This window comes from Arthrobacter crystallopoietes (genome assembly GCF_017603825.1).
Taxonomy (GTDB): Bacteria; Actinomycetota; Actinomycetes; order Actinomycetales; family Micrococcaceae; genus Crystallibacter; species Crystallibacter crystallopoietes_B.
Genome location: NZ_CP072014.1, coordinates 4,121,585 through 4,179,126, shown reverse-complemented (window position 1 = coordinate 4,179,126; position 57,542 = coordinate 4,121,585). Strand labels below are relative to the sequence as shown.

The 57,542-nt window shown below is 63.9% G+C and carries 55 protein-coding genes and 1 tRNA gene (2 of these 56 running past the window's edge); 42 read left to right on the top strand and 14 right to left on the bottom strand.

What is annotated here, in order from left to right; genetic code table 11:
* The 3 genes from J5251_RS19210 to J5251_RS19200 all read right to left on the bottom strand — a co-directional run.
* Positions 1-1,889: the 5' portion of an RNA degradosome polyphosphate kinase gene (locus J5251_RS19210; RefSeq protein WP_139005706.1), read on the bottom strand. 337 nt of this gene lie to the left of the window's left edge; the window shows 1,889 of its 2,226 coding nt (coding positions 1-1,889); it begins with the start codon at positions 1,887-1,889; its stop codon lies beyond the left edge, outside the window.
* A 72-nt stretch (positions 1,890-1,961) separates the two neighbouring features.
* A complete protein-coding gene (gene mshD, locus J5251_RS19205) occupies positions 1,962-2,939 on the bottom strand; it encodes a mycothiol synthase (RefSeq protein WP_139005707.1) in 978 nt (325 codons plus the stop codon).
* Positions 2,940-2,981: 42 nt separating this feature from the next.
* Entirely contained in the window at positions 2,982-3,692 is a 711-nt protein-coding gene (locus J5251_RS19200) for a winged helix-turn-helix transcriptional regulator (protein ID WP_139005708.1), read from the bottom strand.
* A 166-nt stretch (positions 3,693-3,858) separates the two neighbouring features.
* Here J5251_RS19200 and J5251_RS19195 point away from each other — a divergent pair, with 166 nt between their 5' ends.
* From J5251_RS19195 to J5251_RS19185, 3 genes are all read left to right on the top strand, one after another.
* Complete coding sequence (locus J5251_RS19195) at positions 3,859-4,602, top strand: hypothetical protein (RefSeq protein WP_244250731.1); 744 nt, start codon at positions 3,859-3,861, stop codon at positions 4,600-4,602.
* Between the two features lie 223 nt (positions 4,603-4,825).
* Positions 4,826-5,428 (top strand): FABP family protein, encoded by a 603-nt coding sequence (locus J5251_RS19190; RefSeq protein ID WP_139005709.1) that lies wholly within the window; start codon positions 4,826-4,828, stop codon positions 5,426-5,428.
* Between the two features lie 67 nt (positions 5,429-5,495).
* Positions 5,496-6,581: a YgfZ/GcvT domain-containing protein gene (locus tag J5251_RS19185; RefSeq protein ID WP_139005710.1), complete on the top strand. Its 1,086-nt coding sequence runs from the start codon at positions 5,496-5,498 to the stop codon at positions 6,579-6,581.
* A 43-nt stretch (positions 6,582-6,624) separates the two neighbouring features.
* Here the strand turns inward: J5251_RS19185 and J5251_RS19180 are convergent, their stop codons facing one another.
* From J5251_RS19180 to J5251_RS19160, 5 genes are all read right to left on the bottom strand, one after another.
* Positions 6,625-7,335: a GNAT family N-acetyltransferase gene (locus J5251_RS19180; RefSeq protein ID WP_139005711.1), complete on the bottom strand. Its 711-nt coding sequence runs from the start codon at positions 7,333-7,335 to the stop codon at positions 6,625-6,627.
* Between the two features lie 36 nt (positions 7,336-7,371).
* Positions 7,372-8,400, bottom strand: coding sequence for a 6-phosphofructokinase (locus J5251_RS19175; protein ID WP_139005712.1), 1,029 nt, complete (start codon positions 8,398-8,400; stop codon positions 7,372-7,374).
* A 249-nt stretch (positions 8,401-8,649) separates the two neighbouring features.
* A complete protein-coding gene (locus J5251_RS19170; RefSeq protein ID WP_139005713.1) occupies positions 8,650-8,907 on the bottom strand; it encodes a PspC domain-containing protein in 258 nt (85 codons plus the stop codon).
* Positions 8,908-8,939: 32 nt separating this feature from the next.
* Positions 8,940-9,179: a hypothetical protein gene (locus J5251_RS19165; RefSeq protein WP_139005714.1), complete on the bottom strand. Its 240-nt coding sequence runs from the start codon at positions 9,177-9,179 to the stop codon at positions 8,940-8,942.
* The gene (locus tag J5251_RS19160) at positions 9,176-10,669 is read right to left on the bottom strand and encodes a PspC domain-containing protein (RefSeq protein ID WP_139005715.1); all 1,494 of its coding nucleotides are present in this window, start codon (positions 10,667-10,669) and stop codon (positions 9,176-9,178) included. Before J5251_RS19160 ends, J5251_RS19165 begins: the two co-directional genes overlap by 4 nt.
* 134 nt (positions 10,670-10,803) lie before the next feature.
* On the opposite strand from J5251_RS19160, the gene J5251_RS19155 reads away from it, so the two are divergent.
* Positions 10,804-12,171, top strand: a complete 1,368-nt coding sequence (locus tag J5251_RS19155; protein ID WP_139005716.1) for an ATP-binding protein — start codon at positions 10,804-10,806, stop codon at positions 12,169-12,171.
* Positions 12,168-12,818: a LuxR C-terminal-related transcriptional regulator gene (locus J5251_RS19150; protein ID WP_139005717.1), complete on the top strand. Its 651-nt coding sequence runs from the start codon at positions 12,168-12,170 to the stop codon at positions 12,816-12,818. The genes J5251_RS19155 and J5251_RS19150 overlap by 4 nt, the downstream gene beginning before the upstream one ends.
* A 60-nt stretch (positions 12,819-12,878) precedes the next feature.
* Here the strand turns inward: J5251_RS19150 and J5251_RS19145 are convergent, their stop codons facing one another.
* Positions 12,879-14,087: a pyridoxal phosphate-dependent aminotransferase gene (locus tag J5251_RS19145; protein ID WP_139005718.1), complete on the bottom strand. Its 1,209-nt coding sequence runs from the start codon at positions 14,085-14,087 to the stop codon at positions 12,879-12,881.
* 294 nt (positions 14,088-14,381) lie between these two features.
* On the opposite strand from J5251_RS19145, the gene J5251_RS19140 reads away from it, so the two are divergent.
* The 5 genes from J5251_RS19140 (at position 14,382) to rplA (ending at position 17,238) form a co-directional block, all read left to right on the top strand.
* Positions 14,382-14,454 (top strand) — tRNA-Trp (locus J5251_RS19140).
* A gap of 115 nt (positions 14,455-14,569) precedes the next feature.
* A complete protein-coding gene (gene secE, locus J5251_RS19135; protein ID WP_083339782.1) occupies positions 14,570-14,839 on the top strand; it encodes a preprotein translocase subunit SecE in 270 nt (89 codons plus the stop codon).
* Between the two features lie 107 nt (positions 14,840-14,946).
* Positions 14,947-15,801, top strand: coding sequence for a transcription termination/antitermination protein NusG (gene nusG / locus J5251_RS19130; protein ID WP_139005719.1), 855 nt, complete (start codon positions 14,947-14,949; stop codon positions 15,799-15,801).
* A gap of 125 nt (positions 15,802-15,926) precedes the next feature.
* The gene (gene rplK, locus J5251_RS19125; RefSeq protein ID WP_074701258.1) at positions 15,927-16,358 is read left to right on the top strand and encodes a 50S ribosomal protein L11; all 432 of its coding nucleotides are present in this window, start codon (positions 15,927-15,929) and stop codon (positions 16,356-16,358) included.
* A gap of 172 nt (positions 16,359-16,530) precedes the next feature.
* The gene (rplA, locus tag J5251_RS19120) at positions 16,531-17,238 is read left to right on the top strand and encodes a 50S ribosomal protein L1 (RefSeq protein WP_139005720.1); all 708 of its coding nucleotides are present in this window, start codon (positions 16,531-16,533) and stop codon (positions 17,236-17,238) included.
* Positions 17,239-17,372: 134 nt separating this feature from the next.
* Here the strand turns inward: rplA and J5251_RS19115 are convergent, their stop codons facing one another.
* Positions 17,373-17,840, bottom strand: a complete 468-nt coding sequence (locus J5251_RS19115) for a hypothetical protein (RefSeq protein ID WP_205676825.1) — start codon at positions 17,838-17,840, stop codon at positions 17,373-17,375.
* Positions 17,841-17,977: 137 nt separating this feature from the next.
* On the opposite strand from J5251_RS19115, the gene J5251_RS19110 reads away from it, so the two are divergent.
* The 3 genes from J5251_RS19110 (at position 17,978) to rplL (ending at position 20,390) form a co-directional block, all read left to right on the top strand.
* Positions 17,978-19,078, top strand: coding sequence for a GNAT family N-acetyltransferase (locus tag J5251_RS19110; RefSeq protein ID WP_240793114.1), 1,101 nt, complete (start codon positions 17,978-17,980; stop codon positions 19,076-19,078).
* A 257-nt stretch (positions 19,079-19,335) separates the two neighbouring features.
* Complete coding sequence (gene rplJ, locus J5251_RS19105; RefSeq protein ID WP_074701262.1) at positions 19,336-19,938, top strand: 50S ribosomal protein L10; 603 nt, start codon at positions 19,336-19,338, stop codon at positions 19,936-19,938.
* 74 nt (positions 19,939-20,012) lie between these two features.
* The gene (gene rplL / locus J5251_RS19100) at positions 20,013-20,390 is read left to right on the top strand and encodes a 50S ribosomal protein L7/L12 (RefSeq protein ID WP_074701263.1); all 378 of its coding nucleotides are present in this window, start codon (positions 20,013-20,015) and stop codon (positions 20,388-20,390) included.
* Positions 20,391-20,466: 76 nt separating this feature from the next.
* Here rplL and J5251_RS19095 read toward each other — a convergent pair whose 3' ends face one another.
* Both J5251_RS19095 and J5251_RS19090 read right to left on the bottom strand, forming a co-directional pair.
* Positions 20,467-20,946 carry an aminoacyl-tRNA deacylase gene (locus tag J5251_RS19095; protein ID WP_139005722.1) on the bottom strand — a complete coding sequence of 160 codons (480 nt, stop codon included), beginning with the start codon at positions 20,944-20,946 and terminating at the stop codon, positions 20,467-20,469.
* Positions 20,947-20,949: 3 nt separating this feature from the next.
* Positions 20,950-22,149 (bottom strand): acetyl-CoA C-acetyltransferase, encoded by a 1,200-nt coding sequence (locus tag J5251_RS19090; protein WP_208574867.1) that lies wholly within the window; start codon positions 22,147-22,149, stop codon positions 20,950-20,952.
* A 515-nt stretch (positions 22,150-22,664) separates the two neighbouring features.
* Between J5251_RS19090 and rpoB the strand changes: the two genes are divergently transcribed.
* From rpoB to tuf, 19 genes are all read left to right on the top strand, one after another.
* The gene (gene rpoB / locus J5251_RS19085) at positions 22,665-26,183 is read left to right on the top strand and encodes a DNA-directed RNA polymerase subunit beta (RefSeq protein WP_139005724.1); all 3,519 of its coding nucleotides are present in this window, start codon (positions 22,665-22,667) and stop codon (positions 26,181-26,183) included.
* Between the two features lie 114 nt (positions 26,184-26,297).
* Positions 26,298-30,191, top strand: coding sequence for a DNA-directed RNA polymerase subunit beta' (locus tag J5251_RS19080; RefSeq protein WP_208574866.1), 3,894 nt, complete (start codon positions 26,298-26,300; stop codon positions 30,189-30,191).
* A gap of 268 nt (positions 30,192-30,459) precedes the next feature.
* A complete protein-coding gene (locus J5251_RS19075) occupies positions 30,460-31,215 on the top strand; it encodes an IclR family transcriptional regulator (RefSeq protein ID WP_139005726.1) in 756 nt (251 codons plus the stop codon).
* 160 nt (positions 31,216-31,375) lie between these two features.
* Positions 31,376-32,572, top strand: a complete 1,197-nt coding sequence (locus J5251_RS19070; RefSeq protein ID WP_208574865.1) for a 4-hydroxybenzoate 3-monooxygenase — start codon at positions 31,376-31,378, stop codon at positions 32,570-32,572.
* Between the two features lie 36 nt (positions 32,573-32,608).
* Positions 32,609-33,454 (top strand): protocatechuate 3,4-dioxygenase subunit beta, encoded by an 846-nt coding sequence (pcaH, locus tag J5251_RS19065; RefSeq protein WP_139005728.1) that lies wholly within the window; start codon positions 32,609-32,611, stop codon positions 33,452-33,454.
* Positions 33,454-34,026, top strand: coding sequence for a protocatechuate 3,4-dioxygenase subunit alpha (pcaG, locus tag J5251_RS19060; RefSeq protein ID WP_208574864.1), 573 nt, complete (start codon positions 33,454-33,456; stop codon positions 34,024-34,026). Before pcaH ends, pcaG begins: the two co-directional genes overlap by 1 nt.
* Before the next feature lie 6 nt (positions 34,027-34,032).
* Complete coding sequence (locus tag J5251_RS19055) at positions 34,033-35,457, top strand: lyase family protein (protein ID WP_208574863.1); 1,425 nt, start codon at positions 34,033-34,035, stop codon at positions 35,455-35,457.
* Positions 35,454-36,248 (top strand): alpha/beta fold hydrolase, encoded by a 795-nt coding sequence (locus tag J5251_RS19050; RefSeq protein WP_208574862.1) that lies wholly within the window; start codon positions 35,454-35,456, stop codon positions 36,246-36,248. The genes J5251_RS19055 and J5251_RS19050 overlap by 4 nt, the downstream gene beginning before the upstream one ends.
* Positions 36,249-36,307: 59 nt before the next feature.
* Complete coding sequence (gene pcaC / locus J5251_RS19045) at positions 36,308-36,733, top strand: 4-carboxymuconolactone decarboxylase (RefSeq protein WP_139005732.1); 426 nt, start codon at positions 36,308-36,310, stop codon at positions 36,731-36,733.
* Between the two features lie 188 nt (positions 36,734-36,921).
* Positions 36,922-38,127 carry a thiolase family protein gene (locus J5251_RS19040; RefSeq protein WP_208574861.1) on the top strand — a complete coding sequence of 402 codons (1,206 nt, stop codon included), beginning with the start codon at positions 36,922-36,924 and terminating at the stop codon, positions 38,125-38,127.
* A 21-nt stretch (positions 38,128-38,148) separates the two neighbouring features.
* Positions 38,149-38,847 carry a 3-oxoacid CoA-transferase subunit A gene (locus tag J5251_RS19035; protein WP_208574860.1) on the top strand — a complete coding sequence of 233 codons (699 nt, stop codon included), beginning with the start codon at positions 38,149-38,151 and terminating at the stop codon, positions 38,845-38,847.
* Positions 38,844-39,485 (top strand): 3-oxoacid CoA-transferase subunit B, encoded by a 642-nt coding sequence (locus J5251_RS19030; protein ID WP_208574859.1) that lies wholly within the window; start codon positions 38,844-38,846, stop codon positions 39,483-39,485. Before J5251_RS19035 ends, J5251_RS19030 begins: the two co-directional genes overlap by 4 nt.
* Positions 39,486-39,520: 35 nt before the next feature.
* Entirely contained in the window at positions 39,521-40,309 is a 789-nt protein-coding gene (locus J5251_RS19025) for an IclR family transcriptional regulator domain-containing protein (RefSeq protein ID WP_208574858.1), read from the top strand.
* A gap of 119 nt (positions 40,310-40,428) precedes the next feature.
* On the top strand, positions 40,429-42,537 hold the full coding sequence (locus tag J5251_RS19020; protein ID WP_208574857.1) for an acyltransferase family protein: 2,109 nt from the start codon (positions 40,429-40,431) through the stop codon (positions 42,535-42,537).
* A gap of 55 nt (positions 42,538-42,592) precedes the next feature.
* Entirely contained in the window at positions 42,593-44,716 is a 2,124-nt protein-coding gene (locus J5251_RS19015) for an acyltransferase family protein (RefSeq protein WP_244250730.1), read from the top strand.
* Positions 44,717-44,982: 266 nt separating this feature from the next.
* Positions 44,983-45,357, top strand: coding sequence for a 30S ribosomal protein S12 (gene rpsL / locus J5251_RS19010; RefSeq protein ID WP_074701279.1), 375 nt, complete (start codon positions 44,983-44,985; stop codon positions 45,355-45,357).
* A gap of 1 nt (position 45,358) precedes the next feature.
* Positions 45,359-45,829: a 30S ribosomal protein S7 gene (gene rpsG, locus J5251_RS19005; protein WP_139005738.1), complete on the top strand. Its 471-nt coding sequence runs from the start codon at positions 45,359-45,361 to the stop codon at positions 45,827-45,829.
* Positions 45,830-45,913: 84 nt separating this feature from the next.
* Entirely contained in the window at positions 45,914-48,028 is a 2,115-nt protein-coding gene (gene fusA, locus J5251_RS19000; RefSeq protein ID WP_139005739.1) for an elongation factor G, read from the top strand.
* 226 nt (positions 48,029-48,254) lie between these two features.
* Positions 48,255-49,445 (top strand): elongation factor Tu, encoded by a 1,191-nt coding sequence (tuf, locus tag J5251_RS18995; protein ID WP_139005740.1) that lies wholly within the window; start codon positions 48,255-48,257, stop codon positions 49,443-49,445.
* A gap of 149 nt (positions 49,446-49,594) precedes the next feature.
* On the opposite strand, the gene J5251_RS18990 is transcribed toward tuf, so the two are convergent.
* Positions 49,595-49,975 carry a VOC family protein gene (locus J5251_RS18990; RefSeq protein ID WP_139005741.1) on the bottom strand — a complete coding sequence of 127 codons (381 nt, stop codon included), beginning with the start codon at positions 49,973-49,975 and terminating at the stop codon, positions 49,595-49,597.
* A gap of 739 nt (positions 49,976-50,714) precedes the next feature.
* On the opposite strand from J5251_RS18990, the gene J5251_RS18985 reads away from it, so the two are divergent.
* Positions 50,715-50,855: a hypothetical protein gene (locus tag J5251_RS18985; protein WP_171059391.1), complete on the top strand. Its 141-nt coding sequence runs from the start codon at positions 50,715-50,717 to the stop codon at positions 50,853-50,855.
* A gap of 73 nt (positions 50,856-50,928) precedes the next feature.
* On the opposite strand, the gene J5251_RS18980 is transcribed toward J5251_RS18985, so the two are convergent.
* Complete coding sequence (locus J5251_RS18980) at positions 50,929-52,401, bottom strand: GH1 family beta-glucosidase (protein WP_208574856.1); 1,473 nt, start codon at positions 52,399-52,401, stop codon at positions 50,929-50,931.
* Between the two features lie 540 nt (positions 52,402-52,941).
* Here J5251_RS18980 and rpsJ point away from each other — a divergent pair.
* The 9 genes in view from rpsJ to rplP are tightly spaced (at most 39 nt apart) and all read left to right on the top strand, a layout consistent with a single transcriptional unit that may run on beyond the window.
* Positions 52,942-53,250, top strand: a complete 309-nt coding sequence (gene rpsJ / locus J5251_RS18975; RefSeq protein ID WP_003803825.1) for a 30S ribosomal protein S10 — start codon at positions 52,942-52,944, stop codon at positions 53,248-53,250.
* Between the two features lie 16 nt (positions 53,251-53,266).
* On the top strand, positions 53,267-53,920 hold the full coding sequence (gene rplC, locus J5251_RS18970) for a 50S ribosomal protein L3 (protein ID WP_139005742.1): 654 nt from the start codon (positions 53,267-53,269) through the stop codon (positions 53,918-53,920).
* A 4-nt stretch (positions 53,921-53,924) separates the two neighbouring features.
* Entirely contained in the window at positions 53,925-54,527 is a 603-nt protein-coding gene (rplD, locus tag J5251_RS18965; protein ID WP_139005743.1) for a 50S ribosomal protein L4, read from the top strand.
* Positions 54,524-54,829 (top strand): 50S ribosomal protein L23, encoded by a 306-nt coding sequence (rplW, locus tag J5251_RS18960; RefSeq protein WP_139005744.1) that lies wholly within the window; start codon positions 54,524-54,526, stop codon positions 54,827-54,829. The genes rplD and rplW overlap by 4 nt, the downstream gene beginning before the upstream one ends.
* Before the next feature lie 30 nt (positions 54,830-54,859).
* Positions 54,860-55,699 (top strand): 50S ribosomal protein L2, encoded by an 840-nt coding sequence (rplB, locus tag J5251_RS18955; protein ID WP_139005745.1) that lies wholly within the window; start codon positions 54,860-54,862, stop codon positions 55,697-55,699.
* 12 nt (positions 55,700-55,711) lie between these two features.
* Positions 55,712-55,993, top strand: a complete 282-nt coding sequence (gene rpsS, locus J5251_RS18950; RefSeq protein WP_074701289.1) for a 30S ribosomal protein S19 — start codon at positions 55,712-55,714, stop codon at positions 55,991-55,993.
* 39 nt (positions 55,994-56,032) lie between these two features.
* Positions 56,033-56,398 carry a 50S ribosomal protein L22 gene (gene rplV, locus J5251_RS18945; protein ID WP_074701290.1) on the top strand — a complete coding sequence of 122 codons (366 nt, stop codon included), beginning with the start codon at positions 56,033-56,035 and terminating at the stop codon, positions 56,396-56,398.
* Positions 56,399-57,241: a 30S ribosomal protein S3 gene (gene rpsC / locus J5251_RS18940; protein WP_074701291.1), complete on the top strand. Its 843-nt coding sequence runs from the start codon at positions 56,399-56,401 to the stop codon at positions 57,239-57,241.
* Positions 57,242-57,542 carry the 5' portion of a 50S ribosomal protein L16 gene (gene rplP / locus J5251_RS18935; protein WP_074701292.1) on the top strand. Its footprint extends 116 nt past the window's final position, so only the first 301 of its 417 coding nucleotides appear in the window; its start codon is at positions 57,242-57,244; its stop codon lies off the right edge, out of view. It begins immediately after the preceding gene.

Here is a 57,542-nt window from a genome sequence, read left to right as displayed (position 1 = left end):
CGGATGTTGTCACTCAGGCCGGGCACACCGGGCCGGACGGCGCAGATACCGCGGACAATGACGTCTACCTGCACGTCCGCCTGCGATGCGCGGTACAGGGCATCGATGATTGCTTCGTCCACCATCGAGTTGACCTTGATGACCACGCGGGCCGGTAAACCGGACTTGCGGTTGGTGATTTCCTTCTCGATCCGGTCCAAGAGTCCGCTGCGCACCGACCGGGGCGCCACCAGCAGGCGTTTGAACGTGGACTTCGGGGCGTAGCCGGAGAGCTGGTTGAACAGCCTGGAGAGGTCCTCGCCCACCTGGTCGCTGGAGGTCAGCAGGCCCAGGTCCTCGTAGTAGCGGGCGGTGCGGGGGTGGTAGTTGCCGGTACCGATATGGCTGTAGCGGCGCAGCCGGTCGCCTTCCTGTCGCACCACCAGCGAAAGCTTGCAATGCGTCTTGAGCCCGACAATGCCGTACACCACGTGCACACCCGACTGCTCCAGCTTGCGGGCCCAGTCGATGTTGGCCTGCTCGTCGAAACGGGCCTTGATTTCCACCAGTGCCAGGACCTGCTTGCCGGCCTCCGCGGCGTCGATCAGCGCATCGACGATGGGGGAGTCGCCGGAGGTCCGGTAGAGCGTCTGCTTGATGGCCTGGACCTTTGGATCCGACGCCGCCTGTTCCAGGAAGGCCTGCACCGAGGTGGAGAAGGAATCGTACGGATGATGCAGCAGAATGTCCCGGCGGCGCATGGCGGCAAAGACATTGGCTGCCTTGGACGTTTCGCTTTCGTTCAGGTGACGGCTGGTATGCGCCAGCTGCTTCGGGTAGTGCAGGTCATTGCGGTCGATGTTGGAGATGACGCTCAGACCCCGGAGGTCCAGCGGCGTGGGCAATGCATAGACCTCCGACTCCTCCACACCGAGCTCGCGCACCAGCAGTTCGCGGATGCTCGGGTTGATGTCGGTGGTGACTTCGAGCCTGACCGGCGGACCGAAACGGCGGCGCAACAGTTCCTTCTCCAGCGCCTGGAGCAGGTTTTCGGCGTCGTCCTCTTCCACTTCGAGGTCTTCGTTGCGGGTCACGCGGAAGCTGTGGTGTTCCAGGATCTCCATGCCTTGGAACAGCAGATCCAGGTGCTGGGCGATGACGTCTTCGAGCGAAATGAAGCGGGCCGTCCGTCCCGGTATCGAACCGGCACGGGGACCGTCCAGCGAGATCATGCGCGGCAGCTGGTCAGGAACCTTGACGCGGGCAAAGAGCTCCTTTTCGCTGACAGGATTCCGGACCACCACGGCCAGGTTCAGGGACAGTCCCGAAATGTAGGGAAACGGATGGGCCGGGTCAACCGCGAGCGGGGTCAGGATCGGGAACACCTTCTCCCGGAACATCTTGGTCAGCCAATCGCGCTCACCATCGGTGAGCTCTTCCCACCGGACCATGTAGATGTGCTCGTAGGCCAGTTCCGGCCGGATGATCTCCGCGAAGATACGGGCATGGCGGACCTGCAGCTTGTGGGCTTCCACCATAATTTGTTCCAACTGCTCGATCGGGCTGAGCCCGGCAGCAGACGGCACGGCCAAGCCGGCAGCGATACGCCGCTTCAGACCGGCGACGCGGACCATGAAGAACTCGTCCAGATTTGAGGCGAATATGGAGAGGAAATTCACTCTCTCCAGCAGGAACAGGTCCGGATCTTCGGCCAGTTCGAGGACCCGTGCGTTGAAGTCCAGCCAGCTCATTTCGCGGTCCAGGAACCGGTCGTCCAGGCTGAAGTTTCCGTCGGGCAGGAGCGAGGGCGCGAATTCCGGGATATCGATGCGGTCCTGCGTGGCGCGGGCCGGTGCCACTTCCGAGGATCCGAGCCGTACTGGGGCCGGGGTTACCGATTCAGTGGCCATGGCGTCTCCTGTGCTGTTGCTGGGGGAGCCCTCATTGTATGGGGCAGCAGTACCTACAAGATTAACCGCTTCTCAGCTGCCCTCGGTTCCGGCCGGTCCATACATGACGTCGGTATCCCAGCGGGTGAAGCCAAGTTTGCGGTAGAGCGCGACCGCAGCCTCGTTGTCCGCGTCCACGTACAGCATGATCGCCTGCTGCCCTTGGTCGTGCAGATGCTTCATGCCGGCAATGGTCAGGGCCTTGCCCAGCCCGGTGCCCTGTGCCTCGGGGGTGACTCCGACTACGTACACCTCGCCGATGGACGGATGCGTGCCCGTGCGCGGATGCACCTTGGTCCAGTGGAAGCCCAGCAGGGCGTCGTCGTTGTTCCGCACCGCGAGCAGGAAACCCGCGGGATCAAACCAGTCTTCGGCCATCCGTGCCTGCAGGTCCGCGAGGGTGGAGGAGCCCTGCTCCGGGTGGTGCGCAAACGCCGCGGCGTTGGCCGCCAGCCAGGCCTGCTCATCCTTGCCGGGAACGAAGGTGCGGATCGAAACCCCGTCCGGAAGCACCACGTCTGGCAGTTGCGGGGCGTGCGTCAGCCGCATCCGCCAGAGTTCGCGCACCGGGGCGAAACCGAACCGGCCGGCCAGCTTGGCGGCTCCCTCGTGGTCGCCGTGGGACCAGGCCTTGAGCGCGGGCAGTTCCGTGTGTTCCTGCAGCGCGGCGACCAGTCCGGTACCCACACCCTGGTTGCGGTAGGTCGGGTGCACCACCAGTTCCAGGACTCCGTTGGATTCGCCATGCGCCGGCAGATTAACGACGGCGACGCCAGCCAGCGAGGTGGCGGTGGACGGATCGGAGCGTTCCTCGCCGGCATAGGAGGCGAGCACCAGCAGGTTGTCCGGGTCCACGGATTTCAGGTTGACCCAGGTCTGTTCCGACAGCGGCGGGTTGCCGTCCGCCTCCGAGGCTGCATCGGTCAGCGCACGGATGTCGCCGAGCACCTCCGGATCCGGCGAGCCCTTGATGCTCAACACGGGCCATTCAGCAGAAGTCTGTGCACTCATGCCTTCAGCGTAACCCGCGAGCCGTGGCTGCGGCAGGAACCTTTACGCGGATTGCTCCAGGTCCGCGGCATTGGCCTCCGGGTTGCGCGCCAGCGTGAACCGGTAGCCCACGTTGCGCACGGTCCCGATGAGCTGCTCATGGTCCGAGCCGAGCTTGGCGCGCAGCCGCCGCACATGGACATCCACGGTGCGGGTGCCGCCGTAATAGTCGTAACCCCAGACCTCGTGGAGCAGCTGGTCGCGGGTGAATACCCTGCCGGGGTGCTGGGCCAGATATTTCAGCAGCTCGAACTCTTTGTAAGTCAGGTTGAGCGGCGTACCGCCCACGCGGGCCGTGTAGCTGGCTTCATCAATAACGACGCCGGAGGCATGGATTTCGCCGTTGGCCTCCTCATCGTGCTGGTTGGCCCGGGCGATGACCAGCCGCAGCCGCGCCTCTACTTCGGCCGGACCCGCGCTGTCGAGCACGACATCGTCCGCAAGCCAGTTCGCCGAGACCGCGGCCATGCCGCCTTCGGTCAAAATCAGCATCAGGGGAGCGGCCAGGCCGGTGGCTTTGAGCAGCTGGGTCAGGGACCGGGCGCCCACCAGATCTTTGCGGGCGTCGACCATGACCACGTCGGACGGGTCAGTTTCCAGCAGTGCAGCGGGTTCCGCGGGGAGGATATGCACCTTGTGGTTGAGCAGCTCGAGGGCAGGGAGGACGCCAACGGAAGGGCCTGGGGCATTGGTTAAGAGCAGAATGTGCGGCATATTTTCCTCCGGGGATCATTTAGGCGCACACCATCGGGCGAACGCCCGGCAGATATCTGCTTGTCACCGTGGAAATTGCCGGACGGTTGCGCACCAGTATAACGCCGCGGTGGTCCGCGTCACCGTGTTCTCGCACTCATTCTTGAGATAAGGCAGGATGACAAGGGTGAGAATCTGGATGGTGGCGGTCGCTTCAGCCGCAATGTTGTGTGCCCTGGTAGGTGCTACCTATTGGTCGCAGACGGCTGTTGTCGTGATCACCTGCGCGGGAGCCCTGCTGGTCGGCATCGGCTGGCCGCAACTGCTCGGCGTGCCCGCCAAGAAGACGCTCGCCACTGTCATCTCGTTGGGCGGCATTGCCGCCGTCCTGCTCGCCGCCGCAGCGCCTACCGGCATGTCGATGGCCTGGACGGTGGTGGTGGTCGCACTGGGGGTGATGACGGTCTTCCTTGTCCAACTGGTCCGCGGGACGGGACAGCCCCACCGGCTCGAATCCACCTTCGGGGCGAGCACGGGGCTGGTCCTGACGACCCTGGGGGCGGGCTGGGTGGCGGCCGAACGGCTTGCCGCAAATTCCGCGAATTCGGGCATGATGCTCATCACCGGCGTGAGCATGCTGGTAGCCATCGGCGTGTGTGTGCTGCCCTGGCCCGACCGGCTCGTGGCACCGCTGGGCGTCGTCCTCGCAACGCTGGCAGCGCCGCTCGGCGCCGCGCTGAGCTCCAGCATCTCGCTCCTGCCGGCCGCGGTGGTGGGAGCGCTCGGAGGCACGGTCATTGTCTGTTTCCGCCGGCTGGTCCTCGCAGATGGCGGCCCGCGCAAAATCCCGGCCATCCTCGCCATCGGGTCCGCGCCGATCATGGCCTCCGGAGCGCTGGTGTACTTCCTCGAAAAGCTGCTGCTTCGCTGACTCGCGCACCGAAGCCACGGGTTGACCGAGGTCACACGGCACGGTGCGTAATGCGGCGGCACCACCGGCAGCCGCCGGTTAGTATGGAGGCATGTCGCATCTAGCACTTGAGATTTTCTTCATTAGCCTGCTCGTTGTCGCGGGCCTGTCCATGGCCTGGTTCGCCGGTCTGGTGGTCTGGCGCCTGTTCAAGGGCCAGAAGTAAAGGTTTCCTCTTCAAGCCATGGCCATGGAAATACCTACTGACCTGACACCGGAAATCGTTCCGTTGTCCTGGCTTCTGGGTACCTGGGAGGGCTCGGGGCGGCTTGGCGCCGGTGATGAGGGATCGGAACACTTCTTCCAATCAGCCACGTTCAAGCACAACGGCTTGCCGTTTCTGCAGTACACCGCGGAAAGCTGGCTCATGGACGAGGACGGGACCAAGCTGCGTCCGCTGACCGTGGAAACAGGCTTCTGGGCTTTGGAGCGCAAACTCAACGACGCCGACGTCGGACCGGGCCTGATCCCGGCCGATATTGTCCCCGCGTTGAAGTCAGCGGACGAGGTCGAAGAACTCCGCAACGGCAACGGCGGCTTTGACATCACGGCCACCATCGTCCACCCGGGCGGCATTTCCGAGCTGTACTACGGCCAGATCAAGGGTCCGCAGATCCAGTTGGCCACGGACATGGTCATGCGCGGTTCGCAGGCCAAGGAATACAACGCCGCCACCCGGATCTTCGGCCTGGTCAACGGAGACCTGTTCTGGCGCTGGGACGTCGCCGCCGCCCAGGGCAAAGAGCTCGAAGCCCACGCCTCCGCGATCCTCAAAAAGGTCTCCTGACCATCCCTCGTCCCGCCGGCAGCGACGCCGCGGGGAATACCATAGCCGCTAGGACGTTGACGCTGGTATGACTTATCAAAGCCCTCTGTTGTCCCGTCCCGGCGCCGTCGAGGCCACCGGCCCCGATGCCGGCGTTGCCGCCCACTACGGGGATCCAATGCGCGAGCAGCGGCTGCTCGCGCGCGGCGAGGCCCTTGCCGATCTGTCCCACCGCGGAGTCGTTACGGTCACCGGGCCTGACCGGCTGAGCTGGCTGAACACTTTGTCCTCCCAGCTGCTGCTGGGGCTGAAACCGGGCGAGTCCAGCGAAGCGCTGCTGCTGACCGTCCAGGGCCGGATTGAATACGACACCCGCGTGATCGACGACGGCGAAACTACGTGGCTCATTGTGGAGGCCTTCGAAGCCGAGGGCCTGGCCGAGTGGCTGAACAAAATGAAGTTCATGCTCCGCGTGGAGATCGCGGACGTCTCGGCGCAGTGGGCTGTTATCGGGGCAGCGAAGGCTGTTGCCGGTTTTGAGGACCGGCTGGTGTGGCAGGACCCGTGGCCGGAGGTTGGCGCAGGCGGTTTCGCCTACACCAGGATCGAAGAGTTGCAGCACCCGGGCCGGGAACGGACCTGGTCCGAATACCTTATTCCTGCAGCGGAACTCGAATCGGCCGTGGAAGGCAAGGAACTGGCAGGCTCACTGGCCGTGGAAGCGCTGCGCATTGCCGCCTGGCGGCCGCGTTTCGGCACCGAGACCGACGAAAAGACCATCCCGCACGAACTGGACCTGATGCGCACCGCCGTGCATATGGACAAGGGCTGTTACAAGGGCCAGGAGACGATTGCCCGGGTGCACAACCTGGGCCACCCGCCGCGCCGCCTTGTCTTCCTGCAGCTGGACGGTTCGCAGCATACCCTCCCCGCCGCCGGCAGCGAAGTCCGGCTCGGGGACCGCAAGGTCGGGACGGTAACGTCCGCGGCACTGCACTACGAGATGGGCCCGGTGGCGCTGGCCGTCATTAAGCGCTCCGTGGACCCGGAGACCCAGCTGCTGGTGGTAGACGGGGACTCGCAGTACGACGCTGCCCAAGAGGTCATCGTGGCGCCGGACGCCGGCTCGGTAGTAGGCCGGCCCAAGGGGTTGCTGCGCGGCGGACCGCGCTGACCCATGGTCCCGTGGCCCCGCCGTGCAGGCAAGGGCCGGGATATTAGTCCTGGCCCCTTGTCTGCAGGTGCGCAGAGGTCTGCGTGCCGGATTCGATGAAGCCGAGTGCCAGTGCGGTGGCCCGTGAGGCCTCGTTCGTTTCGTGACAGCGCCATTGCGGGATGAGTCCGGCCGTGAGTGCCTCGTGGCCGGCTATGGCCCCGATCAAGGTTCCGATACCGCGCTGGCGGTATCTCGGCGCGGTCAGCACACCGATATGGCCCAGGATCTGCTGCCACTCCTTATAGCCGGAACCGGCAATCGGTTCCGTTCCATTGACCAGGACAAAGGACTTGTCCATCGCGGACAGGGCCACCTCGTGGATGTCATCCGGCGGGCACAGCGACTCCAGCCGGGAGGCCTCCTGAACGGCGGTGGAAACCGTGACTTCTTCGTCCGGCTGGACCATCGGGAGGTCATCGGCGAAGTACAGCTGGGACTTGCCCAGGCCGTGGCCGCCGTGGCCCTTGGTCAGCTGGAGCAGCGTTTGGTACTCGGCCAGCTCGGCGTCGGAATGGCCTGCCGCGGCCTCAACGGCCCATTCCGGACCGACCAGTGCCGATCTGCCGAACAGCCGCACAAAGGTGAGGGTGTCGGCGTCGTTATCTATCCGGGTCAACCGGCCCGACGGCGACGCGAAGGCGGAATCCTCGAAGCCGAGCATACGTGCCCAAGCCAGCATCACAATATCCGCGGTGCCCGAGTCCAGTTTCATGTTTGCCACCCTATATCTACACAGTTCCCCACAGGCTCAGCCAAAGAGAACTGCGGCCTCGTCGTAACGGTGCTGCGGCACGGTTTTGAGGTTTCCCAGCGCCTCTTCGAACGGAACAACGACGACGTCAGTGCCGTGCAGGGAGACCATGGTTCCCCACCGCTTGTCCGAAACGGCGTCGACGGCAGCCATGCCGAGCCGGGTGGCCAGGACGCGGTCGTAGGCGGAGGGGACGCCGCCGCGCTGGATGTGCCCCAGGGTCGCGGCCCGGGTTTCGATTCCGGTCAGGGCCTCGATTTCCGGCGCGAGGTGTTCACCGATGCCCCCCAGCCGGGGACGGCCGGAAGCGTCCGTGCCGCGCTCGGCCCAGGGCTCGGCGTCGCCTTCCGGAACCCAGCCTTCGGCCACCACTACCAAGGGGGCGCGCCCGCGGTCGTGGGCCTCGCGGACCCACTCGGCGACCTGGGCGGTGGTCACCTTCTGCTCCGGGATGAGGATGGCATGGGCGCCGGAGGCCATGCCGGCGTGCAGGGCAATCCAACCGACATGGCGGCCCATGACCTCGGCGATCATGCACCGGTGGTGCGATTCGCCGGTGGTGCGCAGCCGGTCGATGGCCTCGGTAGCGATCTGGACGGCGGTGTCGAAACCGAACGAGTAGTCCGTGGCGTCAAGGTCGTTGTCAATGGTCTTCGGGACTCCGACAATCGGCAGGCCCGCGTCCGTCAGTTCCCGCGCGCCCGCCAGGGTCCCTTCGCCGCCGATGGCGATGAGCGCATCCACACCCAGGCGGTCCAGCGTGGCCGCGATCTTCTCGGGACCGCCGTTGGGCCCGTCATAGGGATTGGTGCGGGATGTGCCCAGGATGGTGCCGCCCTGTTTGGAAATGCCGCGCACGCGATGGCGGGGCAGGTCGATAATGTCGCCCTCGACCACACCCCGCCAGCCGTCGAGGAAGCCGACAAACTCGTGGTCATAGGACTTGATGCCTTTGAGCACGACGCCGCGGATCACAGCGTTCAGGCCGGGGCAGTCGCCGCCGCTGGTCATGATGCCGATTTTCACTCAGGTCCAACTTTCGTCGCGGGAATTGCCGATCGTCTCCAGAGCGCACCGTCGGGCTCCCTTCGATTCTAGGCAACTCCACCGGCGAGGGCACCCCTGACGCTGCATGCGCCTGCCGCAAAGGTAAAAAATCGCCGCACCGGAAAAGCAGAAGGCCCCCGCGGCGGATCTCGCGGGGACCTTCATTCGGCCGTATTGGGGCAGGAGCTGGCGGCGAAAGCCAGCGGCAGCAGCCGGCGATGACTGCGCTCAGCGGCGGCGGATGCCCTTGCTCTGGAGCAACTTCTCCAGGGCAATGCTGCCGTCATACTTGGGCAGCAGCAGCCAGGCCACCAGATAGGCGGCGACACCGATACCGGGAAAGAGGAAGAGCAACAGGGTAACGATGCGGACCACGGTGGCGTCCCAGCCGAACTTGTCGGCAATGCCGCCGCAGACACCGCCTACCCAGCGGTTGGGGCCGCGGCGGACCGGGATGGAACGGAGAGTCTTGTAAAGGGTGTCCATGGGATCAATGCTTTCGTGTTTGGGACTGATTGTCACTTGTCGTCGGCCTCGGCCGAATTGTCCTTGTTGCGCAGCACGCTCCAGATGCCCCCGGCCACCAGCGCGATGCCGGAACCGATCAGCAGGGCAATCAGGACGTGGCCGACGTTGAAGCTGATGTCCCAGAGCGCACTGAGCAGGACCAGCAGGCCCACTGCTATCGCGATCAGGCCCCAGACAATGGTTCCCGTGCTCGGTCCGGTGATGCCGCCGTTGTTGGATTCAGTGCTCATTGCGAGCCTTCCCTTCCCTGCGCTTCAACAATGTTCACATCGCTGGCAGCGCCTTTGATCTGCAGGATGATGTCCGGTCCTGCGCCGTCGTCGTTGATGATGAAGGAGCGCGGCTGCCACATGCCCGCGGTTTGCCGGCTTTGGCCGTCCGCCTCATATTCGACGTTGCCCATCGCCATCGCGGCCTTGACTTCTACCGGAACGTTTTCGGGCACAATCACCGTTACGGACGCGGCCGCCGCGTTCACCGGCACGACCACGGGGCCGCCGAAGGTGCTGGCGGTGACACCGGTCAGATCCAGGGTTCCGTTGCTGGCCACGATGCTGTAGCCCTCGCTGGCGGGTGCCCCCGATTCGGGAGTCCACGTGGTGGTCGTCCCGACGGCATAGTTGGCGGTCTGCCACTGCACACCGGCGGTAAAGATCAGCGAGAGAACGACGCCGACGGCGGCCAGGAACCCGAGGACGCCCGAGGTGCGGCCGCGGATGCCCAGAACCACGATGCCCAGGCCGATGCACAACAGCGCGACCGCTGTCGCTACCGGCAGCCAGGCGCCGGCCAGGGTGAGGTAGCCCAGCTGGTTCAGTGCCAGCAGGATGCCGCCGGCCAGCAGCGCTGCCCCCAGTGTGAGGGCGATATCGGCACCGGAGGGACCACGCCGCCGGGGTTTCGGCGGCACCGGAGGACGAACTGGCCGGGGTGTGTAACCGGGCCACTGCTGTTCCGTTGCCGGCCTGGATCCCATGGCGGAGGGATCGCCGGCGGCGGTGTGCGGCATGCCAAGCGGACCCAGCGGGACGGTCGGATTTTGCTCCCGTCCGGTCACGCCGTCACCGGGCGGAGCATAGGCTGAACCGGCGGACGGGCCGTAAACAGGCGGAACCGGAGCTCCGGGAGCGCCCGGGGCGGCGAAGCCCTGCGGCGCAGGTCCGTACGGGCCGTAAGCCGGCGGCGGTGTGCTGCGGTTACGGGTAGCGAGCCAGTAGATGAAATAGACGATGGCCCCTAGCCAGATCACCGCCCACAGGAAGCCGCCGAAGTCCCAGCCCTCGGAGAAGAAGCCGAAGGGCCAGGCGAACAGCCCGAGGACGGTGATGATCAGTGCTCCGGTCATGCCCGAGGTCCAGCGGCCGCGACCGGCTTCTTCGGCGTGGATCCTGCCGTCAGTTTCCGGCAGCAGTGCCCAGGCGAGGCCGTACAGCAGGACGCCGATGCCGCCAAAGATAAACAGCAGCACGAAAATGCCGCGGACCAGAATCGGATCGAGTCCGACCCTGTGGGCGATGCCGGAGGCCACGCCACCGACCCAGCGGTCCTGTCCGCGGGGCGTGCCCAAGCTGCGGAACCAGTCGAAGAAGCTGTTGCTGCCGGACGGCTGCGGGGGCGTGTAGGCAGGAGGCGCCGGCGATTCCGTGGCGCGGGCCTCCTCATCGCCGGGACGGTCCGTGGAGCCTTCCGGCCGGGATGGTTCAGAGGGGTGTGAGGTCATAGTTCGATCATTCCAAGCCGCGCCGGTTGGTTCTATGGGGGGCTACCCTGAAGCTTCCCTGACCGGTAGCCGAGGAGCCCTGAGATCCGCGCGGATAGGTTCAGACCCGCCGCCTGGCGTGCTTGGATTAAGGCATGTACGCACCTCTTATCCGTCCCGCCGACCGCATCATTGCGGGCGTTTGCTCCGGGCTGGCTGCCCATCTGGGGCTTTCGGTCAAGGTGGTCAGGATTTCGATGGCCGTACTTACCCTGGCCAGCGGGGCCGGGCTGTTGCTCTATGCCTGGCTTTGGCTGTTGGTTCCGACGGCGGACGAGGCGGCCAGGGCCGACAACGCGGCCTTCAACCCGCGCAACATCGCCGGAAACTTCGCCCGCAACTTCGGCGGACCAAGGCCAGCGGTGATGCCGACGCCGTCCGGCCCTCAGCCGGGAACCGGTGTACCGCCACGGCAACGCCCGGCCGGCAACCCGGCTGCCACAGCCGGGGCTGCGGCTGGCCCCAGCGGCAGGACCCGCACGGCAGAACTCATGCAGCGCGGCGGCTGGGAGATTGCGATCGGCGCAGCGCTGGTCCTGGCCGGCGGAGCCTTCGTCGCCCAGTTGGCAGGCTTCAACGTCCCGTGGGAAACCTGGCTGCCGATGCTCGCCATCGTCACCGGGGCCGTGCTGGCCTGGATGCAGCTGGATAATTCCAGGCGCAGCGGCATCATGGACCGTGCCGGGGCCACCGGCGCGCAGGGACTGGTACGGCTCATCGCGGGACTCGTTTTCGTGGTGGTCGGGATTTTCATTCTGATCTCCGGTTCGATCAGCTGGGACGTGATGTGGCCGACGCTGCTGGCCACGCTCGCCGTCCTGGCCGGCGTCGGCCTGGTCCTGGCTCCGTGGGTCGTAAAGTACTGGACCGATCTCGAAGCCGAACGCTCCGGCAGGATCCGGGAGACGGAACGGGCCGAAATTGCCGCGCACCTGCACGATTCGGTGCTGCAGACGCTGGCCCTGATCCAGAACCGGGCCGCCTCCGAACAGGACGTCACGCGGCTGGCCCGTGCGCAGGAACGCGAACTGCGCGAATGGCTGTACCGGGACAAGCGCAAGGAGGAAGGCAATCTGGTGGACCGGATCAAAGCCGTCGCGGCTGAAATCGAGGACGCGTACGGACACCCGATCGACGTCGTGGCGGTGGGCGATACGCCATTGACGGAACAGCACGAAGCCCTGATCCATGCCACCCGGGAAGCTGTGCAGAACGCGGCCAAGCACGCCGGCGGCAGCATCTCGGTCTACTTGGAAAAGACACCGGGCAGCACGGACGTCTTTGTCCGCGACCGCGGGCCGGGTTTCGACCTCGCCAATGTGCCCGCGGACCGGCTCGGCGTCCGGGAATCCTTGATCCGCAGGATGGAACGCCATGGCGGTGAGGCCCGTATCCGCAACACCGGGAACGGCACCGAAGTACATTTGAGCCTGAAGCATCCTGAGGAAGGAAACCATTCATGACCGACCCCATCCGCATCGTCGTGGTCGATGACCACGCCATCTTCAGGTCGGGATTGAAGGCGGACCTGGATTCCAGGATCGACGTCGCAGCGGAGGCTGCAACCGTGGACGAAGCCATTGCCGTCATCCATGAGGTGAGGCCCGCCGTCGTTCTTCTGGATGTGCATCTGCCCGGCGGCCGCGGTGGCGGGGGTGCCGAAGTGGTCGCCGGCTGTGCGGATCTGCTGGCCACCACCCGGTTCCTGGCACTGAGTGTTTCAGACTCCGCCGAGGACGTTGTGACCGTCATCCGGGCCGGTGCGCGCGGCTATGTCACGAAGACCATTTCGGGAGCGGAGATTTCGGATGCGGTGGTCCGGGTAGCCGGGGGAGATGCGGCCTTCTCTCCGCGGCTGGCCGGATTCGTGCTGGATGCCTTCGGCACCGCCGCTGTTGCTTCCGTTGACGACGAGCTGGACAAGCTCTCGGCCCGCGAGCTGGAGGTCATGCGGCTGATCGCCCGCGGTTACAGCTACAAGGAGGTGGCCAAGGAGCTGTTCATCTCCATCAAGACCGTGGAAACCCATGTGTCGGCGGTGCTGCGCAAACTGCAGCTGTCCTCGCGCCACGAGCTGACGCGCTGGGCCGTGGACCGCCGTATTCTCTGAACAGGGTTAAAGACGGGGTGCCGGCCTTCCCAAGAAGGCCGGCACCCCGGTGAACAGTGCTTACTTGGCGGTACCGAGGAAGTCCTGCAGGCGGCCGATGCCGGTGGCCAGGTCCTCGTCGCCGAGCGCGTAGGAGAGGCGTACGAAGCCGGAGGGGCCGAATGCTTCACCGGGAACGATGGCTACCTCCACCTTGTCCAGCACCAGCGCAGCCAGTTCGGCAGAGGTGGACGGGCGGACGCCGTCGATCTCCTTGCCCAGCAGCCCGCGGACATCCGCGTAGGCGTAGAAGGCGCCCTTCGGCGTCGGGCATTCGATACCTTCGATGGCGTTGAGCCCGTCGACCATGGCCTTGCGGCGGCGGTCGAAGGCGACCTTCATCTCGTCCACCGCCGTCAGCGGCCCGGAGACGGCGGCCAGCGCCGCCATCTGCGAGACGTTCGCGACGTTGGAGGTGGCATGGGACTGCATGTTGGTGGCGGCCTTGATGACATCCTTTGGGCCGACCATCCAGCCCACCCGCCAGCCGGTCATGGCATAGGTCTTGGCTACACCGTTGAGGATCACAACCTTGTCGCCGAGCTCCGGAGCTGCCGTGGCAATGGAAGTGAACGGCACGCCGTCGTACGTGAGGTGTTCGTAGATTTCGTCGGTAATGACCCACAAGCCCTTGGAGGCAGCCCACCGGCCGATTTCCGCAACCTGATCCGGCGAGTACACGGCACCGGTGGGGTTGGACGGCGAAACAAACAGCAGGACTTTGGTGTTCTTGGTCACCGCTGCTTCAAGCTGGTCGATGTTCACCAGATAGCCCTGTTCGGGGCCGGCAAAAATCTCTACCGGGACACCGCCGGCAAGCCGGATTGCTTCCGGGTAGGTGGTCCAGTACGGGGTCGGCACCAGAACCTCGTCCCCCGGATCCAACAGCGTGGCGAAGGATTCATAGACGGCCTGCTTGCCGCCGTTGGTGACCAGCACCTGCGCGGGATCCACCTGGTATCCCGAGTCCCGCATCGTCTTCTCGGCAATAGCCTGCTTCAGCTCCGGAAGCCCGCCGGCGGGGGAGTAGCGGTGGAACCGCGGCTCGCGGGCGGCCTTCACGGCGGCCTCGACAACGTAGTCCGGGGTGGGGAAGTCCGGCTCGCCTGCGCCGAAGCCGATGACCGGACGCCCGGCTGCCTTCAGTGCCTTGGCTTTTGCGTCAACAGCCAGGGTGGCGGATTCGGCGATGGAGGCTATGCGCTGTGAGATGCGCGCGTTGGCAGGCATGGGTTTCCCGTCTTTGAGGCGTCAGAACAAATGGTCCATGGCCCAGTTTAGGGGCTTGCCCCGCGGCCTGTCCTGCTCTATGCCGGGAAAAGCGCTTAGATGAATGCCCTGCAAGCCGTTCGGTTTAATAACGACGCCGGAAATGTTGCATAATGGAGAGTCGCTTGGTGAAGGCGGCATGAGGGCTGGTTCGACGTGAGGGTTTCCCTGACGTAGACTTAGACCTCGGTGTTGAAAAACGCCATGATGGTTTGCGCCCGTATTCCGGGAGCTTGCCTCTTGGTTTCAACGCATAGGGTAGTGGCGCAATTGGTAGCGCAGCGGTCTCCAAAACCGCAGGTTGCAGGTTCGAGTCCTGTCTGCCCTGCGCATAACCGTCTTGGGACGGGAAGCAGCAGTTCAGCAATTCAAAGTATGAAGCTAGCGGCGTTGCCGGCCTCCGCCGGCGGGCCGTGTACCGGACTAGATGAGTGAGGCACAGGTTGACCGAAACGGCTGCCAACAGCTCCAAGGGACGCCCCTCAGGCAGGAAGTCCGACAAGCGCGGATTCTTCGGCAAGATCGTCCTGTTCGTCCGCCAGGTAATCGGTGAGCTGAAAAAGGTGGTCACACCTACCCGCAAGGAACTGCTGAATTACACCCTCGTGGTGATCGCCTTCGTGGTCATCATGATGCTGATCGTGACAGTTTTGGATCTGGCTTTCGGCCAGGGCTCGCTCTACATCTTCGGTGACGGAGCGCCCGAACGGTAGCGTCTTTGCTCAGGATTCTGCCGTGTGCACCGGAGACGGCAACGCGCCGGGCCTGAGGATCAGGCGCCATTGAATCAAAAGAGCTGAAGAAGAAAGCAGGAAGCTAAGTGTCCGAGCAGGAACTCGAGTCGCAGACCACCGAGGAAACCGCTGATCTGGAAGCCGAGGATCAGGCTACTGAGACCGGTGCCGATCAGGCACCGGCTTCCGACGTTCCCGGGGAAGTTTCCGAGGAAACGGAACCGGCCGACGAAGCAACCGTTGAAACCGCACCGGCCGAAGGCGAAGAGCCGGCCGAAGGCGATGAGCCCGACGCAGAGGCTTCCGCAGTGGAGCCCGCCGCGGCCCCTGAAGAGGATCCGGTCGAGGCGTTCCGCGCGAAGCTGCGCCGCCAGGAGGGTGACTGGTACGTTATCCACTCGTACGCTGGCTACGAAAACCGTGTGAAGGTCAATCTGGAGACCCGTATCCAGACCCTGAACATGGAGGACTACATCTTCGAGATCCAGGTCCCCATGGAAGAGGTCGTGGAGATCAAGAACACCACGCGCAAGATCGTCAACCGCGTGCGCATCCCCGGCTACGTGCTGGTCCGCATGGAACTGACGGACGCTTCGTGGGGCGCCGTACGCCACACTCCCGGTGTCACCGGCTTTGTTGGTAACGCCCACAACCCGGTTCCGCTGAGCCTGAACGAAGTGTTCTCCATGCTGGAGCACACCGTCACCGCAGGCAAGACCGAGGGTGGCAAGCCCACCAAGGCCGCCCAGCCCTCGGCTCCCATCACGGTGGACTTCGAGGTCGGCGAATCGGTCACGGTCAACGACGGTCCGTTCGAGACCCTGCCTGCGACGATCTCCGAGATCAAGCCGGAATCCCAGCAGCTGGTGGTACTGGTGACCATCTTCGAGCGCGAGACCCCGGTGACGCTCTCGTTCAACCAGGTCACCAAGATCCAGTAGTAAAGACTTCGCGCAGCCCGGCCCGCTTTAGCCGGACCTGCGCGGGCGGCCGCCACGCCATGGCGGCCAAACCGCCGCCGGCACGCTCCTGTGTCTGCGGTACGTAAATTAGAGAAGGACCCGATATGGCCCCGAAGAAAAAGGTCACCGGCCTCATCAAGCTGCAGATCCAGGCAGGCGCCGCTAACCCGGCACCGCCGATTGGTCCGGCACTTGGTCAGCACGGTGTCAACATCATGGAATTCTGCAAGGCGTACAACGCCGCTACGGAAGCCCAGCGCGGAAATGTGATCCCGGTTGAAATCACGGTTTACGAAGACCGTTCCTTCACCTTCATCACCAAGACCCCGCCGGCTGCAGAACTGATCAAGAAGGCTGCTGGCGTGCAGAAGGGTTCCGCAACCCCGCACACCACCAAGGTAGCCAAGCTGACCCAGGCTCAGGTTGAAGAGATCGCTTCCACCAAGATGGATGACCTCAACGCCAACGACATCCAGGCTGCTGCCAAGATCATCGCCGGCACCGCCCGCTCCATGGGCATCACTGTCGAGGGCTAATTCCCCTAGGCGTTTACGCTGAAAGGCCTGAGGTTTTCCGAGGCCGGAAAGCAAACAAGACAAAACTAAAGAACGACGGCGCCGAACGCCACCTTTTGAAGGTGGCAACGCCGTCGTAGTGGCAGGGCCGGGCGCGGTCCGCAGACCACAACTGCACAAGGAGAAAAAGCAGATGGCAAAGCGCAGCAAAGCATATGAGGCAGCTGTAGCCAAGATCGAGGCGGACAAGCAGTACGCCCCGGTCGAGGCAATCACCCTGGCGAAGGAAAGCAATCCTTCCAAGTTCGACGCCACCGTTGAGGTTGCACTGCGCCTCAGCGTCGACCCCCGCAAGGCTGACCAGATGGTCCGCGGTACGGTCAACCTGCCGCACGGCACCGGTAAGACCGCCCGCGTCCTGGTTTTCGCCACCGGTGACAAGGCTGAAGCCGCAATCGCGGCCGGCGCCGACTTCGTTGGTTCCGATGACCTGATCGAAAAGATCCAGGGCGGCTGGACCGACTTCGACGCCGCCGTGGCAACCCCGGACCTGATGGGCAAGGTTGGACGCCTCGGTAAGGTTCTCGGCCCGCGTAACCTGATGCCGAACCCGAAGACCGGCACCGTGACCCCTGATGTGGCTAAGGCTGTCAATGACATCAAGGGTGGCAAGATCGACTTCCGCGTCGACAAGCACGCCAACCTTCACTTCATCATTGGCAAGGTGTCCTTCGATACCAGCAAGCTGGTGGAGAACTACGCAGCCGCACTGGAAGAGGTGCTTCGCCTGAAGCCGTCCGCTTCCAAGGGCCGCTACATCTCGAAGGCCACCGTGGCGACGACCTTCGGCCCGGGCATCTCCATGGACCCGAACGTCACCAAGGTTTCCACCGAAGCCTAAGGAAGCAATCCTTCCGGATTTTCCACAACAGAACGGCCCAGCATCACGCTGTGGCCGTTCTGTTCATTTAAGCGGCGCTGACCCAAGCGGGCACTGACCCGGCCAGGGCGCCGGTCACTGTTGCCGGCAACCGGCTAGGACTTGGCTACCAGCACGCGGTCAAAGACGAGCCCCGTCGCCTGGGCCTGGACATAGATGTCCACGACGTCCACGGCCCAGTCCTGTGCGCTCCATTCGGACGGCCGGGAGAAACCGGACAGCGATCCGCCCAGCAGCTCACCCCCGTATACAACGGCGAAGACGGTATTGATGGCCTTCTGGCCGCGCCACCCCACTGCCGCGGCGGTTCCGTATGCTGCTCCCCACATAGCTCCGATGGCGAAATGCGCACTGTAGTTCAGCAGTTTACGTCCGCGGATGGACTTGACCTTCACCGGCAGGAACTTCTCCGCCAGCTCTGCGGGCGCATAACTTTCCGGGCGTCCAGTGATCGGCATTTCCACCAGCCTCTGGAAAGCTGTCATGACCGCGGTCCCGACCATTCCTGCCAGCATGCCGCGGCCGATGTGCGCCAGTGCTCGTTTTCCAGCGCGTGCGGTCAAGAGCTCCATACTGCATGGTAGGGCCGTCGGGGCGAACCCGGAAAAGGCTTTGTCGGAAAAGCCTGATGCCGCTGGCATCGAATTAGTGGAGCAGGTAATCTGATTGAGGAAGGTCAATTACTCGAGCGAGGGACGCCATGTCGACGACGTCGGTCACCATGCAGTCCATCCGCATTCCCGACTCGTTGGAAGCCAGGGATGCAGAGGATTTCGTTGCATCCTCTGAGCTGGCCAACCTGGTGACCGGCCTGCTGTGGGGCAATAATGACCTGTGGGTCAGCCCTGCCGCGCGGCTGGAGGGCGCCCGTCCCAATGATTACGAGCAGTCCTTGCTGTGGGCGGCCAAAGACGGGGACAGGCACGTTGGCCGTGCCGTCCTGGAAATGACGAAACAGGACAACCTGCACAACGCCTTCGTGCACGTCATGGTCCATCCCGGCTTCCGCGGACAGGGGATCGCACGCGAACTGCTGCGGACTGCCGAGGCCTCCGCCCAAGACCACGGCAGAAGAGTGCTGCAGTCCTATAGTGAACACCCTGCTGGCTTTGACCCGGAAGCGGCGGATGTCCTGCGGCCGAAGACGGGTGCGGGATCGTTGCCGGGAAGTTCGGCGGCCGTCCGCTTCGCTCGGAACAACGGGTATGAACTGGAGCAGGTTGAGCGCTTCAGTGTCCTCGCTCGTCCGGTGGAAGCCGCCAGGGTGGAGTCCTTGGAGTCGCTGGCTGCTGCGAAGGCCACCGGTTACCGGCTGGTGGTTTGGGAAGACGCCTGCCCGGAGGAATTCGTCGACCAGTATGCCCTGCTGCGGCAGAGAATGAGCACGGATGTGCCGTTGGGCGAGATTGATTATCAGGAGGAAGCCTGGGACCGCGCGAGGGTACGCCAAGGCGAAGAGGAACTTCGACGTAAAGGTGGCCACTCCCTCGTCACCGCGGCCCTGCATGTCCCGAGTAGGGAACTCGCCGGACATACTTTTTTGGATTACTACCCGGAGAAGCCGGACGTTATTTACCAGGAGGACACCCTCGTCCTGCGCGCCCACCGCGGCCACAGCCTGGGCATGCTGATGAAGGCGCATAACCTGCTGCGGGTCGGCAGGCTATGGCCTGAGGGGGAGCGCTTGCTGACATGGAACGCTGCCGAGAACCAGCACATGCTCACCATCAACGATGCCCTGGGGTTTGTCCCTGCCGGGTATGAGGCGGCATGGCAGAAAAAGGCGGGCGCCGGCGCCTGACCGGTTGCCACGGTATGGCCGATTTGGACGTGGCCAACCCTTCGCGTAAGCTTGAACTACCAAAGACCGTCGGTCGTTGATTTCCCCTAAGAATTCAACCGAAAGTCCCATGCCTGGGACGGCCTGCGCAGGTGAACGAAGCAATCCTCCATATCCGGTGCTGCCGGATCTGTGAAGGCCAAGCCCCGTGCATCTGCCCGGGGCGTTTTTTATGCGTGCGACCCGAACCACCGGCACTATTCCCCGGAAGGAGGGTTATGGCAACGCCAAACAAGGTGGCAGCAGTTGAAGAGATCACCACTGATTTCAAGGAATCCAACGCTGCAGTCCTAACCGAATACCGCGGGCTTACCGTTGCACAGCTCAAGGAGCTGCGTGTTTCTCTCGGCCAGGAGACCAAGTTCTCCGTCGTCAAGAACACCCTGACTGGCATTGCAGCCAAGGAAGCCGGCATCGATGCATTCGATGACCAGCTCTCCGGACCCACTGCTATCGCCTTCATCAAGGGTGACGCTGTTGCAGCCGCAAAGTCCCTGACGGATTTCGCAAAGTCCAACCCGCAGCTCGTCATCAAGACCGGTTTCTTCGAGGGCAAAGCCCTGGACGCACCCGGTGTTGCAGCGCTGGCCGCACTCGAGTCCCGTGAGTTCCAGCTGGCACGCGTTGCCGGCGTCCTCAAGGCCCCGATGGCTGCCCTGGCCCGCACTGTCGAGGCACTGCGCGTCAAGCAGGAGGAGAACGGCGGTGCGGCAGACACTGCTGCTGCCGAAGCTCCGGCCGCAGAAGCACCTGCTGCTGAAGAAGCTCCCGCTGCCGAGGCAACCGAGGCTCCGGCCGAGGCTGCTGCCGAAGAGAAGTAAAACTCTCTTCCCAATCCACAACTCTTGGTGCGCGGCCAATGCGCTGAACACCACCTATAGGAAGGACGCCAACCATGGCGAAGCTCACCAACGAAGAGCTCATTGAAGCTTTCAAGGAACTGTCCATCATCGAGCTCTCCGACTTCGTGAAGCTCTTCGAAGAGACCTTCGACGTTACGGCTGCTGCCGTTGCCGTTGCTGGCCCCGCCGCCGGTGGCGCCGCTGAGGCTGCTGAAGAGCAGACCGAATTCGACGTTATCCTCGAAGCTGCTGGCGACAAGAAGATCGCAGTGATCAAGGAAGTTCGCGCCCTGACCTCCCTGGGCCTGAAGGAAGCCAAGGACGTTGTCGACAGCGCTCCGAAGGCTGTTCTCGAAGGTGCAACCAAGGAAGCTGCCGACAAGGCCAAGGAAGCTCTCGAAGCTGCCGGCGCCACCGTCACGGTCAAGTAAGCTTTTCGCAACACCCAAAAGAGCCCCGCACTCAGGTGCGGGGCTCTTTTGTCTGCTCTGGCGGAACGCCGAGGCGTTATTCCGGATCGCTGATATCCGCGACAGTAGCGTTCAGCGCCTTGATCAGAGCATCAGAATCCACAAAGGCAGAGTAGCCGTGCTCACCGGCACCCATGGAGATGCGCCGGCCGGTGATCGCGGCATCGGCATAGACCGGCCAGGCCGTGGTGCTGCCCAGCGGCGTGATAGTACCGCGCTGATAGCCGGTCGCCTCGAAGGCGACGTCGGCAGCAGGCATCGACAGCTTGTTCACCCCGAGCAAGGCGCGCAGCTTCGGCCAGGAGATCTGCCGGTCCCCGGGAATCAGCGCGAACAGGAACGTGCCGTCTTTGTGCTTCACCACGAGCGACTTGACGATATCAGCGGGTGCGATCCCGAGCAGCTGCGCCGCCTCCACCAGGCTCCGAGCCGCCGGACGTGCGATCAATTCCACGTCCAGCTCGCGGTCGCCCGCGTCGGCTAGGAACCTGTCCTTGCCGGTGGCAATGTCAGTCACCGGCTACTCCTCGTCGCGGTACAGCAGGAGCGCCTCGCCCTGGCCTCCGCCGCCGCACAGCGAAACGGCGGCCTTGCCCTGCCTGCGGCGCTTAAGCTCATGGGCTGCATGCAGCGCCAGCCGTGCGCCGGAGGCTCCGATCGGATGCCCCAGTGCGATGGCGCCGCCGTGGAGGTTGCACTTCTCCAGCGGGTAATCCAGATCCTTCAGCGACTGCACGGCAACGGAACCGAAGGCCTCGTTGATTTCGATGAAGTCTAGGTCCGAGGTGCTCCAGCCGGCGCGCTTCAGGGCCTGAGCAATGGCATTGGACGGCTGTGAATGCAGGGAGGTGTCCGGCCCGGCCACCTGGCCGGGTTTGCCGACGACGGCGAGCCACTCAAGTCCGTTGTCTTCGGCATAACCGCGGGTCGCCAGCACGACGGCGGCTGCGCCGTCGGAAAGCGGTGACGAGTTGCCTGCCGTGATGGTGCCGTCCTTGTCAAAGGCCGGCCTCAGCGGCGCCAGCGATTCCACCGTGGTCTGGGGGCGGATACCTTCGTCCTTGGTCAGCACCAGATCATCGCCCTTGCGCTGGGGGACCGTGACGGGGACGATCTCCGCATCGAACACACCGGATTCGGCGGCAGCGGCGGCGCGTTGGTGCGATGCCGCAGCCACTTCGTCCTGGGCGGTGCGGTCGATACTCAGTTCGGTATTCCGCCGTTCCGTTGAGGCACCCATCGACTCGTGGTCGAAAGCATCGGTCAGCCCGTCATGGGCCACTGAGTCGATGACGTTGATGTTGCCGTAGGTCCAGCCCTGCCGGGAACCGGGGAGGACATGCGGTCCGTTGGTCATGGACTCCTGGCCGCCGGCAACTACTACCTCTGCCTCGCCCGCGCGGATCAAGCGGGCCGCATCGGTGATCGCCGCGAGGCCGGAGAGGCACACCTTGTTGATGGTCACGGTGGGAACGTCCCACCCGATGCCGGCTCCGATGGCGCTCTGGCGGGCCGGATTCTGCCCGGCGCCAGCCTGGATGACCTGTCCCATGATGACCGAGTCGACGTTCTCCGCCGGCACGCCGGAGCGCTCGAGGGCCGCCGCGATGGCCTTGCTGCCGAGCTCGACGGCGCTGAAACCCGCCAGCTGTCCGTTGAGCCGGCCCTGCGGAGTGCGGGCACCGCCGAGAATTACCACGTCGTTTCTGTTACCTGACACTGTCCTGTGCTCGCTTTCATCCTTGAAATAGCTGTTCCCGACAGGCTACAGTTAGCTGGCGCGGGAGTTCGATATGCTTCCAATCTGTGGAACGCGGCAACAGCCGCAGATGTTCCGCAGAATGGCCGCCGCAGGATAAGCAGGGAAGCTGCTGCAGGGGAGCCGCGCGGAAGACAAAGCGCTCCGTTGGCAGGGGAGCAGGGCCGGCGCCGGAGATTACGATTCGGCTTCCGCCGCCCGACACGCCGGAAGCAGTTCACCGGCGCAGACAGGCAACGGGATAGTCTGCCTGCTGGACAATTTAGGGGACGTGGCGTAGAGTATAAATCTGCGTCTTCCCTCTTAACCTTCAGCCTTCATATAGCGGTGGGCTTTGCCACGCCTTCCTGTATTTAACAGGAATCCGGGCGGGCTTGGATCATATAGCGGATCCGGTCTGGTTGTGCTTGGCATCTCATGATGCCGGTAGTGCGGAAGCGCGTACAAGCCTGAAGGTCTGTGGAAGGATCCCTCTCTTGGTCGCCTCGAGCACCTCTAATACTGATACCGCTAACAGCCTGCTTGACGCTTCATCGAACGATGGCGCCACCCGCAGGATCTCATTCGCTAAGATTCACGAACCTCTGGACGTTCCCAATCTTCTCGCCCTGCAGACCCACAGCTTCGATTGGCTGGTCGGCAACGAGCGCTGGAAGACCCGCCTTGAGCAGGCGCTGGCCGAAGGCCAGAAGGGCATGGCCACGACGTCGGGTCTGGCGGACATCTTCGAAGAGATCTCCCCGATCGAGGACTTCCAGGGCACCATGTCCCTGAGCTTCTCCGAGCCGGAGTTCGCTGACCCGAAGTACACGATGGCGGAGTGCAAGGACCGCGACGCCACCTATTCCGCTCCGCTGTACGTCAAGGCGGAGTTCATGAACAACAACACGGGCGAAATCAAGCAGCAGACCGTGTTCATGGGCGACTTCCCGCTGATGACCGACAAGGGCACCTTCGTCATCAACGGCACCGAGCGCGTTGTCGTCTCCCAGCTGGTCCGTTCCCCGGGCGCCTACTTCGAGCGTTCCGCCGACAAGACCAGTGACAAGGACATCTTCACCGCCAAGATCATCCCGTCCCGCGGTGCATGGTTCGAACTGGAGATCGACAAGCGCGACCAGGTCGGCGTACGCCTCGACCGCAAGCGCAAGCAGTCCGTCACCGTCTTGCTGAAGGCCCTCGGCTGGACCGAAGGCCAGATCCTGGAGACCTTCGGCGAGTACGACTCCATCCGCGCCACGCTGGAGAAGGACACCACCGAGACCCAGGAAGACGCACTCCTGGACATCTACCGCAAGCTCCGTCCGGGCGAGCCGCCCACCGTGGAAGCTGCCCAGTCCCTGCTGGACAACCTCTACTTCAACCCGAAGCGCTACGATCTGGCCAAGGTTGGCCGCTACAAGATCAACCGCAAGCTGGGCATCGACAAGCCGCTGGATGATCCGGACGCATCTGTTCTGAACAATGACGACATTGTCGCCATGATCAAGTTCCTCGTAGCCCTGCACGCCGGCGAGAAGTCCATTCCGGGCAAGCGTGACGGCGAGGACCACGAGATCCGCGTCGAGGTCGACGACATCGACCACTTCGGCAACCGCCGCATCCGCGCCGTCGGTGAACTGATCGAGAACCAGGTCCGCACCGGTCTTTCCCGTATGGAGCGTGTCGTCCGCGAGCGGATGACCACCCAGGACGTGGAGGCCATTACTCCGCAGACCCTGATCAACATCCGTCCCGTTGTGGCAGCCATTAAGGAGTTCTTCGGAACCTCCCAGCTGTCCCAGTTCATGGACCAGAACAACCCGCTGGCCGGCCTGACGCACAAGCGCCGTCTGTCCGCGCTGGGCCCGGGTGGTCTGTCCCGTGACCGTGCAGGCATGGAAGTCCGTGACGTCCACCCGTCGCACTACGGACGTATGTGCCCCATCGAAACCCCTGAAGGCCCGAACATCGGCCTGATCGGTTCGCTGGCTTCCTACGGCCGCATCAACGCCTTCGGCTTCATCGAGACCCCGTACCGCAAGGTCGTGGACGGCCTGGTCACCGACCAGATCGACTACCTGACCGCGGATGACGAGATCGAGGCCGTGATCGCCCAGGCCAACGCGCCGCTGGACGAGGACAACCGCTTCTCCGAAGAGCTGGTCCTCTGCCGCGAACGCGGTGGCGGTGGCGAGCCGATCCTGACGGAGCCGGCCGAGATCGACTATATGGACGTTTCCCCGCGCCAGATGGTGTCCGTGGCAACCGCCCTGATCCCGTTCCTCGAGCACGACGACGCCAACCGCGCCCTCATGGGTGCGAACATGCAGCGCCAGGCTGTGCCGCTGCTGCGTTCGGAAGCTCCGCTGGTTGGTACCGGCATGGAGCGCTACGCCGCTGTCGACGCCGGTGACTCCGTGGTTGCCGCCAAGGCCGGTGTGGTCACCGAGGTTTCGGCTGACATGGTCACCACCTTGAACGACGACGGCACCGAGACGCACTACCCGATCATGAAGTTCGCGCGCTCCAACCAGGGCAACGCCTACAACCAGCGCGTGCTGGTTGCCGAGGGCCAGCGGGTGGAGGTCAAGAGCATCATCGCCGACGGTCCCTCCACGGACCAGGGCGAACTGGCTCTGGGCAAGAACCTGCTCGTTGCGTTCATGTCCTGGGAAGGCCACAACTACGAGGACGCGATCATCCTGAGCCAGCGCATCGTCTCCGACGACGTGCTGACCTCCATCCACATCGAGGAGCATGAGGTTGACGCCCGCGACACCAAGCTTGGTGCCGAGGAAATCACCCGTGACATCCCGAACGTGAGCGAAGAGGTCCTCTCCCAGCTGGACGAGCGCGGCATCATCCACATCGGTGCCGAGGTCGAAGCAGGCGACATCCTGGTTGGCCGTGTGACCCCGAAGGGTGAAACCGAGCTGACCCCCGAAGAGCGCCTGCTGCGCGCCATCTTCGGTGAGAAGTCGCGCGAAGTCCGCGACACCTCGCTGAAGGTTCCGCACGGCGAGTCCGGTACGGTCATCGGCGTGCGCATCTTCGAGCGCGACAACGACGACGAACTGCCCCCGGGCGTGAACCAGCTGGTCCGCGTCTACGTGGCACAGAAGCGTAAGATCACGGACGGCGACAAGCTCGCCGGCCGCCACGGCAACAAGGGCGTCATCTCCAAGATCCTGCCGATCGAGGACATGCCGTTCATGGAAGATGGCACTCCGGTGGACATCGTCCTCAACCCGCTGGGTGTTCCGGGCCGTATGAACGTCGGCCAGGTACTGGAAATCCACCTTGGCTGGGCCGCGAAGCAAGGCTGGACCATCGAAGGGGACCCGGATTGGGTCAAGAACCTGCCGAACCTGCCGCGCCAGAGTGGTTCAACCACCGTGGCCACCCCGGTCTTCGACGGTGCTTCCGAGCATGAGATCACCGGTCTGCTGGACTCGACCAACGTGACCCGCGACGGCGATCGCCTGATCGGTTCCTCCGGCAAGGCGCGTCTGTTCGACGGCCGCTCCGGCGAGCCGTTCCCGGACCCGATCTCCGTGGGCTACATGTACATCCTGAAGCTGCACCACCTTGTCGATGACAAGATCCACGCACGCTCCACCGGCCCGTACTCCATGATCACCCAGCAGCCGCTTGGTGGTAAGGCCCAGTTCGGTGGCCAGCGCTTCGGCGAAATGGAAGTGTGGGCTCTGGAAGCCTACGGTGCCGCGTACACCCTGCAGGAACTGCTGACCATCAAGTCCGACGACATCCACGGCCGCGTCAAGGTCTACGAAGCCATCGTCAAGGGCGAGAACATCCCCGAACCGGGTGTTCCGGAGTCCTTCAAGGTCTTGATCAAGGAAATGCAGTCGCTGTGCCTGAACGTGGAAGTCCTTTCCACGGACGGCACCACGATTGAAATGCGTGACTCGGATGAAGAAGTCTTCCGGGCCGCGGAGGAACTGGGTATCGATCTGTCCCGCGCAGAGCCCAGCTCCGTCGAAGAGGTCTAGATGAGCGGACCGGCACGGAACCTTCGGAACCCGTGCCGGCTACCGCCGTCGTACCTCTTTCCGTACCCGACACAAGACATTCAGATTTAGAGAACAAGAGAGAACAGGGACCATATGTCCAGCGAATCCTCCTTCGGCCTCATGCGAATTGGCCTTGCCACCGCGGAAGAAATCCGCGACTGGTCTTACGGCGAGGTCAAGAAGCCGGAAACCATCAACTACCGCACCCTCAAGCCCGAGAAGGACGGACTCTTCTGCGAGAAGATCTTCGGCCCGTCCCGGGACTGGGAATGCTACTGCGGTAAGTACAAGCGAGTGCGCTTCAAGGGCATCATCTGCGAGCGTTGTGGCGTTGAAGTCACCCGCGCCAAGGTACGCCGTGAGCGCATGGGCCACATCGAACTGGCCGCACCTGTCACACACATCTGGTATTTCAAGGGCGTTCCCTCCCGTCTGGGCTACCTCCTTGACCTGGCACCGAAGGACCTCGAAAAGGTCATCTACTTCGCCGCCTACATGATCACCAGCGTGGACGAAGAGCGCCGCCACGAAGAACTGCCGAACCTGCAGGCCGAACACGACCTGGAGAAGAAGCAGCTCTCCGACACCCGCGACTCGGACATCGCCGCGATCGCCCGCGACCTGGAAGACGAGCTTGCCCGTCTCGAGGCCGAAGGCGCCAAGGCACCCGAGAAGAAGAAGGCCCGCGACTCCGCCGACCGCCAGATGGCCAACGTCCGCAAGCGTGCGGATGCCGACATCGAGCGCCTCGAGCAGGTCTGGGACCGCTTCAAGAACCTCAAGGTCGCCGACCTCGAAGGTGACGAAGGCCTGTACCGCGAACTGCGTGACCGCTACGGTCTGTACTTCGAGGGCTCCATGGGCGCCGAGTCGATCAAGAAGCGCCTGGAAACCTTCGACATGGTCGCAGAGGCTGAGTCACTGCGCGACACCATCAAGAACGGCAAGGGCCAGCGCAAGACGCGTGCCCTGAAGCGCCTGAAGGTTGTCAACGCGTTCCTGACCACCACCAACAGCCCGCTGGGCATGGTGCTGGACGCCGTCCCGGTGATTCCGCCGGAACTGCGCCCGATGGTCCAGCTCGACGGTGGCCGTTTCGCCACCTCGGACCTGAACGACCTGTACCGCCGCGTGATCAACCGCAACAACCGCCTGAAGCGCCTGCTGGATCTCGGTGCCCCCGAGATCATCGTGAACAACGAAAAGCGCATGCTCCAGGAAGCTGTTGACTCGCTGTTCGACAACGGCCGCCGCGGCCGTCCGGTCACCGGACCGGGCAACCGTCCGCTGAAGTCGCTGTCCGACATGCTCAAGGGCAAGCAGGGACGTTTCCGTCAGAACCTGCTGGGTAAGCGTGTTGACTACTCCGGCCGTTCCGTCATTGTTGTCGGCCCGCAGCTGAAGCTGCACCAGTGCGGTCTGCCCAAGCAGATGGCGCTGGAGCTCTTCAAGCCGTTCGTGATGAAGCGCCTGGTTGACCTCAACCACGCACAGAACATCAAGAGTGCCAAGCGCATGGTGGAGCGTTACCGTCCGCAGGTTTGGGACGTGCTCGAAGAGATCATCACCGAGCACCCGGTCCTGCTGAACCGTGCACCAACCCTGCACCGCCTGGGTATCCAGGCCTTCGAGCCGCAGCTCGTTGAAGGTAAGGCACTCCAGCTGCACCCGCTGGTTTGTGGCGCGTTCAATGCTGACTTTGACGGCGACCAGATGGCAGTCCACCTGCCGCTGAGCCCCGAAGCGCAGGCCGAAGCCCGCATCCTGATGCTGTCCTCGAACAACATCCTGAAGCCGTCGGACGGCCGTCCGGTCACCCTGCCCTCGCAGGATATGATCATCGGTCTGCACCACCTGACGACCAAGCGCGAAGGTTCCGCAGGCGAAGGCCGCGTGTTCACCTCGCCGGCCGAAGCCATCATGGCTTTCGACGCCGGAGAGCTGCACCTGAACTCCGTGGTGAAAATCCGGATCTCCAGCGGGTACGTGCCCAGCGCGGACCAGCCGGCTCCGGAAGGTTGGGAAGCCGGCCAGCCGGCCCTCCTCGAGACCTCGCTGGGCCAGGTCATCTTCAACCAGACGCTGCCCGATGACTACCCCTGGGTTGAGAAGGTTGCGGACAAGGGCCAGCTCTCCACGATCGTCAACGATCTGGCCGAGCGCTACCCGAAGGTTGTTACGGCGGCAACGCTGGACAACCTGAAGGATGCCGGTTTCTACTGGGCTACCCGCTCCGGTGTGACCGTGGCTATCTCCGACATCGAGGCACCGGCCGAGAAGCCCGCCATTATGGAAGGCTACGAAGCGCAGGCTGCCAAGGTTGAGTCGCAGTACGGCAAGGGCCTGATCGCGGACGACGAGCGCCGCCAGGAACTGATCGACATCTGGAACAAGGCCACCAACGAGGTTGCCGACGCGATGCGCAAGAACCTGACCAAGGAGAACACCATCAACCGCATGGTGTCCTCCGGTGCACGTGGTAACTGGCTGCAGATCCGCCAGATTGCCGGTATCCGTGGTCTGGTGGCTAACCCAAAGGGTGAAATCATCCCGCGTCCGATCAAGTCCTCCTACCGTGAGGGCCTGTCGGTTCTGGAATACTTCATTGCCACCCACGGTGCCCGTAAGGGTCTTGCCGATACCGCTCTGCGTACCGCCAACTCGGGTTACCTGACCCGTCGTCTGGTGGACGTGTCCCAGGACGTCATCGTCCGCGAAGAGGACTGCGGTACCGAGCGCGGCCTGAACACCCCGATTGCAGTAGCGGACGCCAACGGCGAGCTGCACCTGCATGAAGACGTGGAGAACTCGGCGTACGCACGTACCCTCGCCACCGACGTCGTTGACGCCGACGGCAAGGTACTGGCTGCGGGCGGTTCCGACGTGGGCGACGTGCTCATCCGCGAGCTCTTCAACGCCGGCATCACCGACATCAAGGTCCGCTCCGTACTCACCTGTGAGTCCGCCGTCGGTACTTGTGCACTGTGCTACGGCCGCTCCCTGGCCACGGGTAAGACCGTGGACATCGGCGAGGCCGTCGGCATCATCGCGGCACAGTCCATCGGTGAGCCCGGTACCCAGCTGACGATGCGTACCTTCCACACCGGTGGTGTTGCCTCTGCAGGCGATATCACCCAGGGTCTGCCGCGTATCCAGGAGCTCTTCGAAGCACGTACCCCCAAGGGTGTTGCTCCGATCTCCGAGGTTGCCGGCCGCATCACCATCGAGGATGGGGAGCGCCAGATGCGCCTCATCGTCACTCCGGACGACGGCTCCGAGGAAATCGCCTACCCGGTGCTGCGCCGTGCGCGTCTGCTGGTCGAAGACGGCCAGCACGTCGAGGTCGGCCAGCAGCTGGTGGTCGGTGCCATCGACCCGAAGCAGGTTCTGCGTATCCTCGGCCCGCGCCAGGCACAGAAGTTCCTGGTAGACGAGGTCCAGCTGGTGTACCGCAGCCAGGGTGTTGGTATCCACGACAAGCACGTCGAGGTTATCGTCCGCCAGATGCTCCGCCGCGTGACCGTCATCGAATCCGGTGAAACGGATCTGCTGCCGGGCGAACTGGCAGAGCGCAGCCGCTTCCAGAAGGAGAACCGCAAGGCGGTATCCGAGGGCAAGACCCCGGCCAACGGCCGTGACGAGCTCATGGGTATCACCAAGGCCTCGCTGGCGACCGAGTCGTGGCTGTCCGCGGCTTCCTTCCAGGAGACCACCCGCGTCCTGACGCAGGCGGCCATGGAAGGCAAGTCGGATCCGCTGCTGGGTCTGAAGGAGAACGTCATCATCGGTAAGCTGATCCCGGCCGGTACCGGCCTGGACCGCTATAACAACGTCACCGTTGAACCGACTGAGGAAGCAAAGGCCAACCTGTTCACCGGCCCGAGCGCGTTCAGCGACTTCGATTACCCCGGTGTCGACGGCGGTCTGACCCCCGAGTTCCACGCCATCCCGCTGGATGACTACGACATGGGCAACGACTACCGCTAGGAAACCGGACCCGAGCGTGCCGGCATTGCCGCCACCCCGGGGACCTCTAGTCACGTAGCAATAGAACACCCCTTGCACCCGGAAACGGGCGCAAGGGGTGTTCTGCGTTTAAGCGTCGGGGGCTTCTTGGTTTTGGGGTGAGCGGTCTCCCGGCCAGTGGCTGCTGGACGCGGGATCGCTCCCTGGCTCCGAGACCGTTCCTTGCCCTAGGACCGTAAACCGGCAGGAACGTTCCCGTGGGAACCGGCAGTTGTGAGAACCTGTTGCCATGGCCAATTCGCGTTCCGGGGACTCCATGCTGGAGCGGTTTGTGCGCATCCTCAGCGCCTTTGACGCCACCCGGTCTTCGATGAGCGTGGCCACGCTGTCACGGCGTGCCGAGGTGCCGCTGGCCACCACCTACCGGCTGGTGGACGAAATGGCCCGTCATGAGCTGTTGAGCAGGGAGCCATCGGGAGAGGTCCGGCTGGGGATGCGGCTGTGGGAGCTCGCCAACCGCAGCTCACCCGCGGTGGACCTGCGCCAGGCGGCCATGCCCTTCATGGAAGACATTCAGTCAGTAGTCCGCCAGCACACCCAGCTGGCGGTACTCAAAGACGATGAAGTCCTGGTCATCGAGCGGCTCTCAAGCAGGGGATCGGTGGTCAACCAGGCGAAGATTGCGGGCCGGATGCCGGTGCACCGGACGGCGATGGGCATGGCGCTGCTGGCCTATGCACCGAACCATGTCCAGGAGTCCTACCTTGCCCGCCACCCCGAGGCGGTGGCCGTGGTGGACGCGGTTTCGTTCGACTTCCGCCGGCATCTGGCGGACATCCGCAAGCGGGGCTATGCCGCCTTCGACGGCCGGGTGGACACAGACACTACCGGCCTGGCTGTTCCCGTGCTGGGCAAGGGCGGGCAGGCCATCGCGGCGATCGGGGTTGTGCTGCCGCTGGGGCTGGAAAACCTGCCTGCGATCGTTCCGGTGCTGATGGCCGGGGCCAGGGGCATCGCCCGTGCCGTGGGAGAGCTGCCGGACTGAAGGTTCCGTGCCACTAGGCATTGCTGCTGCCAAACAGCCTGTCGCTGAAACCCGCGCCGCCGTCGTAATTATCATTCAATGAGAACGGGGGCGCGGGGAGCGTGTCGCCACAGTCACACTGGATCAAGACCTGCCCCACAGTAGTTGAAGGAGATCCACTATGGCTGCACCCGCTCAGATTCTCAAGACCAAAGTCGGCATTGTCGGCGGCGGCCCGGCCGGGCTGATGCTCTCCCATCTGCTGGCCAAGTCCGGCATCGAGAACATCGTGGTGGAAAAGAGGGACCACGAGACCATTCGGACCACCCACCGCGCGGGCATCCTGGAAGCCGGCTCAGTGAAGATGCTGACCGACACGGACGTCAATGGCCGGGTGCTGACCGAGGGCATGGAGCATGAGGGGATTGACCTGCGCTTCAAGGGCGAATCGCACCGCCTGAACTTCCGCGATCTCGTCGACGCCACTGTGACGCTCTACCCGCAGAACGAAGTCTTCGTGGACCTGGCCGCCGCCCGTGAGCGCGACGGCGGCGACGTCCGCTACTCGGTCACCGATACCGAGGTCCTGGACCTGACCACGGATACCCCTAAGATCCGTTTCACCGATGCCGAGGGCCAGGCCTTCGAAATCCACTGCGACATCCTGGTCGGCGCTGACGGTTCGCAGGGCATCTGCAAATGGGCCATCCCGGCTGAACACCGTATCGACAACTTCATCGAGTACCCCTTCGCCTGGTTCGGTATCCTCACCGAGGCGCCGAAGAGCTCCGACGAACTGATCTACGCCAACTCCGAGCACGGCTTCGCGCTGATTTCGCAGCGCAGCGACACGGTTCAGCGGATGTACTTCCAGGCCGACCCGAACGAGGACGCCTCGAAGTGGACCGAGGACCAGATCTGGGCAGAGCTGCAGAAGCGCGTGGATGGCCCGGACGGCTTTGAGCTCAAGCGCGGTCCGATCTTCGAGCAGATGATTCTGAAATTCCGCTCCTATGTCTGTGAGCCGATGCGCTACGGCAACCTGTTCCTGGCCGGCGACGCCGGACACACGGTTCCGCCCACCGGCGCCAAGGGCCTGAATTTGGCCCTCGCGGATGTCAAGGTGCTGTTCGAAGCTATCGACTCCTTCTACGCGACCAAGTCCAAGGACCTGCTGGACGGCTACAGCGAGAAGGCGCTCAAGCGCGTCTGGAAGGCGCAGAACTTCTCCTACTGGATGACCAGCATGCTGCACACCCGCAAGGATGCCAATCCGTTCGAGGTCAAGCGCGCTCTGGGTGAACTGGAGACCGTGGCGAGCTCGCGCTACGGGCAGCAGTACCTCGCCGAGTCCTACACCGGTTGGCCGCACAGCTAACCGAGACTAGAAACACTCCAGGGAAGGAGCGAGACCATGACAGCAAATACCGACGAGACGTTCGACGAGAGCCACGTGATCGAAAATGACAGCGCCGTGATTGATTCCGACGCAGCCGCTGACAGCCAGGACTTCATCACCAACCAGATCACTAAGATCCACGATGAGTACCAGCAGGGCAAGGCCGAGGGGAAGCCGGAGGAAACGCAGCCGCGGATCGACTTCGCCCCGTACCGCAGCTCCGTGCTGCGCCACCCCACCAAGGACCTGCACCATGCGGATCCGGAGACCATCGAACTGTGGTCGCCCGCCTTCGGCCACCGCGACGTGCATGCGCTGGAAGCGGACCTGACCATCCAGCACAACGGCGAGCCTCTCGGTGAGCGCATCGTGGTCCGCGGCAAGGTGCTCGATGGCGCCGGCCGGCCGGTCCGCAACCAGCTGGTGGAAATCTGGCAGGCCAACGCAGCCGGCCGCTACATCCACAAGCGCGACCAGCACCCGGCCCCGATCGACCCGAACTTCACCGGTGTTGGCCGCTGCCTGACCGGCGATGACGGCTCGTACGAGTTCACCACCATCAAGCCGGCCCCGTACCCCTGGAAGAACCATCACAATGCGTGGCGCCCGGCGCACATCCACTTCTCGCTGTTCGGCACCGACTTCACCCAGCGCATGATCACGCAGATGTACTTCCCCGGCGATCCGCTCTTTTCCCTGGATCCGATTTACCAGTCCATCACGGACCAGAAGGCCCGCGACCGTCTGGTCGCCACCTACGACCACAATGTCACCAGCCACGAGTGGGCCACCGGCTACACCTGGGACATTGTGCTCTCCGGCAGCAACCGCACCTGGATGGAAGACGAGGACGCAGAGTAATGACGCAGAACTCCACACAGCTTGTAGCAACCCCCGGCCAGACCATCGGCCCGTTCTACGGTTATGCGCTGCCGTACGAGAAGGACAGCCAGCTGGTCCACCGCGCGCACCCCGGCTCCATCCGGCTGCACGGCGTGGTCTACGACGGCCAGGGCACACCCATCCCGGACGCCCTGCTGGAAATCTGGCAGGCCGACGAGAGCGGTGTCATTTCCCGGGAGACGGGCTCGCTGGTACGCGATAACCACACCTTCACCGGCTTCGGCCGCGTTGCTGTGGACAACGAAGGCCACTACACCTTCACTACGGTCAATCCGGGGGCTACGCAGGAGGGCAAAGCCCCGTTCATCTCGCTGGTGGTTTTCGCCCGCGGCCTGCTGAACAAGCTGCACACCCGCATCTACCTGCCCGAAGACACCGGGGCCCTGGCCAGCGATCCGCTGCTTTCCTCGCTGCCGGAGGAGCGCCGCAGGACCCTGATCGCTACGCGCGAGGCCAACGGAGACCTGTACTTCGACATCCGCCTGCAGGGTGACAACGAGACGGTCTTCCTGAGCTACCCGGGAGCATAACTACACATGAATCCAGCGGATAACGCTGATTTCGGGCTGCTGTCCCCGGCTTCGGCCGGGACAGCAGCGTCCCGTTTAACCAGCGATTACCAATTCATCCAAGCCATGCTCGACGTCGAACTCCAGTGGGTCCGCGTCCTCGCCGATGCGGGCTATATCGACGCCGGACTCCTCCCCACGGTCGAAGCAGCCTCCACCGCCGGGCAGTACGATGCGGCGTCCCTGGCCGAACGCGCGCAGGGCGGCGGCAACCCGGTCATCCCGTTGCTCGGCGATCTGCGCGCACGCGTGAAGGAGTCCTCACCCGCGGCCGCAGCGGCAATCCACAAGGGCGCCACCAGCCAGGACATCCTGGACAGCGCCCTGCTGCTGATGGCCAGCCGCACCCTCGAGGTCATTCTTGCGGACCTGAAGACCGCCGCGGCGGCGTTGGCCCGGCTGGCCGAAACGCACCGCGGCACGGTCACCGTGGCCCGCACGCTGACCCAGCACTCGCTGCCGAGCACGTTCGGGCTCAAGGCCGCAAACTGGCTTTCCGGCGTCGGTCAGGCCGGGGTGCAGCTGTCCGAGGTGGCCGGCAGGCTGCCGCTGCAGTGGGGCGGCGCTGCCGGAACCATGGCAGCGCTGGCTTCCGTGGCCGCCAAGGGGCCCCAAAACAAAACTGCCAACAACGACGGCGGGGCGCTGGCTTTGGCTGCGCAGCTCGCCGAACGGCTGGGGTTGGCCGATCCGGTGGCGCCGTGGCAGACCAACCGGCTGCCGGTCACCGCGCTGGCCGCCGCCCTGGCCGATGTGCTCGCCGCCGCGGGAAAGATCGCCAACGACGTGCTGCTGCTCAGCCGCCCCGAATTCGGCGAACTGTCCGAACCCCGGGCAGAAGGGCGCGGAGTCTCCTCGGCCATGCCGCAGAAGCAGAACCCGGTGCTCTCCGTCCTGATCCGCAGCGCAGCCTTGGCCGCACCGGGCCACCTGGCCCAGGTCCAGGCCGCCGCCGCGGGCGCCATCGACGAGCGCCCGGACGGTTCCTGGCATGTGGAGTGGCAGGCCCTGCGCCAGCTGCTGCGCCTGGCCGGGGGAGCGGCCGCCAAACTGGCCGAACTCGCGGACGGCCTGGTTGTGCACGCGGACCGGATGCAGGAGAACCTGGCCATCACCGGTCCGCTGGTCGTCAGCGAGAAAATCATGGCCACGGTCGCCCCGCTGCTGGATGACGGCGCGGCCGGATCGGGCAAGCCCAAAGTGCAGGCACTGGTCAACGAGTCCCTCACCGGCGGGACACCGTTCGCGCAGCGGCTGCGTGGCGCCGTGCCGCAGGACAAGCTGTCGGATGCCGACCTGCAGGCGCTGCTGGACCCGGCCGGCTACCTGGGCCAAAGCGATGAACTGATCACTCGGATCATTGAACATTATTCAGATTGGAGCCAAGCATGAGCATTCCCCAGATCACTCCCACCCTGCTGTCCGAGGGCAGCGGCAAGCCGGTCCTGATCGCCGGCGCCGGACTGGGCACAGGCGCCAAGGCCCTGTGGATCGACACCGTGCCGTTCCTGGACGACTTCCAGGTTGTCGGCGTGGACCTGCCCGGCCACGGGGCCAGCCCCGCGTCCACCGAAACGTTCACGGTGGCCGAGCTCGCCTCCGGCGTCGTCAATGCCGTGGAGAAGCTGCGCGCGGCCGGCGACATCGCCGCGGACCAGAAGATCTATTACGCCGGTGTCTCGCTGGCCGGCGCCCTGGGACTGCAGCTCGGCGTTGACTACCCGGAGTTCTTCGCCGGCATCGGCGTGATCTGCTCGGGTGCCAAGATCGGCGAGCCGCAGTCCTGGCTGGACCGCGCGGAGACCGTCCGGGCGTCCGGCACACCCACCATGGTGACCGGATCGGCGCAGCGCTGGTTCGCCCCGGGCTTCATCGAGAAGAACGCAGAAGCCACCACCCGCCTGCTGCACACCCTGCAGGACGCGGACCGCTTTGCCTACGCGCACTGCTGCGAGGCGCTGGCCGGTTTCGACGTGCGCGGGCAGCTCGGCCAAATCTCCACCCCGGTGCTGGCGATTGCCGGCGGCCAGGACGAGGTCTGCCCGCCGCCCCTCGCCGAAGCAACGGCGGCCGGCGTACGGAACGGCCGAGCCGCCGTCGTCGATTCGGCGGCCCACCAGGCACCACTGGAGGCACCTGAGGAAACGGCGAAGCTGCTGCGCGAATTCTTCCTCGCCGGCTAACACCCCAAACGCAAGCCACCTGAAGAGAACCACCACCAAGCCAACAAGGAGCACCACCGGTGAGCGAGACAACCCCGACATTCGATCCGGCCCAGACCCAGCAGGATGTGTACGACGACGGCATGAAGGTACGCCGCGAAGTGCTTGGCGATGCACACGTGGACCGCGCCAACAGCTCGATCGACGAGTTCACGCAGGAGTTCCAGGAGCTGATTACGCGCTACGCCTGGGGGACCATCTGGACGCGCGAAGGGCTGCCGCGGACCACCCGCAGCGCCATCACGCTGACCGCGATGATCGCCAACGGCTACTGGGAGGAGCTGGCCATGCATGTGCGGGCGGCGCTGACCAACGGCATGACCCGGGACGAGATCAAGGAAGTCATCCTTCAGTCCGCCATTTACTGCAGTGTTCCCGCCGCGAACGTCGCCTTCAAGGTGGCCCAGGGCGTGTTCGCCACCCTTGACGAGGATCACGCGAAGTAGCTATAGTTCATATCACGTACATCTGTTCGAGAAGCGAACTCCGGGTTAGGTGATCAGCAGAAGAACAGAGGCGAGAACTTTTTCAGCACCTCATCCGGCCCGGCCGCACAGCCAGAGCAAGGCTGCACGGCCGGGACCGGGACTGTCTCCGCGCCCCGAGCGAAGGGCCGCGGTCTAAGGAGCCCGTAGTGAACCAGGCGTACCTCTATGACGCTATCCGCACCCCCTTCGGTAAATTCGGCGGGGGTTTGGCCGGCGTCAGGCCTGACGATCTGGCCGCCGAGGTAGTCAAGGCCTCCGTAGCGCGGGCACCCGGCCTGGACCCGGAGCGCATTGACGAAGTGATCTTCGGCAACGCCAATGGCGCCGGCGAGGAAAACCGCAACGTGGCCCGCATGGCCACCCTGCTGGCAGGCCTGCCCACCTCCATTCCGGGCACCACCGTGAACCGCCTCTGCGGCTCCAGCCTGGACGCAGCCATCATCGCCTCCCGCCAGATCAACGCCGGTGAGGCCGACGTCACGCTGATCGGCGGCGTCGAGTCCATGAGCCGCGCCCCCTGGGTGCTTCCGAAGACTGCCAAGCCCTACCCGGCCGGCGACATGACGTTGGCTTCCACCACGCTCGGCTGGCGCCTGGTGAACAAGAACATGCCCAAGGAGTGGACCGTCTCGCTGGGCGAGGCCACCGAGCAGCTGCGCGAACGCCATGGAATCAGCCGCGAACGCCAGGACGAATTCGCCGCAGCGTCGCACAAGCTGGCCGACGCCGCCTGGAACGAGGGCAAGTACGAGAACCTCGTGGTTTCCGTCCCGGGCACCGAGCTCACGCGGGACGAGAGCATCCGCCCGACCAGCACGCCGGACGTCCTCGCGGGCCTGAAGACCGTGTTCCGCCCGGTCGGCGACGGCCCCGAGGGCGGCACCGTGACCGCCGGCAACGCCTCACCGCTTAACGACGGCGCCTCCGCGGCCCTGCTGGGCAGCGAGGCCGGCGCCGAGGTGCTCGGCATGGAGCCGCTGGCCCGCATTGCCGGCCGCGGCGCCGCTGCCCTGGAACCGCAGTTCTTCGGGTTCGCGCCGGTCGAGGCCGCCAACCAGGCCCTCAAGCGCGCGGGCATCAGCTGGGGCGACGTTGCCGCCGTCGAACTCAACGAGGCCTTCGCCGCGCAGTCGCTGGCATGCATCGACGCCTGGGACATCGACCCGGCGATCGTCAATGCCTGGGGCGGCGCGGTGGCCATCGGCCACCCGCTGGGCGCCTCCGGCATCCGCATTCTCGGCACCTTGGCCCGCCGCCTGCAGGCCAGCGGCCAGCGCTGGGGCGTGGCCGCAATCTGCATCGGCGTGGGCCAGGGCCTCGCCGTCGTGCTTGAAAACGTCAACGCCAAGTAAGTAATCAAGAGAGGCTTGAGCATGCTCAACATTGCACAAACAGCCCAGGAAGCGGTGGAGGGCGTTCATGACGGCGCCACCGTGCTGATCGGCGGCTTCGGCAACGCCGGCCAGCCGATGGAGCTGATCGACGCGCTGCTCGAATGCGGCGCGAAGGACCTGACCGTGATCAACAACAACGCGGGCCAGGCCGACGCCGGTCTGGCGCTGCTGATCAAGGAGCGCCGGGTCAAGAAGATTATCTGTTCCTTCCCTCGGCAGTCCGACTCCTGGCATTTCGACGCCGCCTACCGGGCCGGCGAAATCGAGTTGGAACTGGTGCCGCAGGGCAACCTGGCCGAGCGCATCCGTGCCGCCGGCGCCGGTATCGGCGGTTTCTTCACTCCCACCGGTTACGGCACCATGCTGGCCGAGGGCAAGGAAACCCGCGAGATCGACGGCCGGGGCTACGTCTACGAGACGCCGATCCACGCCGACTTCGCGCTGATCAAGGCCCTGAAGTCGGACAAGACGGGCAACCTGGTCTACCGCAAGACCGCCCGCAACTTCGGCCCGATCATGGCCGCCGCCGCCAAAAAGTCCATTGTGCAGGTTTCCGAGATCGTGGAAACCGGGCAGCTGGATCCCGAGGTGGTCATCACCCCGGGCATCTATGTGGACACCGTCGTCAAGATTGCGGCGCCCGCAACCGCCGCGGCAGAACAGAAGGTAAGCAAGTGAGCGAGAAAATCGGCCGCGACGAGCTGGCCCAACTTGTAGCCAAGGACATCAAGCCCGGATCCTTCGTGAACCTGGGCATCGGCCAGCCGACGCTGGTCTCGAACTACCTGACCCCGGAACAGGACATCACCCTGCACACCGAGAACGGCATGCTGGGCATGGGCCCGGTAGCCCAGGGTGACGAGATCGACGAAGACCTGATCAACGCGGGCAAGATTCCGGTCACGGAACTGCCCGGGGCGTCCTACTTCCATCATGCTGACTCCTTCGCCATCATGCGCGGCGGCCACCTGGATGTCTGCGTGCTCGGGGCCTTCCAGGTCTCCGCCACCGGCGACCTGGCCAACTGGCACACCGGCGCCCCGGACGCCATCCCGGCCGTGGGCGGGGCCATGGACCTGGCCACCGGTGCCAAGGACGTCTACGTGATGATGTCCCTGTTCACCAAGGATGGCCAGTCCAAGCTGGTTCCGGAATGCACCTACCCCGTGACGGGCGTGGATTGCGTGACCCGCATATACACTAATGAGGCTGTATTCCTGATTACGAAGGACGGCGTCCGCGTGCGCGAAACCTTCGGAACCACCATCGAGGAACTGCAGGCCAAGATGGAAGTGAAGCTGCTTCCGGCCGAATAACCGCAACTGACCTGCGCACTGCGCAGTAGGGAATGATGACCGAGACCAAACTGCCGGGCGACCAGTTCGTCCAGTCGCTCGCCCGCGGCCTTGCCGTGATCCGTGCCTTCGACGCCGATCACATCAGCATGACCCTCAGTGAGGTCTCCAAACGAACGGGACTGACCCGTGCCACGGCCCGCCGTTTCCTGCACACCCTGGTTGACCTGGGGTACGTGCGGACGGACGGGCGGGTGTTCGAGCTGACAGCCCTGGTGCTGCAGCTCGGATACTCCTATCTGGCCGGGCAGTCCCTTCCCCAATTGGTGCAGCCGCTGCTCGAAGAGCTCTCCGAGGAACTGCACGAATCCACCTCGGCCTCGATTCTCGACGGCGACGACATCGTCTACATCGCACGCATCCACACCAGGCGGATCATGACGGTGGGCATCACGGTAGGTACCCGGTTCCCGGCCTACGCCACCTCGATGGGACGGGTGCTGCTCGCCGGGCTGCCGGCCGACCAGCTGGACGAGTACCTGTCCCGGGCGGAGCTCAAGCCGCTCACCCCGCGGACCATCAGCGACCCCGAGCGGCTTCGCGCCGAACTGGACAATGTCCGCGCGCAGGGTTGGGCGTTGGTGGACCAGGAGCTCGAAAACGGCCTGCGTTCCGTGGCCGTCCCGATCCTCCAACCGGACGGCACAGTGGTCGCCGCGCTGAACATGTCCATGCAGGCCTCGCTGGCCGACGGCACGGACCTGGACCAGGCCGTCTTCGAAGCGCTCCCCAAACTCCAGGCAGTCTCCGCCAAGATCACCGACGCCCTGCGCGCCCAGCACTAGCTTTCTGCCGCCGGATTTTTACGCGGTTTTCTGCCGCCGGCGGAATCCAATGCCTTTCCGCGGGCGATCCGGGCTGCACCCGCGTACCGCCTGTTATCTTTTTGTTATATTGGCTGTCTATGCCTGAATTGACCAGACAAGCCGCCATCAGGGGAGAACAGCCTGCTGCCACGCCGCAGCGGCGCAAATTCCTGCCCGAAGTCCAGGCCCTGCGCGCCCTTGCCGTGCTTCTCGTGGTGGTCTACCACCTGCAGCCCGGCTGGCTTCGCGGCGGATTTGTCGGCGTCGATGTCTTCTTCGTCATCTCCGGTTTCCTGATCACCGGACACATGCTGCGCGAAGTCCAGCGGACGGGCAGACTCTCGCTGGCCGCGTTCTGGGCCGCGCGGGCCCGGCGCATCCTGCCGGCAGCCCTGGTGACCATCGCCGCGGTCTGCCTGGCCACCTTCCTGCTGAGCCCGGCAACCCAGTGGGGGAGGATAGGTTCGCAGGCACTGGCCTCCACGTTTTACACGCAGAACTGGGTGCTCGCCGCCGACTCCACCGACTATATGGCGGCCGGCAACAGCGCCACCCCGCTGCAGCACTTCTGGTCGCTGGCCGTGGAGGAACAGTTCTACCTGTTCTGGCCGCTGCTGATGCTCCTTGCCGTGGCGCTCGGCCGGCGCTGGCGGGGAAAACGCGGGCGACAACTGCCTGCCGTGGTGTCGGTCTTCGCCGTGGTGGCGGCGGCGTCGCTGGTCTTCAGCATCTGGTTTACGGCCACGGGCAGTCCGGCGGCATACTTCATCACCCCCACCCGGATCTGGGAGCTCGCCCTCGGCGGGCTGCTCGCGGCGACTTTGACCTACACAGACCGCTGGCTGCGCGCCCGCAAGGTCCTGGCGCTGGCCGGAGCGGTTGCCATTCTCACCGCCGCCCTGACCTTCAGCGGCGCCACACCCTTCCCGGGTGCCGCCGCGCTGCTGCCTGTGCTCGGGACCATGGCCGTCATCGCCGCCGGGCGCACTGTGGGCGCCGCGTCGCTGCACACCATCATCGACCGCCGGCCCGTGCAGTGGCTGGGGAATGTCTCCTACTCCCTCTACCTCTGGCACTGGCCGCTGGCGGTGTACTACCGTACCCTCGCGGACCGGCCGCCGGGTGTATGGGAGAGCCTGTTCCTGCTGGCGGCCTCGCTGGGACTGGCGGCGGCGAGCTACTACTTCATTGAGACCCCGGTCCGTAAGGCCGGCTGGCTGTCGGCGCATCCGTGGCGTCCCATCGGCGCCGGCATTGTGGCCATGGGCCTGATCGGGACGCTCGCGCTGGCCCCCGGGCAGCAGCGCGAGCAGTTGGTGGCCGAACGCGCGGTGCAGACGCAGCAGTTGCTGGACGCCCCGCCATCGCAATTCGGGGCAAAGGCGATGGACGCCAGCGCCGACAAGAGCTTCGCCGGCGCAAATGAAGCCATCGTGCCGGATCCGAACAAGGCGATGGAGGACGAGTTCGACTTCGGCGACTGCGTGGCGCAGCAGCGCGATGCCGAGACGCCGGAGTGCGAATACGACTATCGCAAGAACGAGGGTGGACCCACCGTTGCGCTGGTGGGAGACTCCCACGCGGGGCAGTGGGTGCCCGCACTGGACGTCCTGGCCAAGGAGCGTGGCTGGAATCTGGTCACCTACATCCACAACTCGTGCCCGTTCACGCCGGAGCGGCGGGTGCTCGAGGCCGAGGGTAAATCCGTCTGCACCGAACCCAACGCACGGACCCTGGAACGGCTGGTCGACAGGGGCGATGTGGACGCGGTGATCACGTCCTATTTCTCTTCCTCGGTCTTCGAGGACACGGACACCGGCCACCGCCCTGGAGTAGTGGGCATGGCCGGGTACTGGAACACGCTGGCCGACGCCGGCATCGATGTCTACCCGATCGTGGACACCCCGGCACCGCGGCCGGGAGCGGATCCGCGGGACTGCGTGGACCTGCACTATGGCGAGCCCGAGCGCTGCAGCCAGCCGCGGTCCGAGGGCTTCGACGGCAAGGACATCACCCGTGAGGCAGCCGCCCTGGCGCCGCGGGCCCGGGTGGTCGACCTCTCGGACAAGTTCTGCGGCGCGGATTCCTGCCCGATGGTGATCGGCAACGTCATGCTTTACCGGGACTTCAACCACGTCACCCGGACCTACATGCTGACCCTCGTCGACCGGCTGGGGGAGGAGCTCGCGGCCGCCAAAGCGGAGTGAATCGCGGCAGGATTATGCCGCGTTCATGTCGAGTGCACCGTTTGTTTACCTGGGCATGACTGACTTAGCAGCCATGGAGACCAAACAGGCGGAAGGAAAAGTGCGCAAGTTCCTGCCCGAAATCCAGGCCTTGCGGGCGTTGGCAGTCCTGATGGTGGTGGTCTACCACCTCGAGCCGCGGTGGCTGCCCGGTGGGTTTGTCGGCGTCGACGTTTTCTTCGTCATTTCCGGTTTCCTGATCACCGGACACATGCTGCGCGAGGTGGCCCGGACGGGGACCGTCTCGTTGCGCCATTTCTGGGGCGCACGCATCCGGCGCATCCTGCCAGCAGCGCTGCTCACCGTCGTCGTTGTCCTGGTGGTCACGCTGATGATCGCTCCGATGACGCAGTGGCCGCAGATCGGCATCCAGGCGCTGGCCTCCACCTTCTACGTGCAGAACTGGGCCTTGGCCTCCAACTCGGTGGACTACCTCGCCGCCACGGAATCCGCCACTGCCCTGCAGCACTTCTGGTCGCTTGCTGTGGAGGAGCAGTTTTATGTGTTCTGGCCGCTGCTGGTCCTGCTGGCGGCCTACCTGGTCCGCAGGTCCAACGCGCGGCTGCAGGCCGGCGGGCAATTGCGCCGTGCGAGTTACTCGGTCACCCGCTGCGTGGGCCTGCTCTTCGCACTGGTCACCGCGGCCTCGCTGGTATTCGGGATCTGGTACACCGCAGGCGGCAGTCCGGCTGCCTACTTCATTACGCCTACCCGGATCTGGGAACTCGGGCTTGGCGGGCTGCTGGCACTCGCCTTGACCTACACGGACCGCCTGCCCCATCTGCGCAGCCTCCTTGCCGCCGCAGGCCTGGCCATGATCCTGGCAGCGGCCTTCCTGCTGGACGGTTCGACGCCCTTCCCCGGCACTGCGGCACTGCTCCCGGTCCTGGGCACCATGGCGATTATCGCCGCCGGCCGCACCAGCGGAGAGCTGTCGCTGCACCGGCTGGTGGACCTGAAGCCCGTGCAGTGGACAGGCAACATCTCCTACTCCCTCTACTTGTGGCACTGGCCGCTGATCGTCTTCTACAAGACGGTGGCAGGCATCGAGCCCGGGCCGGTGGCCAGCCTAGCGCTCCTGGCAGCGTCCTTCGGTTTGGCAGCGCTGTGTTACTACTACGTGGAAACCCCGGTACGCCGGTTCGGTTGGCTCAATTCCCAGGCCTGGCGCCCGCTGGCCGCGGGAGCCGCGGCCACCGCGCTGGTGGGCACACTGGCCTTCGTCCCGGGCAACCAACAGGAGCGGATCCTGGCGGAACGCGCAGTCCAGACATCGGCCCTGCTGGCCGCACCTCCCGAAGACTTCGGAGCAGAGGCAATGTCACCCGCCGCGGACCGGGCGTTTGCCGCTGAGTCCGATGTGATCGTGCCGGACCCCAGCCTGGCGAAGGAAGATAATTTCGACGTCGGCGACTGTGCCTCGCTGGCATCGGATCCGGATACGAAGGAATGCGAATTCGGGGACGAAGATGCGGAGAAGACCGTGGCATTGGTCGGGGACTCGCACGCTGCGCAATGGTTTGCCGCGCTGGAGCCGATTGCCGAGAAACAGGACTGGCAGCTGGTGACGTACCTGCACAACTCGTGCCCCTTCACCACGGAAATGCGGGTGGCCGAACGGGACGAGGACCTGCAGTGCACCGAGCCGAACCGCGAAACCCTGAACCGGATCATCGACAGGGGAGACGTGGATGCCGTCGTGACCTCCTACTACGCCAACGTAAACTTTGTGGATTCCGGCACCGGACACCGCCCGGGAGCTGCCGGCTTTGCCGAGAACTGGAACGCGCTGGCCGACGCCGGAATCGGGGTCTATCCACTGATCGACACTCCCCGGCCGCGCGCAGGAGCCATTGCCCCGGACTGCGTGGCGCAGTCCTACGAGCAACCGCAGGAGTGCAACCAGCCGCGCAGCGAAGCGTTCGACGGCCAGGACCTCACGCGGGAAGCCGCGGAACTGGCACCCCGGGCACGGGTGCTGGACCTTTCGGACGCCTTCTGCGGGGAGGATTCCTGTCCCGCCGTCATCGGCAACGTGCTGCTCTACGCGGACAAGAACCACATCACCAGGACTTACATGAAGACGCTGGCGCCGAGGCTCGAGGAAAAGCTGCTGGCAGCCATGGAAGAGGCGCAGTGAGCCTGCTGTCAGAAGCTTCGTTAATCTCTGATAGACTATTACCCGATTGTTTTGTGTGGCAGTGGATGAAGGCCGTTCCGAAGTTTCCGCAGGTTGGGAATTTGGGGATGGAGCCTGTTTCCGGTCCGCGGGGTTCTTGCGCGGTGAATGCCACACCTTTGCATGCCTACCGTCGTTTCAATCCGCAGTAGGCGTGGAGACGACTGGAAAGTGCCTGGCCTCGCAAAAGTGGCGGGGCAAAGCCTAGATAAACGGAGATCACGTAAGTGCCTACGATTAACCAGCTGGTCCGCAAGGGCCGCTCACCCAAGGTCAATAAGACCAAGGCGCCCGCGCTTAAGGGCAGCCCCATGAAGCGCGGCGTCTGCACCCGCGTTTACACCACCACCCCGAAGAAGCCGAACTCCGCTCTTCGTAAGGTAGCCCGTGTCCGCCTCAACGGTGGCATCGAAGTTACCGCCTACATCCCCGGTGTAGGCCACAACCTGCAGGAACACTCCATCGTGCTCGTTCGCGGCGGCCGTGTTAAGGACCTGCCGGGTGTCCGTTACAAGATCGTCCGTGGTGCACTCGACACCCAGGGCGTGAAGAACCGCAAGCAGGCTCGTAGCCGCTACGGCGCGAAGATGGAGAAGAAGTAATATGCCCCGCAAGGGTCCGGCCCCCAAGCGGCCGCTAGTTGTAGATCCCGTCCACGGTTCCCCGCTGGTTACCCAGCTGATCAACAAGGTTCTGGTCGACGGCAAGAAGTCCACTGCAGAGCGCATCGTTTACGGTGCCCTTGAAGGTGTCCAGACCAAGACCGGTGGCGATCCCGTTGCCGCTCTGAAGAAGGCCATGGACAATGTCCGGCCTACCCTCGAGGTCCGCTCCCGCCGTGTCGGTGGCGCCACGTACCAGGTTCCCGTTGAGGTCAAGCCGGGCCGCGCCACGGCTCTGGCACTGCGCTGGCTGGTTGGCTACTCCAAGGCCCGCCGCGAGAAGACCATGACCGAGCGTCTCATGAACGAGATTCTGGACGCCTCGAACGGTCTGGGTGCCGCTGTGAAGCGTCGCGAAGACACCCACAAGATGGCCGAGTCCAACAAGGCCTTCGCTCACTACCGCTGGTAAAAAACCTCTACCCACGACGGCGGCTGGCTGGCTCAGCTGCCCACCGCCGTCGTTGGTTGGGGCTCACCTAAAAAGGGAGAAACTGTGGCACTCGACGTGCTTACCGACCTTAATAAGGTCCGCAATATCGGCATCATGGCCCACATCGATGCCGGCAAGACCACCACTACGGAGCGCATCCTGTTCTACACGGGTGTGAGCCACAAGATCGGCGAAACGCACGACGGTGCTTCGACGACCGACTGGATGGAGCAGGAAAAGGAACGCGGCATCACCATCACCTCTGCCGCGGTGACCTGCTTCTGGGACCAGAACCAGATCAACATCATCGACACCCCGGGCCACGTGGACTTCACGGTTGAGGTCGAGCGCTCCCTGCGCGTTCTCGACGGCGCCGTTGCAGTCTTCGACGGCAAGGAAGGCGTGGAGCCGCAGTCCGAGACTGTGTGGCGCCAGGCCGACAAGTACGAAGTTCCGCGTATCTGCTTCGTCAACAAGATGGACAAGCTCGGTGCGGACTTCTACTACACCGTTGACACCATCATCAACCGCCTGGGTGCCAAGCCGCTGGTTATGCAGCTGCCGATCGGCTCCGAGAGCGACTTCGTCGGTGTCGTGGACCTGCTGACCATGAAGGCCCTGACCTGGCCGGGCGACTCCAAGGGTGACGTCACCATGGGTGCTGCCTACGAGACCGGCCCGATCCCGGCGGAGCTGCAGGCCAAGGCCGAGGAATACCGCGCCAAGCTGGTCGAGGATGTTGCAGAATCTTCCGATGAACTGATGAACAAGTTCCTCGAGGGCGAAGAGCCCACCATCGAGGAGCTCAAGGCCGGCATCCGCAAGATGGTTGTCAACTCGGAGATCTACCCGGTCTTCTGTGGCTCCGCGTTCAAGAACCGCGGCGTGCAGCCGATGCTGGACGCTGTCATCGATTACCTGCCTTCCCCGCTGGACGTTGCGTCGATGATCGGCCACGACCCGCAGAACGAAGAAAAGGAACTGACGCGCAAGCCGAGCGAGGACGAGCCGTTCTCCGCACTTGCGTTCAAGATCGCCGCCCACCCGTTCTTCGGGCAGCTGAACTTCATCCGCGTCTACTCCGGTAAGGCCGTGGCGGGTCAGCAGTTGCTGAACTCCACCAAGGGCAAGAAGGAGCGCCTGGGCAAGCTGTTCCAGATGCACGCCAACAAGGAAATGCCGGTCGACGAGCTGCATGCCGGCCACATCTACGCCGTCATCGGCCTCAAGGACACCACCACCGGCGACACCCTGTGTGCTCCCGATGCCCCGATCGTCCTCGAATCGATGTCCTTCCCGGAGCCGGTGATCTTCGTGGCCATCGAGCCGAAGACCAAGGGCGACCAGGAGAAGCTGTCCACGGCTATCCAGAAGCTCTCCGCCGAGGACCCGACGTTCACCGTCAGCCTGAACGAAGACACCGGCCAGACCGAAATCGGCGGCATGGGCGAGCTCCACCTGGACATCCTGGTGGACCGCATGCGTCGCGAGTTCAAGGTCGAGGCCAACGTCGGTAAGCCGCAGGTGGCATACCGCGAGACGATCAAGAAGGCCGTCGACAAGGTCGACTACACCCACAAGAAGCAGACGGGTGGATCCGGCCAGTTCGCAAAGGTCCAGGTGGCCTTCGAGCCGCTGGATACTTCCGAAGGCGTCTTCTACGAATTCGAGAACAAGGTCACTGGTGGCCGTATCCCCCGCGAGTACATTCCCTCGGTGGATCAAGGTATCCAGAGTGCCCTGCAGCTCGGTGTGCTGGCCGGCTACCCGCTGGTTGGCGTGAAGGCCACTCTGCTTGACGGCGCCTACCACGACGTCGACTCTTCGGAAATGGCGTTCAAGATCGCCGGTTCCCAGGTGCTGAAGGAAGGCGTCAAGCGCGCCAACCCGGTCCTGCTCGAACCGCTGATGGCTGTTGAAGTACGTACCCCTGAGGAATACATGGGCGACGTCATCGGTGACCTGAACTCCCGCCGTGGCATGATCCAGTCCATGGAAGATGCCTCGGGTGTGAAGGTTGTCCGCGCCAACGTGCCGCTGTCCGAGATGTTCGGCTACATCGGCGACCTGCGTTCCAAGACGCAGGGCCGTGCTGTGTACTCGATGCAGTTCGAGAGCTACTCTGAGGTCCCGAAGGCAGTTGCCGACGAGATCATCCAGAAGACGCGCGGCGAGTAAGTTCCGGTAGCGTCCCGGTCCGCCGGGGCAACACCAAACGCAGTGGGCCGGTCACTCCGGTGGGCGGTCCACTGCACCGCAGGCCGAGGGTAACGGCAAGTTGCCGGTACCTGAAGAAATCTGTAATTTCACCAAATACAAAAGCCCGAAGTAGACTTGTTCAGGTTTCGGTAACGAAAAGCGTTACCGAAGAGCAATTCTTCTCAAAACGTTCTAGGAGGAACCCGTGGCGAAGGCAAAGTTCGAGCGGACTAAGCCGCACGTCAACATTGGCACCATCGGTCACGTTGACCACGGTAAGACCACGTTGACCGCTGCTATTTCCAAGGTGCTTCATGACAAGTACCCCGATCTCAACGAGCAGCGTGACTTCGCAGCTATCGACTCTGCCCCGGAAGAGCGCCAGCGCGGTATCACCATCAACATCTCGCACATCGAATACCAGACCGAGAAGCGCCACTACGCACACGTAGACGCTCCCGGTCACGCTGACTACATCAAGAACATGATCACTGGTGCAGCTCAGATGGACGGCGCAATCCTCGTGGTTGCCGCTACCGATGGCCCGATGGCTCAGACCCGCGAGCACGTTCTGCTGGCCCGCCAGGTTGGTGTTCCCTACCTGCTGGTCGCGCTGAACAAGTCCGACATGGTTGAAGACGAAGAGCTCCTCGACCTCGTCGAAATGGAAGTTCGCGAACTGCTCAGCTCGCAGGAGTTCGACGGCGACAACGCTCCCGTCGTGCGCGTTTCCGGCCTGAAGGCGCTGGAAGGCGACCCGCAGTGGGTCAAGTCCGTTGAGGACCTGATGGAAGCCGTTGACGAAAACGTTCCGGACCCGGTCCGCGACAAGGACAAGCCGTTCCTGATGCCGATCGAGGACGTCTTCACCATCACCGGCCGCGGTACGGTTGTAACCGGCCGCGCCGAGCGTGGTACCCTCGCCATCAACTCCGAGGTCGAGATCGTCGGTATCCGTCCGATCCAGAAGACCACGGTCACCGGTATCGAGATGTTCCACAAGCAGCTCGACGAGGCATGGGCCGGCGAGAACTGTGGTCTGCTGCTCCGCGGTATCAAGCGCGAAGACGTAGAGCGCGGCCAGGTTGTTGTGAAGCCGGGTTCCATCACTCCGCACACCGACTTCGAGGCCAACGTCTACATCCTGTCCAAGGATGAAGGCGGACGCCACAACCCGTTCTACTCGAACTACCGCCCGCAGTTCTACTTCCGTACCACGGACGTAACCGGCGTTATCACCCTGCCGGAAGGCACGGAAATGGTTATGCCTGGCGACAACACTGAGATGACCGTTGAGCTCATCCAGCCGATCGCTATGGAAGAGGGCCTCGGCTTCGCTATCCGTGAGGGTGGCCGCACCGTTGGATCCGGTCGCGTTACCAAGATCATCAAGTAATTACTTGGTTCTTGGGTAATCGGCCCGGTGCAGCTGCACCGGAATGAGACCAGGAAAACCCCCGCTGTTTACGCAGCGGGGGTTTTCTGTCTTAACTTCCGTTGACCGGCTCCGGCTGGTCCGAGTGGTGCGTGCTGGCTGGACTCCTCTCAGACGGGCTGGTGGAGGCAGAGAACGTTGCCTTCCGGATCCGCAAACCATGCGCAGCGGAGATTGTCGCTGGTTGCGATGTGGTTGATGGTCTTCAGACCTGGCAGGTCGTAGTCTTCGAATTTGATGCCACGGCCTTCAAGATCCTTCATCTCTGCTTCCAGATCGGCTACCTCGAAACTGACGGCAGTGTTCTGCGACGGAGTGGCATCCGGCCGCCGCAGCAGTTCGAGCGCGGTAGCTCCGTCGGCGGAGAAAATGAAGGTGTCGTCATCCATGAGGCCCTGAGGTTCGAGACCTAGGGACTTCTCGTAGAAATCGCGTGCGCGGTCCAGATCTTTCACGGGCAGGACCGCGGTCATTTTGGTAGTGCTGAGCACTGCGTCCAACTCCCTTCGTGCAATCGGCGTGCGGACACCTACAGAATAGTCTTGCTGGAGCTCTCCGGACCGGTCTGGCAGTGACAAATTTCAGCATGCGCTGGAGTGTTCGCAAAGGACCTGATGGCGAACGTGCTGCTGGTTATCCACAGCCATGGAATGCGGCTCCGGTGCACCGACACGCGTCTCATATACTGAGCGGAACAGTCTCAAATAATGAAGAGGTCCGGGGGATACGGAGCTATTCGCGGTCATCCTGCTGGCCGGCGGGCGTTTCTTGCGGGCTGGTTCATCAGCCTCCGTAGGGCCGGCGCCAAAGAAGCCCCGGGGGAGTGGGCGGCCCTGTTACCGCCGCCGAACCAGGTATATGAGGAGGGCTACCGCCAGGGATTCCTTGATGCACAGCAATGGAGCCCGCCGGCGTTCGGGCTGCATCCGCTGGCGATGCCCCGGCGCCACCGGTTACCACGCGACAGGGACCTTCACCGCAGGCTCCGACGGCGCAGCCCGGTCCAACGTTTAGTCCGCCGTCGCAGAACATGCCGCGGGAGCCTCTGGCTGGGCAGCAGCCGGGCGTCCATCAGGAACAGCCTCTATAGCTGCCTACGAGTTCGTCCGCGGTCGGGATCAACGCGGCGCGATCGTGCTGGCCGTTGCCGCATTGGCTCTGCTGGCCTTCGCAGTCTGGAAATTGATCCGGCACGGCAAGCAAGACGCGGAGCGGCAGTAGGATCGGAGCATGGAGTGGATAGTCTTTTGGATCGTAGTCGGCATTGTGGTGGCCGTGGCGGGGGCCGCCATGTGGGGCCGCAAGTATTTCCGGCATGAAATCGACCGGGCCAAGCGGATCCGTCGCGCCAACCAGGACGGCGAACGCTAGACGCGTACGGGCTTGATGCGCGGAGCGCGGATCGGCGATGGGCCGGGGGCTGCAGGCTGCCGCCGCCGGCACCTCAGCGCCGAAGGCTGCTGGTATCGGCTGCCCGTAGCGACGTGATTTCCTGCAGCCAGTTGTAAGAGGATTTCGGAATGCGCTGCTGGGTTTCGAAATCCACGTAAACCAGTCCGAAGCGTTGGCTGTAGCCGGCGGCCCACTCGAAGTTGTCCATCAGCGTCCAGATGTAATAGCCCCGCAGGTCGATCGATTCGGCTGGCCCGCCGGGAGCGGTGGCATTCAGAGCCGCCGCCAGATGGTCACTGAGATAGTTGATGCGCTTTACATCGGCAACGTGCGGCTCCAATGTCAGGGCATCCTGAACCACCACATCGGGGAAGCTGGCGCCGCCCTCGGTGATGAAGACCGGCGGCAACCCTGGATACCTGTTCGCCATTTCCGTCAGGGCGACGGCGAGATACTCGGGTGCGATGGGCCAACCGAAAGCCGTGCGGTCGTACTGCGGCCAACCGGTGATGTGGAAGGGCAGGTCCGGACTGTCCTCAAGCATATGCTCCGGCACCCCCTCCGGAATGGCATCCGGACCGGTGTTAGGTCCCGAGCCGGGTGCAATCCTGGTCGGAAAGTAGTAATTCAACCCGTAGAAATCCAGCGGCTGGCTCATGATCGCCAGATCCTCCGGGGAAACATCCGTGAGGTAATGCAGGAACGGTGTCAGCAGCGGATTGAAGTCCGAATAGCGCCCGAGCAGGACCGGGTCGGAGAACATCGCGTTGTGCAGGATGTCGAAGAGCTCCACCATCAGGTCATTGGCAAAGCCGCCGCGGGCGGAGACCACGGGGGAATACACGTTGGTGATGCCGAGTTCGCCGGGAACGTTGGCACTGCGCAGCGCCTGAATGCTCAGCCCATGGGCCAGAATCATATGGTGCGCCGCGGGCAAGGCCTCGAACAGGCCGGGATAACCCGGAGCATGGATGCCCAGCGCATAGCCGTTGAGGGCGACTGTGGTGGGTTCATTGATAGTGACCCAGCGGTGGACCCGGTCACCGAAGGCCTCCGCGGCGAGCCCGGCGAAGTCAGCCAGCCGGTAAGCGGTCTCGCGGTTGAGCCATCCGCCGGCCTGCTCGAGTGGCAGCGGAGTGTCCCAGTGGTAGAGCGTGCACATGGGGGAGATGCCGCGCTCGAGCAGCTGGTCGAGGAGCCGGTCGTAGAAATCGATGCCTGCCTGGTTGACCTGACCGCGGCCGTCCGGCTGGATACGCGGCCAGGAAAGGGAGAAGCGGTACGAGTCGACGCCGAGCGCATGCAGCAGTTCGACGTCTTCGGGCATCCGGTGATAGTGGTCGCAGGCGACGTCGGCCCGGTCACCGTTGACGATGTGGCCTTCCTGCTGGGAGAAGGCGTCCCAACCCGAGGGCCCGCGGCCGTCCTCAGCCACGGCACCTTCGATTTGGAAGGCTGCCGTGGCAACTCCCAGCGTGAAGTCAGGCGGGATCAGTGCTGCCAGGCTCTGCGGTGTCATGCCCATGATCAAGTCCTTAGATCAAGCCGCCGGCGGCCGGAAGAGCCGTCGATAATCAGAAGCATCTCACTTCAAGGCGGCTGCGTCACGGCAATTTGTGGCGTCCGCAGACAAATAGCTATGGTGGGGGAGGAACACATTAATAGTTCAGAGCGGGCCGGAGTCTATACCCGGCCGGTGCAGATGCCCGGCAACCCGGCGCAGATTGGCGTTTCATGCCGATATCTGCCACACTAGATGAGTTGTTCAAGCGCTTCCTTATGTCGTCGTGCGAAACCGCGTCCCGCCCGGGATAATGCCCGGGGCCAGGGTCAGGTTCCACTAGGCGGAGAAGCCCAAATATAACCCGCCCCAATCTTGCATGGGTTCGTGCGCAGAATATTCGCGACACGCCCGAGCGCGGGGGTCGGAGCCTCGGCAGGGTGAGGAACCCGGAAATATCCGGATTCAGTCTGTTGGAGGAGCGCCAGGTGCGGACTTGATCCGGCCGGAGGGGCGCAGACCGGAAATTAACAGAGCAGCACTGAGAAAGAGAGCGGAGACGCCATGGCGGGACAGAAAATCCGCATCCGTCTGAAGTCATATGACCATGAGGTCATTGATGTTTCAGCACGGAAGATCGTTGAGACGGTCACGCGTGCAGGCGCAACGGTAGTCGGCCCCGTGCCGCTGCCCACCGAGAAGAACGTGTACTGCGTTATTCGTTCGCCGCACAAGTACAAGGACAGCCGTGAGCACTTTGAAATGCGTACTCACAAGCGTCTGATCGACATTATTGACCCCACGCCGAAGGCCGTTGACTCGCTCATGCGTCTTGACCTGCCTGCTGACGTGAACATCGAAATCAAGCTGTAGGGGAGTGCGGATAAATATGTCTACCACTACACGCCAGGTAAAGGGACTGCTGGGCACCAAGCTCGGCATGACCCAGGTCTGGGACGAGAACAACCGCCTTGTGCCGGTAACTGTCGTCCAGGCTGACTCCAACGTCATCACTCAGCTGCGCAATGCAGATGTTGATGGTTACACCGCCGTTCAGATCGGCTTCGGCCAGATCGACCCCCGCAAGGTGTCCAAGCCGCTGGCTGGCCACTTTGAGAAGGCCGGTGTCACCCCCCGCCGCCACGTAGTTGAACTGCGCACCTCAGATGCAGACACCTACGAGCTGGGCCAGGAGCTCTCCGTGGAGACTTTCGAAGCCGGCCAGAAGGTCGACGTCGTCGGAACCTCCAAGGGTAAGGGCTTCGCCGGTGTTATGAAGCGTCACGGCTTCCATGGTGTTGGTGCCTCCCACGGTGCCCACAAGAACCACCGTAAGCCCGGTTCCATCGGTGGCGCGTCCACCCCGGGCCGCGTCTTCAAGGGCCTCAAGATGGCCGGCCGTATGGGCGCCGTCCGCCACACCACACTGAACCTGACCGTTCACGCTGTGGACACTGAGAAGTCGCTGCTCTTGATCAAGGGTGCCGTTCCCGGTGCCCGCGGCTCGGTCGTTCTCGTCCGTTCCGCTGTGAAGGGAGCCTAGTTCAATGGCTAACACTGTAAATGTCGATCTGCCTGCAGAGATCTTCGACGTACAGACCAACGTGCCGCTGCTGCACCAGGTTGTCGTCGCGCAGCTCGCAGCTGCCCGCCAGGGCACGCATAAGACCAAGACCCGCGCCGAGGTTTCGGGTGCTGGCCGCAAGCCGTTCAAGCAGAAGGGCACCGGCCGCGCCCGTCAGGGTTCCATCCGTGCACCTCACATGACCGGCGGTGGCGTTGTCCACGGTCCGACCCCGCGCGATTACAGCCAGCGCACCCCCAAGAAGATGAAGGCTGCTGCCCTGCGCGGCGCCCTGTCCGACCGGGCACGCAACGGCCGCATCCACGTTCTCGAGTCCCTGGTTTCCGGCGAGAAGCCGAACACCAAGGGTGCCCTCGAGTCCCTGCGGTCCGTCTCTGACCGTAAGAACCTGCTCGTTGTTATCGAGCGCGCCAACGATGTTGCGGCCCTGAGCCTGCGCAACATCGCGGAAGTTCACACGATCTACGTAGATCAGCTGAACACCTACGACGTGCTGATTTCCGACGACGTGGTCTTCACCAAGGCAGCCTACGAGGCTTTCGTCAACAAGGAGGACGCCAAGTGAGCGCGACCACCGCTAAGGACCCCCGCGACGTCGTCATTGCACCCGTCGTTTCGGAGAAGAGCTACGGCCTGATCGACGAAGGTAAGTACACCTTCCTGGTCGACCCGCGCTCGAACAAGACCGAGATCAAGCTGGCCGTGGAGAAAATCTTCTCCGTCAAGGTCGACTCGATCAACACCATCAACCGTGCCGGGAAGCGCAAGCGCACCCGTTTCGGATGGGGACAGCGCAAGAACACCAAGCGCGCAATTGTCACCCTGAAGGAAGGCACAATCGACATCTTCGGCGGTCCGCTTTCTTAAGCGGAGACCACTTTAACGAGGAAATAAACTATGGGAATCCGTAAACACAAGCCGACTACGCCGGGCCGCCGCGGCTCTAGCGTTGCCGACTTTGCTGAAATCACGCGATCGACGCCGGAAAAGTCGTTGGTTCGTCCCCTGACCAAGTCGGGCGGCCGTAACAACTCCGGTAAGATCACTACCCGCCATAAGGGTGGTGGCCACAAGCGCGCCTACCGTCTGATCGACTTCCGTCGTCACGACAAGGACGGCGTGCCGGCCAAGGTTGCCGAGATCGAATATGATCCGAACCGTACCGCCCGTATCGCACTGCTGCACTACGTTGATGGCACCAAGCGTTACATCCTTGCTCCGGCCAAGCTGAAGCAGGGCGACGTTGTTGAGGCCGGCGCCAGCGCCGACATCAAGCCCGGCAACAACCTGCCGCTGCGCAACATCCCCGTGGGTACTGTTATCCACGCCGTTGAACTGCGTCCTGGCGGCGGTGCCAAGATGGCCCGCTCCGCCGGTGCCTCGGTACAGCTCGTTGCCAAGGAAGGCAAGTACGGCCAGCTCCGTCTGCCTTCCGGCGAAATCCGCAACGTTGACGTGCGCTGCCGCGCATCCATCGGCGAGGTCGGCAACGCCGAGCAGTCCAACATCAACTGGGGCAAGGCCGGCCGCCTGCGCTGGAAGGGCGTTCGCCCGACCGTCCGTGGTGTGGCTATGAACCCGATCGACCACCCGCACGGTGGTGGTGAAGGTAAGACCTCCGGTGGACGCCACCCGGTCAACCCGAACGGTAAGCCTGAGGGCCGTACCCGCCGCCCCAACAAGGAAAGCGACAAGCTCATTGTGCGTCGCCGTCGTACTGGCAAGAACAAGCGATAGGAGCCTGGAGACATGCCACGCAGCCTGAAGAAAGGCCCCTTCGTCGATCAGCACCTCTTTGTCAAGGTAGCTGCAGAGAACGAAAAGGGCACCAAGAACGTCATTAAGACGTGGTCCCGCCGTTCGATGATCGTTCCCGACATGCTCGGGCACACGATCGCCGTACACGACGGACGCAAGCACATTCCGGTGTTTGTCACCGAGTCGATGGTCGGGCACAAGCTCGGCGAATTCGCCCCGACGCGGACTTTCCGCGGCCATGTGAAGGACGACCGTAAGGGCAAGCGCCGCTAGGCGCTCGCTCGTACGGCAGAAGACGAGAGAAGGAAAGCAATGGAAGCCAAGGCTATTGCGCGCCATATTCGCGTGACGCCTATGAAGGCCCGGCGCGTCGTCAACCTTGTTCGTGGCAAGCAGGCGAATGAGGCTCTGGCAATTCTGAAGTTTGCCCCGCAGGCAGCTTCGGAGCCGGTCAGCAAGGTACTCGCATCGGCAGTCGCCAACGCCCGCGTTCTCGCGGACCGTGACGGCGTCGCCTTTGACGAGAGCGACCTGTACATCAGCGAAGCATTTGTCGATGAAGGCCCGACCATGAAGCGGTTCCAGCCGCGTGCCCAGGGCCGCGCCTACCGCATCAACAAGCGGACCAGCCACATCACACTTGTTGTCGCTACCCCGGAGAAAGAGGAGGACCAGTAAGTGGGACAGAAAGTAAACCCGCACGGATTCCGACTCGGTATCACCACCGACCACGTTTCCCACTGGTTCGCTGACAGCAACAAGGCCGGCCAGCGTTACAAGGACTTCGTTCGCGAAGACGTCAAGATCCGCCAGCTTATGTCCACGGGCATGGAGCGGGCAGGTATTGCCAAGGTTGAGATCGAGCGCACCCGTGACCGTGTCCGCGTGGACATCCACACCGCACGCCCCGGTATCGTTATCGGCCGCCGCGGTGCAGAAGCTGACCGCATCCGCGGCGAGCTCGAAAAGCTGACCGGCAAGCAGGTTCAGCTGAACATCCTTGAGGTCAAGAACCCCGAGATCGAAGCACAGCTCGTTGCCCAGGGCATCGCCGAGCAGCTGACTTCCCGCGTGGCTTTCCGCCGCGCGATGAAGAAGGCAATGCAGTCCGCACAGCGGGCCGGCGCCAAGGGTATCCGCGTTCAGTGCTCCGGCCGCCTGGGTGGCGCCGAAATGAGCCGTTCGGAGTTCTACCGCGAAGGCCGTGTGCCCCTGCACACCCTCCGCGCGAACATCGACTACGGTTTCTTCGAAGCCAAGACCACCTTCGGCCGCATCGGCGTGAAGGTCTGGATCTACAAGGGCGACGTTACTGCCAAGGAACTGGCTGCGCAGCAGGCTGCAGCTCCGTCCCGCGGCCGTGGCGGAGACCGTCCGGGCCGCGGCCCGGCGGACCGCGGTGGCGAACGCCGTCGTCGTAATGACCGTCCTGCTCAGGCTTCGGCCGATGCAGCTCCCAAGGCCGAGGCTCCGGCTGCTGAAGCAGCTGCCGCTCCGGCTGCCGAAGGAGGACAGGCTTAAATGCTTATCCCACGTCGAGTCAAGCACCGTAAGCAGCACCACCCGGGTCGTTCCGGCGCTGCAACGGGCGGCACCCAGGTCAGCTTCGGCGAGTGGGGTATCCAGGCGCTTACGCCTGCATACGTCACCAACCGGCAGATCGAAGCAGCCCGTATCGCGATGACCCGCCACATCAAGCGTGGCGGTAAGGTCTGGATCAATATTTATCCGGACCGCCCCCTGACGAAGAAGCCGGCCGAAACCCGTATGGGTTCCGGTAAGGGTTCGCCGGAGTGGTGGGTTGCCAACGTCAAGCCGGGCC

What these genes read in the sequence shown, in the direction of transcription:
- mshD (WP_139005707.1), bottom strand. Translation starts at nt 2,939, where the DNA reads ATGAGTGCACAGACTTCTGCTGAATGGCCCGTGTTGAGCATCAAGGGC.
- J5251_RS19200 (WP_139005708.1), bottom strand. Translation starts at nt 3,692, where the DNA reads ATGCCGCACATTCTGCTCTTAACCAATGCCCCAGGCCCTTCCGTTGGC.
- J5251_RS19190 (WP_139005709.1), top strand. Translation starts at nt 4,826, where the DNA reads ATGGCCATGGAAATACCTACTGACCTGACACCGGAAATCGTTCCGTTG.
- J5251_RS19185 (WP_139005710.1), top strand. Translation starts at nt 5,496, where the DNA reads ATGACTTATCAAAGCCCTCTGTTGTCCCGTCCCGGCGCCGTCGAGGCC.
- J5251_RS19180 (WP_139005711.1), bottom strand. Translation starts at nt 7,335, where the DNA reads ATGAAACTGGACTCGGGCACCGCGGATATTGTGATGCTGGCTTGGGCA.
- J5251_RS19170 (WP_139005713.1), bottom strand. Translation starts at nt 8,907, where the DNA reads ATGGACACCCTTTACAAGACTCTCCGTTCCATCCCGGTCCGCCGCGGC.
- J5251_RS19165 (WP_139005714.1), bottom strand. Translation starts at nt 9,179, where the DNA reads ATGAGCACTGAATCCAACAACGGCGGCATCACCGGACCGAGCACGGGA.
- J5251_RS19160 (WP_139005715.1), bottom strand. Translation starts at nt 10,669, where the DNA reads ATGACCTCACACCCCTCTGAACCATCCCGGCCGGAAGGCTCCACGGAC.
- J5251_RS19155 (WP_139005716.1), top strand. Translation starts at nt 10,804, where the DNA reads ATGTACGCACCTCTTATCCGTCCCGCCGACCGCATCATTGCGGGCGTT.
- J5251_RS19150 (WP_139005717.1), top strand. Translation starts at nt 12,168, where the DNA reads ATGACCGACCCCATCCGCATCGTCGTGGTCGATGACCACGCCATCTTC.
- J5251_RS19145 (WP_139005718.1), bottom strand. Translation starts at nt 14,087, where the DNA reads ATGCCTGCCAACGCGCGCATCTCACAGCGCATAGCCTCCATCGCCGAA.
- rplK (WP_074701258.1), top strand. Translation starts at nt 15,927, where the DNA reads ATGGCCCCGAAGAAAAAGGTCACCGGCCTCATCAAGCTGCAGATCCAG.
- rplA (WP_139005720.1), top strand. Translation starts at nt 16,531, where the DNA reads ATGGCAAAGCGCAGCAAAGCATATGAGGCAGCTGTAGCCAAGATCGAG.
- J5251_RS19110 (WP_240793114.1), top strand. Translation starts at nt 17,978, where the DNA reads ATGTCGACGACGTCGGTCACCATGCAGTCCATCCGCATTCCCGACTCG.
- rplJ (WP_074701262.1), top strand. Translation starts at nt 19,336, where the DNA reads ATGGCAACGCCAAACAAGGTGGCAGCAGTTGAAGAGATCACCACTGAT.
- rplL (WP_074701263.1), top strand. Translation starts at nt 20,013, where the DNA reads ATGGCGAAGCTCACCAACGAAGAGCTCATTGAAGCTTTCAAGGAACTG.
- J5251_RS19080 (WP_208574866.1), top strand. Translation starts at nt 26,298, where the DNA reads ATGTCCAGCGAATCCTCCTTCGGCCTCATGCGAATTGGCCTTGCCACC.
- J5251_RS19075 (WP_139005726.1), top strand. Translation starts at nt 30,460, where the DNA reads ATGGCCAATTCGCGTTCCGGGGACTCCATGCTGGAGCGGTTTGTGCGC.
- J5251_RS19070 (WP_208574865.1), top strand. Translation starts at nt 31,376, where the DNA reads ATGGCTGCACCCGCTCAGATTCTCAAGACCAAAGTCGGCATTGTCGGC.
- pcaH (WP_139005728.1), top strand. Translation starts at nt 32,609, where the DNA reads ATGACAGCAAATACCGACGAGACGTTCGACGAGAGCCACGTGATCGAA.
- pcaG (WP_208574864.1), top strand. Translation starts at nt 33,454, where the DNA reads ATGACGCAGAACTCCACACAGCTTGTAGCAACCCCCGGCCAGACCATC.
- J5251_RS19055 (WP_208574863.1), top strand. Translation starts at nt 34,033, where the DNA reads ATGAATCCAGCGGATAACGCTGATTTCGGGCTGCTGTCCCCGGCTTCG.
- J5251_RS19050 (WP_208574862.1), top strand. Translation starts at nt 35,454, where the DNA reads ATGAGCATTCCCCAGATCACTCCCACCCTGCTGTCCGAGGGCAGCGGC.
- J5251_RS19035 (WP_208574860.1), top strand. Translation starts at nt 38,149, where the DNA reads ATGCTCAACATTGCACAAACAGCCCAGGAAGCGGTGGAGGGCGTTCAT.
- J5251_RS19025 (WP_208574858.1), top strand. Translation starts at nt 39,521, where the DNA reads ATGACCGAGACCAAACTGCCGGGCGACCAGTTCGTCCAGTCGCTCGCC.
- J5251_RS19020 (WP_208574857.1), top strand. Translation starts at nt 40,429, where the DNA reads ATGCCTGAATTGACCAGACAAGCCGCCATCAGGGGAGAACAGCCTGCT.
- J5251_RS19015 (WP_244250730.1), top strand. Translation starts at nt 42,593, where the DNA reads ATGACTGACTTAGCAGCCATGGAGACCAAACAGGCGGAAGGAAAAGTG.
- rpsG (WP_139005738.1), top strand. Translation starts at nt 45,359, where the DNA reads ATGCCCCGCAAGGGTCCGGCCCCCAAGCGGCCGCTAGTTGTAGATCCC.
- J5251_RS18985 (WP_171059391.1), top strand. Translation starts at nt 50,715, where the DNA reads ATGGAGTGGATAGTCTTTTGGATCGTAGTCGGCATTGTGGTGGCCGTG.
- J5251_RS18980 (WP_208574856.1), bottom strand. Translation starts at nt 52,401, where the DNA reads ATGGGCATGACACCGCAGAGCCTGGCAGCACTGATCCCGCCTGACTTC.
- rpsJ (WP_003803825.1), top strand. Translation starts at nt 52,942, where the DNA reads ATGGCGGGACAGAAAATCCGCATCCGTCTGAAGTCATATGACCATGAG.
- rplC (WP_139005742.1), top strand. Translation starts at nt 53,267, where the DNA reads ATGTCTACCACTACACGCCAGGTAAAGGGACTGCTGGGCACCAAGCTC.
- rplD (WP_139005743.1), top strand. Translation starts at nt 53,925, where the DNA reads ATGGCTAACACTGTAAATGTCGATCTGCCTGCAGAGATCTTCGACGTA.
- rplB (WP_139005745.1), top strand. Translation starts at nt 54,860, where the DNA reads ATGGGAATCCGTAAACACAAGCCGACTACGCCGGGCCGCCGCGGCTCT.
- rpsS (WP_074701289.1), top strand. Translation starts at nt 55,712, where the DNA reads ATGCCACGCAGCCTGAAGAAAGGCCCCTTCGTCGATCAGCACCTCTTT.
- rplV (WP_074701290.1), top strand. Translation starts at nt 56,033, where the DNA reads ATGGAAGCCAAGGCTATTGCGCGCCATATTCGCGTGACGCCTATGAAG.